We start from the raw sequence: 57671 nt of genomic DNA on the forward strand, positions 1-57671 counted from the left end.
AGTAGCTCAGTTGGTAGAGCGCAACCTTGCCAAGGTTGAGGTCGAGAGTTCGAGACTCTTCTCCCGCTCCAGGTTTTCACAGCACATCACACTCCATGCGGGAGTAGCTCAGTTGGTAGAGCGCAACCTTGCCAAGGTTGAGGTCGAGAGTTCGAGACTCTTCTCCCGCTCCAGAATTTCGAACGGCAGACATTAACCGGCTGCCGTTTCAGTCAAGTCTCCCTGGCGAGGTAGCAAAGCGGTTATGCAGCGGCCTGCAAAGCCGTCTAGACGGGTTCGACTCCCGTCCTCGCCTCCAGAATATGCAATAGAATCAAGAAGTTAGCCCGCTTTGATGCGGGCTTTTTCTTTTTTTGATGATTCAGTTTATATGGACTGCGACCTCACTCTCTCCGCTATTTCCTTTCATCTTCTGACTTCATGGCTATAACTGTAGTCTTTGTCGATGACGAAAACGGCTAACCGGGCCGTTTTAAATGTCCTACTGGTCGTTGGTATCTCTGGTCCCGTCAGCGGAGCAGTCTTGGCGTCGCAGTTGGAAGCCGACCACGGGCGCGGTTTTGGCAAAGTGTTCGACGCTTAGGAAATTGTCTACGCGCTGAGTAGACAATTGAGCTGGATCCGTTTGCTGGGCCTGCTCTACATTGTTTGTTAAGAGAATGGGGCGGCCAAGCATGATTTCCATGCGAAATTCCACTGCCTGGTAGTCTCGCTGGCACCAATCCACATCCGCGCAAGCCGTTCCTGGCCCTATGCCTCTTCGCTGCGGTCGAGTAAATCCAGCTTGAACTGAAATCCTTCAAATGTCATCAGCATGGCGCCCAGTTCATCCCAGGTGACAGGGTGCCCATCGATCATCAGCAAAGGGCGCCTAATGTCAGCCTGGTCGTCTTGCTCGATGCGGCCCCTAACGCACTGGTCCACGATCGCCAGCCCATATCTGCCGGTTGTAATGTGCTTTACCGCCAGTGCACGCCGGATTTTCTGCACCATGCGGCCAGCCAGGGCGAGTATGTCGTCATCGGGAGAACCCAGCAGTTGAAACTGATATCCGGCACGGTCATCGCCCTGCAATTCGAAGGCCTCGATGGAGACAATGTCGCCCAGCAGGCGCACGCAAAAATGGAAATGGTGCGCAATGCCATCGCAATCACTCATGGTGACGGGCGCCAGGCGCGTTTCGTCGAATCCGCGGATGCCGGCGCGTGCCGCCACTTTCCGGTTATAGCAGCCACTGCACAGCGTGCGATACCCGCCTTCCATCGATCCGTAATGAACCAGGTCATAGCCCGGCGTGTCCGCACCGCAGCCTTCGCACTGAATCCCAGGCATTAACGTTACTCCTTCAAAGTGATGGGGGATCAGGCGCTGCTCGCCCCGCAGCAGCGCTTGGACTTCTTGCCGCTGCCGCATGGGCAAGGCTCGTTACGGCCGACTTTCGGCGCCGCGCGCACCAGCGGGGCATTACCATACCCGTCATCCAGCCATGTGTCACCTGCGGCGCTGGGTTCCGTGGCGGGATGCTGAAGCCAGTACGACCGGATTTGCCGCAGTGCCGGGGCGACGGCGTTGCGCCAGGCGGGGGCATCGCCCAGTTGGGTAGTGATATCAATGCCATCCGCAGTTCCCAGCCGTATGAACGGGGTGAACCAGGACGGGTGCATGAGCATCAGGCTGCTCCACGCGTCCGCATCGAATCTGGTCGCCAGCATGAAGCCTTCGCACCATGCCTGCGCGCCATGTGACTCATCGTGCCCGAAGTCGGGCGCGAACGGGACCGATGCGGATTCCATCGCATCCATCAGGCCGTTATATTTCCGTATCAGCAGCGACATGATCCTGCCAGCCTGTCCCTTACCTTGAAACCCGGGCTCGGCCTTGCCTTCCTCCATGTCCCATAGCCATGGCAGCCATTGCGACGGCAGCAACATGCGTGGCCCGATGCTAATGCCGCTCATGAACCCTTCCAGGGTGACCATATCCATGGTGGGGGCGGTATCGGCGGCCCGATCCAAGAAATCGGCCAGTTCATTATATTCGTCGCCAGACAGCACCCCGTCGGCCGCCGACTTCGCGCCGCCGGTGGCAGGCGGACCGATCAGCACATCGATTCCTTCGTCGGCAATCGTTCTCAGCCCTTCGTCAAGCGCGGCCTGGTCGGTCGGGAAAGCGTTGTCCCATACGATGGAATTGCCATGCTCGTCGACGGATTCCAGTAGCCAGCCGCCTTCACCGTCGTCATAAATTTCTAACTTGATTTGTTCGCCGTCGCGAGTCACCGCCTGGGACAGGGGAGAAATAATCAATTCGGTTGTCATGATTGCCCTTGCTCTGTCAAAGTCGATTGGCGCCGATGCGTTTGCCTGGAATCAGCCTTCGTGAATCGGGGGCGGCTGCGGCAAGAGCGTCATCATACCGTTATCGGCCGGTGGCGGCCATCATGGGTGTACCATGTAAAGCTGCCTTTGCGCTATGCTTGCGCGTCTGGTCCGCCCCGGGCGATTGACCTGGCCAAGTGGCTGGCCGGTGTGAATCGGGCGCCGCCCATCCTAACCATGACCTTGTAACGTCGATGAAAGCAGACACCGTCTTTTCCAGCGCTGCACTGGCAGCGCTGCTTGGCACGATACGCCGCCACGGCGACTTCTATGCCAGTGGCACGGCCGAAATCGCGCCGCCCAATCTTACCGTACGGGGCTTGGGCATGCTGTCGCTGCCATTTCAGCACAATCAGCTCGCGCCGCTGCTGGCGCAGGCCGCGTTGGCGCCATTCGGGCGCGGCGAGCAGACGCTGCTCGATACCAGCGTGCGCCGCACCTGGCAAATCGACGCCGGTGCGCTGGCGTTCGGCGGGCGCCACTGGCAGCGCTCACTAGATGCCATCGTCTCCCGTGCCGCCGATGGTCTGGGCGTGCTGGAACCGGTGCGCGCCGAACTCTATAAACTGCTGATTTACGATACTGGCAGTTTCTTTGTCGAGCACCGCGACACGGAAAAGGCAGCCGGCATGTTCGCGACCTTGGTGCTGGTGCTGCCTTCGCTGTATAGCGGCGGCGAATTGCAGGTACGGCATGGTGCGCGGGAAGTACGGCTCGATCTGTCTGGAACGGACCCAGGCGACGCGGCCTTTGCCGCTTTTTATGCGGACTGCGTGCATGAAGTGTCGCCGGTTACGTCAGGTGCACGGCTGGCGCTGGTGTATAACCTGATCCGCGATGGTGGTGCCGCAACATTGTCCGTCCCGGAACATGACAGCGAAGTGCGCGCGGCGGCCGATTTGCTGCATGGCTGGCTGGCGGCGCGGGCGGCCGGGACAGCACCAGTCAAGCTGGTCTATCCATTGGAGCATGCGTACTCGATGGCGGAACTGGGTTTCGTCAACCTGAAAAATGTCGATGCGGCGGTGGCGCAAGTGCTGGTTGTGGCGGCTGTGCAAGCCGATTGCGAAGTGCACTTGGCGCTGCTGGAGATTGAAGAGAGCGGCAGCGCGGAATATAGTGGCTACCGTCCTCGCCGCTATCGCGGCTATTACGAGGACGATGAGGCGGGCACGGACGATTTTGAAATCGGTGAAGTGTTCGACGGCAGCGCCACTTTGTCGGCATGGCGCGCCAGCGATGGCAGTGTGCCGCCGCTGGGCGCTTTGCCGCTGCACGAGGATGAGTTGTGCCCACCGGGCCTGTTCGACGATGCCGAACCCGATGAATTGCATTTTCATGAGGCCACCGGAAACGAGGGCGCGTCGTTCGAGCGTGCTTACCGGCGCGCCGCGCTGGTGCTGTGGCCGCGCACCGGGCGCATGGCGGCCATCGGCGCGGCGTCCCTCTCTGCCAGCTTGCCGTATCTGGAAGACCTGGTGGGGCAATGGCTGCAAGCCGGTGCCGCGCAGGACACCCAGGCATGGCGCGACGCCGGCGAACTGGCGGAAGCGATGGTGCGGGGATGGCCGTCCGGTTATGGCCATAACGGTGCGCACGCGGCGCGCATGCTGACCAGCCTCGCGTACCTGCGCCATGCCGAGTTGGCCGACATTTACCTGGAACAGGTGGCGGCGGCGGGCCGCTTCGCGGGCGAGGAGGCGGGTGCGCTGGCGGAGGTTGTGCTGTTGTTGCCGCAGCCACGGGCGGCGGTGCTGGTCGACGCCATCGTTGCGGCCAATGTCAGTTATGCGCCTGGCACGTGCGCGGCCTTGCTGAGTCACTGCTACCGCGCCAGCACGGATGAGCATGCATGGCTGGCGCTGGCCATGGCGCGCTTGGCGGACGCGCTGCTGGGGCGTTATGCCAGCCCGGTGGGCGATGGACGGCGCCGGCCGGTGGCGATCGATGCGGCGGCGGCGTTGTCTGTGCTGAAGGCGTTACGTGACAGTAGCGATAGCGGACTGGCCGTGCTGGTCGTGGAGCGTTTGCTGGCCACCTGCGCGCTCGACGCGGTGCTAGTGGAGGTGGCGCAGAATGTGGCCGCCGATAGCGGATTGGCGCGTTTTCCGCCGGCCGACAGGGTGCGGGCATGGGTGTTGGCGCGTATCGAAGAACGCATGGCGCTGACATTGTCGCCGCCGCCCGACCTGCGCCGCGCCAGCAAGCTGTCGTGCGCGTGCCGGTATTGCGCCGAGTTGGCTTGCTTCCTTGATGATCCCGAGCGGGAAACCTGGACCTTAAAGGCCGCTGAAACGCACCGGCGCCATGTGCAAGCCACGATACATAGGGACCATTGCGATGTCGATTGCGTGACGGTACGTCAGGGCAGTCCGCATGGCTTGGCATGCTCCAAGAACCAGGCCAGCTATGAGGCCAGATGCCGGCAGCGCCGCGCGGACATCGTGCTGGCCAAGCAGCTGCAAGCGAAGCAGGGATGAAGCATCGAGCGGCGAGCAGGCCTTTATGGTGAAGTGATGGGACGTCTTGATGGCCACGTTAATGCACGCACGTTGTTGTCGACGCGTGCTGGCAACTGCCCCGTCCTGCAATGTTCGCTTACTTGTTATGCTTAAGACATCGAATGATCCCCTGCCTTGCAGGCGGTCCATTTCTGTTCGGGACGTATGCTATGATTTGATCGCACAGGGATGACCTTTCGCTCCCGAGCGCGGATGAATTCTTGCCAACGTCATGAGGCACTTTTCAGCCGAGGGAGAAGTTTTCAAATGGATACTCAATTTCAATCAGATCCCGCGCTTGCACGTGCGGCTCAGAACGATGTGATCGAGCAGAGGCGTCTTAAGCACCTGCCGGTGGCGCACGCGTTGCGTAACCCGTTGCTTGCCATCCAGATTATTGCTGCCGCCAAGGCTCAAATTCAGCTTTGGCGGGAAAAACATCTTTGCAGTGGCGACTACATTTCTGCGTGGGATGCGTTGCTGGTAGAGCCGGCCAGAGCGGCCGCAATACTTGAAGAGCAGTCGGCGTATGCTGCGCAGATGCGGCAAAACTCTCCCTTTGTCGCAGCTGTCCGTCGTTTCAATTCCGTAGCACATGCTGCGTAAGGAAATCCAGGTTGCCCTCGAGGCTGCAGCGAAGATCAGCCCTCATCGCCACTTCGTTATTGCCGGCAGCCTGTCCGTACTGGGTTTTAAAGAAGTGCCGCCAGAAATGATGTCGATGTCGATCGATATCGACTTCTTTCCATTGCAAGATCCCGGACATGTTGCCGAAATTGCGGCAGCATTAGGTGAATATTCAGAATTTCATGAGACGCACGGATATTACCTTGATCCGATTTCCCCAGCATTACCGGTTCTGCCAACGGGCTGGCGTGACCGGATGAGGGAAATACAGCTTGGTGAAGTGTTTGCCTACTTCCTGGACGTACATGACATAGCGATTTCGAAGTATGCGCGCAGCGCGGAAAACGACTTCCGGTGGATTGATGCTGGCTATATGGATGGCATCCTGTCGATCGACACCATCGCAGCCAGAGCTCGTTTCGGGACGGACTACCCTGAAGACGAGGATAAAAGGAAAGTCCGCAAAGGAATCGCGTCACATCAGGTAACGCTGTTGCCTGACCGAACCCTGGATCTACCGCTGTTAGCCTTCTTGCGCTCGGACGACGTGGGTGATGTCGTTCTCGTTGACGACGAGTATGGACAGTATTCTGGCGATATGGTGTGGCTTGGGAACGATCGTGCCGTGCAAAGAATCGGCAGTGCTGGCAAGGTTACTGTCCATGCAACCGAACGCTGGGCGCAGAAATTGAAAATGGGAAGCGCTTATCGTATTGAATACGACGAGGGGAAAGTGGCGATTACCGACCTCGATCCCGGAACGTAAAAATGATGTGTATTCGGTTGTGATCCGAAAAACTGGCGAAGTACTTGATGCCGATCAGCCCGTATTTTGCCGTGGCGATTAGCCTGCAATAAAGCCAGTTCGGGAGGTTTTCAGGGAGGTGATCACGTAAGTGATTGATTTATAAGGGTGATAAACGGCCTGCAAAGCCGTCTAGACGGGTTCGACTCCCGTCCTCGCCTCCAGAATATTCAATAGAATCAAGATCTTAGCCCGCTACATAGCGGGCTTTTTTCTGCCTGCGCCATTTGTCCCCAACGCCTCGCCAAACCCGATCTTCTGGCATTGCTGTCGATCTGCGTCGTTCTTACTTTTAATCTTCGCTATCTCCGGCTCTGCGACGGCCAATCAGGCCGTATGCAGGTGGGGTGTGCTGCCTTTGATAGAGCTGAAGCCGGATCTGCGGCAGATCGGATGGCATGCATGTACCCAATATCATTTCTAACCGGCCAGTACACTGCGTATATATCGAGACGCCGCTAAATTGAGTCGCGGGGCGGTAAGCCCGCCATGACTGCGGCAACGGTATCAAGCGCACGATGTTCCATGGCTGCTCCGGTCTCAGCCCGGCAGCGGCCAATTGGCCATTGCCCAAAGCGGCTATGAGGTCGTTTTCGTTGACGAGTGCACCGTGGGCGGTATTGACCAGGACTGCGTCGCGCGGCAATAGCGCCATCATGGCAGCATCGATTGAGACCCCGCCTGGCGCATGCATCGATAAGATCTGGCAATGAGGCAGCATGGCGTGTCCCGTGAATCTTGAAAATGCGCACAGTGCAAGCCAGATCGACGCATGAAACCACCATCGAATTCGACTTGCGTCGAAGGCAAGCTGTGGCGCACTTCCCACACCGACGAGTAATTCCGTTGTGCGTGCGTTCAGTTTTTTACGTGCGGCTTCCCCAAATTGCGGCCATGCGACATTCGGTGAGAATTTCCGCCGATTCTTCGCGGTACAGTATGCATAGTTTCCATGTGGAAACTATATTAGCCCCGGAGAGATCTGATGTTGCTTGCCCGCATTCCGTCCTGCCTGCGCATCCTGCTGATCGTTTTTCTAGCCCAGTCGTTCGCTGTCAACGCGGCAACCACCACACGTCCGCCCATCGGCGGATATGCCTTCGGAACATCTCTTTTCCCCGATGCGAGCTTGCTGGCCGCCACCAAGGGATGCGTAGGGCCAGGGGGGGCGCATCAATTGGACTTTGCCCCGAATGCCAGCGCTGCCGGTCCGGATGTGACGATTTTTTGTCGCTATACTCGCGCCGATGGTACGACGTACACGATACGATGGGCTGGTTTCAGCTGGGTCCAGGCGTGCGCGAAAGGGGCATTAACGACGGTAAACGGTCAAAAACAATGTGTCCTCTTCGATGCGCTGCCGGAAAAGTCTTGCCAGAAATGCCCAACCCCCATGTTCGGCAATCCCATCAATCTGGCAAAGAAAGAGAAGCTGCAGATTGAACATGATTACGCAGCCGGTTCGGAACTGACATTCACGCGGCTGTATAGCAGCTTGTGGAGAGCGTATGCGATCGAAGGCGTATCGCCGGGCTGGCGCCACAATTATTCAATGCGCGTGGTGACGAATCTGGCCGGTACGCCGTTTTATGTCGGCGAGTATAGGCAGACCAGCGGCCTCTATTCATACTTGCCGATCGATCCGCCAACCACTGTCACGCCATTCGCAAGGGTGATGCGTCCCGATGGATATTCACAGTACTTTCAGTCGAACGACTTGGGGGGGACGTGGTACTCCGATGCCGACGTGAACCTGAAACTGGAGGCAACGCGGAACGAACAGGGAAAGGTGACGGCATGGAAGCTGACGACCGCCGCCAATGACGTTGAGTTCTACGGCGAAGCCGGCCAGTTAACCAGCATTAAATACGCCAACGGCAGGTCCCAGACCTTTACCTACAGCGACAGTGCCACGCCAGTGACGATTGCGGCTGCGCCTGGTCTGCTGGTCAGCATAAATGATGACTTTGGCCGCGCGCTGCAATTGGCCTACGATGATAAAAATCGCATCGTGCGCATGACGACACCGTCGTCGCGCATCTACACTTATGGCTACGATGCAGTCGGCAATCTGTCCAGCGTGATTTATCCGGATGGACTGAAGAAAATCTACCATTACAACGAGCCAGCCTATCAGTTGAAGACCGGTGCCGGCAACGAGGGACTGCTGACCGGCTTGTCGTTTGAGGCCAGCCCGGGCGTCATTGCCCGGTATGCGATCTTCCGCTACGACAGCAGCGGCCTGCCGGTGTCGACCGAGCATGCGGGCGGCGCCGACAAAGTCACCATCAGCTATTCCCCCCGTTCGCACACCAATGCGCTGGGCGCCACGGTGACGCCCGGGTACACGGCGGTCAATGGCGTCGACTTGCAGACGTCCGAAAGCAAGCCAAACGGCGCCGGTGGTTCGGTCAATAGCTTCATTACCTACGATACGAATGGCAATTTCGCCACGCGCACGCACTACAACGGTAGCGTGACCACCTACAGCTATCACCTGGCGCGCAACCTGGAGGCCAGCCGCGTCGAGGGCAGCGGAACGGCGGCCGCGCGCACGATCACGACCGAATGGCACGCGACCTTGCGCCTGCCAACAAGGATCGCCGAGCCGCGCCGCGTCACGACGTTCAGCTATGACACGAATGGCCTGTTGCTGAGTCGTTCCGTGCAGGCCAGCAGCGATGCCAACGGCACGCTGGGCTTGACGGTGGCGCCAGTGGGCAGTCCCCGTGTTTGGCAATACACCTATAACAGCTACGGCCAGTTGTTGACGGCGAAAGGTCCGCGCACCGACGTCAACGACCTGACCACCTATGGCTATGACACCAGCGGCAACCTGGCCAGCGTCACCAATGCGCTGGGCCATCAAACCACCTTCACCGGTTATGACGCCGATGGCCGCGCGGGCGCCATCACTGATCCGAACGGCAAGGTGACGACGCTGACCTACACCTTGCGGGGGCAGATCGCCTCGCACAGCGTGGGTGGCGACGTCACCAGCTATACCTACGATGGCGCCAATTGCCTGACGCAAGCCGTGTTGCCGAACGGCGCCACGATCAGGTACAGCTATGACGCGGCGCTGCGGTTGACCGGTATCTCGGACAACCTCGGCAACAGTATTGCCTACACCCTCGATGCCATGGGCAACCGCCTGACCGAGCAAGTCAAGGATCCGGCCGGAACCCTGGCCCGCCAGACCACGCGCGTCTTCGACACGCTGAGTCAGTTGAAGCAGCAGACCGGAGGTGTGCAATGAGGCGCCATATGGCACGCGCTTTCGCCGGCGCACTGATGGTTGCCGTGGTCGGCAGCGCCTGGGCGCAGACTGGACAGAACACCACCAGCAATTACTTGTATGACCCGATGGGGAACCTGACCCAGCGTACCGATCCGCTGGGGAATGTCACCAATCTCAGCTATGACCCGTTGGGACGGTTGAAGCAGCAGATCCAGCCGGTGCCGGCGGCCGGCGTGGCCCGGCCCACCACCAACCTGACGTACGACGGCATCGACCAGTTGAACACGGTGCTCGATCCGCGCAACCTGACGACGACGTACACCAACGATGGCCTGGGCAACCAGCCCGGGCTGGCCAGTCCCGATACCGGGAGCACGGCACGCACCCTTGACCTCGCCGGCAACGTGCTGACCAGTACCGATGCGCGCGGCAAGGTGACCACTTATACCTACGACGCGCTGCACCGGGTCACCAGCATCAGCTACGGTGGCGGCACCCCGACTGTCCTGGAATATGACGGCGGGCCATCCGGCGCACCCAATGGGATCGGCCGCCTGACGAAAATGACGGACGAATCCGGTCAGACCGCCTACGCGTATGACCAGGCGGGGCGGCTGCTGAGCAAAGTGCAAACCGTCACGCATACACAAGGGACGGTCTACCGCACGGTCAGCTATGCCTATGACAGCCATGGCCGGCTTGCCAGCCTGACGTATCCAAGCGGTAACCGTGTCGACTATGGCTATGATGCGAACGGGCGCGTTAACAAACTTACGCTGCATCCGTCCGATGCGAATGGCGGCACGGATGTGGCGACGTCCATCGTGTTGCTGGATCAGGTCATATATGCGCCGTTCGGCGGCGTGCAAAGCTGGGCATGGGGTAACAGCACGGAGGCCGCGCCCAACCTGTATGCGCGGACGTTTGACCTGGATGGGCGGCTGGTCACTTACCCGTTGGGGACCGTGATGCGAACGGTCGCCTACGATGCGGCCAGCAGGATCACGGCGCTGACCCACGCGGGGGCCGGCAACGCGGCCAACTACAACCAGTCCTTCACCTACGATGGCCTGGGACGGTTGCTGACTTACACCGGCAACACCGGTACGCAAAGCTATGCCTATGACGCCACCGGGAATCGCATCCAGCTCAAAATCGGCGCCAGCACCTACAGCAACACCATCGCTTCCACCAGCAATCGCCTGGCCAGCACCAGCGGACCGGTGCCAGCCAAAAGCAACACGTTTGATGCGGCCGGTAACATCACCGGCGATGGCACGGTCATCTACACCTACGGTGAACGCGGCCGGATGAAGACCAGCACGAACGCCGGGGTGACCACCAGCTATCTGTATAACGGCATCGGCCAACGTACGAGCAAGACCGGGTCGACGGCTCCGACCGGGGCCACTGGCTACGTGTATGACGAGCAGGGTCGTCTGCTTGGCGAGTACGATGCCAGTGGGGCGGTGTTGCAGGAAACGGTGTTCCTGGACGACACGCCTGTTGGTGTGTTGAAGCAGGCTGTCAGTGGTACACCGGCGGTGGTGACGACGTCGGTGGGTTACATTTATTCCGATCACATCAACACGCCGCGGGTGGTGACGGATGCAAGTACCAACAGCGTGGTCTGGACTTGGATCGATGCTGATCCGTTTGGCATGGCGCAGCCGGTTGAAAACGCTGGGGGAGCGGTTTTTACGTACAACGTGCGCTTCCCCGGGCAGTTGTATGACAAGGAGACGAATCTTCACTACAACTACTATCGGGATTATGATCCGCAGGCAGGGCGGTATGTGCAGAGCGATCCAATTGGGCTGAATGGAGGCATCAACACATTTGCATATGTCGAAGGGAATCCTCTTTCATTTTCTGATCCGCTTGGATTGGCTCCAGGGGATAAGAGTTACGGTATAGGTGACAAGGATTTCTGGAAATGGTGGGAAACTAACAAGTATCAATATGGTCCTTTTGATGATCAGCCCGGGTTTAATCCAAAAAAAACCATTTGATATACCTAATAAAGATGTTGCGGATCTGATGAGAGAAGAATACGAGCATTGCAAAACGCGCGATTCTGGAAGAGGAGGAAAGTCGAGAGGGAAAAGTAATAAGCTACCTCGTTTTCGTGGTGGCTGGGGTGCCCAAGATTAGGAGGATATTCAATGTTTTGCACTCTTCACATCCATTCGCACACTCAATCGACCTTGCCAGCGAATTTTCTTCCATCTAATGAGAATGGCAATATTGAATTTGTTGACTGCGAATCTCAAGAAATAAAAAATCGCAGAGATCGAGTTAGAGCGAAGCTAGGTTTAGGGGCTGCACAGATAGCGCGTTATCAATGGAAGCTGACATCAGATGGCATGGTTGAAAATGATGATATTCACAACCACCTACTATGGATATTCCAGAACTTCGAAGGTGGCTCGTCAGTTTCAAAAGTGCTGGGTCCAGATTTTACATGTTGGGTATCGGTTTTTTGGTCAGGAAGTGGGGCAGGAGGTGGACCATTGTTAGAAACTAAAACAATGGAAATGCTCCTGTTTCATCAGATGGACTTAGGTGTGGCTTTTTATTTAGAAGATTGATAATTTAATCTTTGGCAAGATGAAAAAATATCTATTTCAAGCCAACAAGGCCGCTTTATTGCAAATATGGATGCAACGAACAACAAGGTGACAGCCTTTGTGCACTGAACGAAAATCTTGCATTCCGATTGCGGATAGTATTGCCTGACATCCGTCGAATTAGGGCTCATTGTTTTGATCGGAGCAAGCTGAATGATAGCGATCAAGTTTTCTTTTAAGTAATGCAATGAGTAACTTAAGTTTAGATGCCAAAATTCGGAGGGGTTATGGATACAGATATGCTATTTCGCCAAGCTGATACCGCTCATGAAGAAGGAAATTTCGCAGAGGCGTTTTCTTTATTTATGGAAGCAGTTGAAGGGGGCGATTGTCATGCAATGACTCGTTTAGCCATAATGTATGAGTTGGGAGAAGGGGTACTTCCTGATATATCGAAGTCGATCGAATGGGATTTAAAGGCAATTGCAGCAGGCAGTCGGTCATCGATTTTGAATTTGGGCTTGACTTATAGGAAAATCGGAAGGGACGATGAAGCCAGAAAATGGCTTGAGAAGGCTATCGAGCAGGGCGATGGCGAGGCAGCATTCGAATTGGCAAAAATTTTAAAATGTGAGGATGAGAGTTCTCCTCTTATCAAGAAATACTTACTCTTGGCTGTTAGTGTTGGAGATTTATCGGATAGTACCGCTGAAGAGGTTCAGGACTGGCTCGCAAATATTTAAGTTGAAAGAATATCCTAAGCTGTTTTTCGATTTTGACGGCTCTGATGCCATCGGAAACTGTATGCGTTGAGTTGCAGAAGCGGATTTGATGCCGATCAGCCCACTGCTGCGCTTGGGTTAGTCTGCAATAAATGCAGTCCGGGAGGTTTTCAGGGAGGTGATCACGTAAGTACTTGATTTATATATGTGACAAACGCCCTGCAAAGCCGTCTAGACGAGTTCGACTCCCGTCCTCGCCTCCAAAGCATCAAGGGTTTGCTGCCGTGGGCGGCAAATTTGATTAAGAGAAATCGCCGTCAATCGTGCGCGCCGGTGCGCGCCACGCATGGCATCACGGCGGACTGAAGTTCGGGGCCGACGTCTCAGGCCAGCCCGAAGGTTTTCCTCAAGCTCGCATCGACCGGCCCGGCAGGCATGAAGCGGCGCAGCTTGCTCAACAGCGACGCTTTGCCTTTAGGCGTGCGCCGCATTTTCCATGCGCCCAATGCGGCATCGAGAACCGCGGCGGCCACCCCGTCGGGTGTTGGCGCGTCTTGGACATTGTTGGCAATGGCGCGCACCACGGTGGCGCGCTGCGCATCATAGGCGGCGATTTTTGCCGCGGCTTCCGGCGCATTCGTATCCAGGCTGGTCTTGGTGTACGACGGTTCGACCAGCACCACGCGGATGCCGAAATGGCGCACTTCATGATCGAGCGTCTCGGACATCCCTTCCACGGCGTGCTTGGATGCCGAATACAGGCCCATGTACGGCGCCGGCAGGAAACCCAGCACGGAGCTGATATTGACGATGCGTCCCGCGCGCTGCGCGCGCATGTGCGGCAGCACCGCCTGGATGGTGCGCAGGGCGCCGAACACATTGGTGTCGAACAGCGACTGCGCTTCGGCAATCGAAGTTTCCTCCACCGCGCCGAGCAGCGTCCCGCCCGCATTATTGACCAGCACATCGATGTGCCCGGCTTGCGCGATGACGGACGCGATCCCGCGTTGCACGGACGCCTCGTCACGGACGTCCATCTCGACCAGCGCCACGCCCGGTATCGGCTGCGCTTTCGCCGTGTTGCGCACGGTACCGAAGACCTGGCAACCGCGTTTGCCAAACTTTTCCGCGGTGACACGTCCAATGCCCGACGAGACGCCGGTGATTACGACAACTGTTGGATTCGACATCATTGGTTCTTTCGATAGGGGTTGCGGTGGTGCTCATCCGAAAATGGATGCCTGGTTCAGGCGGCGTCTGTGCCGGTCTTCGCGATGGAGGCGACGTTGCCATGATGAGTCATTTCGGTTGGGGGCAGGCTGGCATGGTCCGGCTTGATCTTGAACCAGATGGCATACATGGCAGGCAAGAACACCAGGGTCAGGATGGTGCCGGCGAACGTGCCGCCGATCAGCGTATAGGCCAGGGTGCCCCAGAATACCGAATGGGTCAGCGGGATGAAGGCCAGGATGGCCGCCAGCGCCGTCAGGATCACCGGGCGGGAACGCTGCACGGTCGCCTCGACCACTGCATGGAACGGATCCAGTCCGGCCTCCTTGTTTTGCTGGATTTGCCCGATCAGGATCAGCGTGTTGCGCATCAGGATGCCCGACAGCGCGATCAATCCCACCAGCGCATTGATGCCAAACGGTTGCTGGAACAGGATCAGCGTGGGCACGACACCGATCAAGCCAAGCGGACTGGTCAAAAAGACCATGATCATCGCGGAGATCGAGCGCACCTGGAAGATCAGGATCAGCAGGGTGACCGCCAGCATGATCGGGAACAGCGGCAACATGGCCTTGGTCGCCTTGCCCGATTCCTCGATCGAACCGGCTTCCTCGATGCGATACCCGGCCGGCAGCTTGTCCATGATCGGTTGCAACTGTTTGGTGATGGCGGTCGATACGTCCGGCGGCTGCAAGCCTTCGGCGATATCGCCGCGCACGGTGATGGTCGGCATGCGGTCGCGCCGGCGGATGACCGGTTCTTCCGCGCGCACCTCGACCTTGCCCACTTGCGACAGCGGGATGCGTTGCCCGTTGGCGCCGGTCAGGGTGAAGTCGGCCAGCTTGGCGAGATCGAGCCTCGTGTCGCTGCCTGAACGTGCTGAGCGGGCGACCACTTGCACGGTGCGGATGTCTTCCCGCACGGCGGCGATCGGCACGCCGCTGAGCAGGAATTGCAATTGCTGCGCGGCGGCGCTGGACGTCAAGCCCACGGCTTGCAAGCGGTCTTGCTGCAGGCTGAAGTGCAGCGTCGGCGTGCGGGTACCCCAGTCGTTATTGACCGTACGCATCAGCGGGCTGGCGGCCATCAGTTTTTCCACCTCGGCGGCGATGGTGCGCAGCTTCTCCGGGTCGGGGCCGGTCACGCGGTAAGCGACCGGGAAGGGCGAATACGGGCCAAACACCAGCTGGGTGACGCGCACGCGGGCTTCGGCGGCCAGGCCGTCGGCAATCGCGGTGCGCAGTCGCATCTTCAATGCTTCGCGCTGGTCCTGGCTTTCCGTGCGGATCACGATCTTGGCAAACGAGGGGTCGGGCAATTCCGGTCCCATGGCCATGTAAAAGCGCGGTGCGCCCTGGCCCACGTAAGCCGTGATGATCTTCGCTTCCGGCTGTTTGGCCAGCCATGCCTCGATCTGCGCCGCGGCGGCGCTGGTCTGGGTGATCGCCGTGCCATACGGCATTTGCACTTCGACCAGGACTTCCGGCCGATCCGAGATCGGGAAGAATTGTTTCTTGACGATGGCCATGCCCGCGATGGCCAGCACGAACAGGCTGACCACGGCGCCGGCCGCCAGCCACTTGCGGGCAATCACGCGCGCGAGGATTTGGCGGAAGCGGTGATAGCGCGGCGTATCGTACAGCGCGTCGTGGCCGCCGGCGACTTGTTTCAGGTCGGGCAACAGCTTGACGCCCAGGTAAGGGGTGAACACCACCGCCACCACCCACGACGCGATCAGGGCAATGCCGACGATCCAGAACATGTTGCTGGTGTACTCGCCGGCGCTGGAGCGGGCGAAGCCGTTGGGCATGAAGCCGACCGCCGTGACCAGCGTGCCCGACAGCATGGGCGCGGCGGTATGGCTCCAGGCATAGGCGGAGGCGGCAACGCGGCTGTAGCCTTCTTCTATCTTGACCACCATCATTTCGATGGCAATGATGGCGTCGTCCACCAGCAATCCGAGTCCCAGGATCAGGGAACCGAGCGTGATGCGGTCGAAGTTCTTGCCGGTCGCCGCCATGACCACGAAGACCGTTGCCAGGGTCAGCGGCACGGCGGCGGCGACCACGATCCCCACGCGCCAGCCCATGCTGATGAAGCACACCACCATCACCACCAGCAGCGCCACGAAGAACTTCACCATGAATTCATCGACCGCCGAACTGATGTTGACAGCCTGGTCGGTGACCTTGCTCAGGGAGAGGCCCAGCGGCAGGTCGGCGTTGATGGCATGGACTTCGTGATCGAGCGCCTTGCCCAGGTCGAGCCCGTTCCAGCCGTCGCGCATGATGACGCCCAGCAGCAGGGCGGGCTCGCCACCGTTGCGGATCATGAACGTGGCCGGGTCTTCATAGCCGCGCTGGACGGTGGCGATGTCCGACAGTTTCAGGGTGCGTCCCTGCGCCACGATGGGGGTGTCGCGGATCTTTTGCAATTCGTCGAAGGCGCCGTCGAGGCGGACGAATACTTGCGGTCCCCGGGTTTCCACGGAGCCGGCCGGGGTCAGGGCATTCTGGCTGTTGAGGGCGGCGAACACGTCTTGCGGGCTGATGCCCAGCGTGGCCAGGCGCTCATGCGAAAACGCGACGTAGACGCGCTCGGCCTGTTCGCCGACGATGTTGACTTTCTTGACGCCCGGCACGTGCAGCAGCCGCTGGCGCAGCGTCTCCGCGTCGCGCACCAGCACGCGCTGCTGCTCGCCCTTGGCTTTCAGTGCATACAGGGCAAAGGTGACGTCGGCATATTCGTCGTTGACCATCGGGCCGATCACGCCGGCGGGCAGGTTGACGGCTTCGTCCGCGACTTTCTTGCGCGCCTGGTAAAACTGTTCCGGCACTTCCGATGGCGGGGTGGTGTCGAGCAGGGTCAGGGTCGTGAAAGCCAGGCCGGGCCGGGTGTAGGTTTCGCTGCGGTCGTACCAGCGCAATTCCTGCAGCCGCTTTTCCAGCTTTTCAGCGACCTGGTCCTGCATTTCCTGCGCGGTGGCGCCGGGCCAGGCGGTGACGACGGTCATTACCTTGACCGTGAAGGCGGGGTCTTCCGCCCGCCCCAGCTTGAAGAAGGAAACCAGTCCGGCCAGGGTAATGAGGCAGATCAGGAACAGGGTGATGGAGCGCTCGCGCACGGCGAGCGCGGACAGGTTGAAACGGCTCATGCTCATGGCCGATCTCCTTTGGTGGCGGCGCCTTCGCCCGCCAAGTTGAAACGGTTCTCGCTCATGGCCGTGCTCCCACGGCGGTGGCGCCTTCGCCCGCCAGACGCACCTGTTCACCTTCGCGCAGCAGGTGGGCGCCGAGCGCGACGATCCGCTCGCCTTGCTTGAGCTGGCCGCTGACGCGCGCGTCATTGTCGCCCAGCCGCTGGACCGTCACCGGCCGCCACGACACCTTGGCCGGGGCGCCCTGAATGACCCAGACGCCGGGTCCTTTGCCGGCATCGTACAGGGCGGCGAGCGGAACCGACAGGCCGGCTGGCGCCGCCTGGGGCGCCGCATGTGCCGCCTGCGCCGCCGGCGCTTCCGGGATCTCGATGGTGACCGTGGCGCCCAGCGGCGCGTTCGACAGGTCGCCCTCGAGCACATAGCGCGCTTCGAACGTGCGGGTCAGGCGGTCGGCGGTGTCGGACAATTGCCGTAGTTTGGCTGGCACGGCGCCGCTTTCCCGGCCGAACAGCGTGGCCATCGCATGGGAGCCGAGCGCCGGGCGCAGGGTTTCCGGCAACTGGATGATGGCTTCACGGCGGCCGGCATGCGCCACGCGCACCACGGCTTGTCCCGCGCCAACCACCTGGCCCGGCTCGGCCAGGGTTTCCATCACCACGCCATCGGCGTCCGCCACCAGTTCCGCGTAGCGGTTCGCGTTGCGCGCCACTTCGGCCTGGGCTTCGGCCGCATTGAGCTGGGCGCGGGCGGCATCGGCCGCCGCCCTGGCCTGGTCATAAGCCGAGGCCGAGATGGCGCCGGTGCCGCGCAGGCTTTGGTAGCGGGCTTCGTCTTCGGCCGTTTGCCTGGCCCGTGCACGGGCGGCGGCGACCGCTTCCTGCTGGGCATGGGCCGCCAGCTTCAGGTCGGCGGGGTCGATGCGCAGCAAGACCTGGCCGCGCCGGACGGTTTGTCCGGCATCGACCAGGCGTTCCAGCACTTTGCCGGCCACCCGGAAACCGAGGTCGCTTTGGACCCGGGCGGCGACGATGCCGGTGAAGGCGCGCGACCCGGCGGCCGCGTTCTGAACGGTGGCGGCGCGCACCAGCGGCGCCGCGGTGCGTGGATCGGATTGCGCTTTGTCGCCGCAGGCGACCAGCGCGAACGGCAAGGCTGCAATGGCAGCGGAGAGAGCGATGCGGCGGAACATGGAAATCCCTTAAGAAAACCTGACAGGATTTCATTTTGGGACTAGTGACTAATTTTGTCAACGGTCACAAACCGTCGCCAGCAAAAAAAGTCAGGGGGACAGGCTGCGCAGCACCAGGTTGGACAATTGGGCCGGGGCATCGTCCGTATAGTCGAAGCCGTATTGCAAGAGCAGGGGATTGATGTAGGGGCGCATGACCAGGAAGATCGCGCTGGCGGTTTCGTCGAGCGGCGTCTTGCGTTCGAATTCCCCGCTTTCCCGCCCCAGGCGCAAGATGTCCCGCAACATGGCCTGGACGTGTTCTTCGTAGTCCAGCACCACCTGCCAGCGCTCGGTCGCGGCCGATGCGGCGATGTCATACAGCTTGCGCTCTTCAAAGAGCAGGCGCAGGCTCGCTTCCACGGCGGCCTTGAACATGCGCCGCAACTGTTCCGGCGGCCGGTCCGTGCTGTCGATGGCGGTTTTGATGTCCGCTTCGAGCTGGCTGATGCAATTGGCGCAAATCAATTCGCCGATGGCTTGCTTGGACTCGAAGAATTTGTAGATATAGGCCTTGGAAAAGCCGATGGCCTTGGCAAGGTCCGAAACAGTGGTCTTTTGATAACCATACAAGGCGAAGTGCTTGGTGGCTTCGGCAATGATTTGATCGCGTACCTCGTGGTCGACGGGGCCGCGGGCGGCGGGAGGGGAGCTGGGCTTGTTCATGGCCGCTAGCTTAGCGCGCGGCGCTTATTTGTACAATAAGTGACCAAGTTGTAATTTGGTCGCAATTGGGGGCATGCCGGCGGCGCGCCATGCCCGTCCCTGGCGCGCCCGGCCAGCCCGTGTTCGCCATGGTTTTTAATGGGCCGAGGCGATGGCGACGGCGTTCGCGGGTTGCCAGCCGCCGCCCAGCGCCCTGAAGGCAGCGACCGCCGCGCGCGCCGATTCGGTTTGCGCCTGCGCGCGCATATCGCTGGCGCGCAGCAGGTTTTCATCGGCCTGCAAGACTTCAATCAGGCTGACCACGCCTTTTTCGTAGGCGGCAAACGAAGCCTCGCGCGCGCGGCCGAGTGCGTCCACACCCCGGACCAGGATGCCGGCCTGCTGTTCGCGGCTAACCAAAGCGGAAAACGCGTTTTCCACGTCTTCGGTGGCGCGCAGCGCGGCCAGCCGGTACGCCGCCAGCGCTTCCGCTTCCTGCCCTTTGGCCGCGTCGATTTGCGCGTTGATGCGGCCAAAGTCGAACAAACGCCAGCGCAGGCCCAGCACGCCGGCGGCCTGGCTGGCGCCGCCGCTGAACAGGTTGCCGGCGGAAACCGATGTCGCGCCGCCGATCAAGCCACTCAGGGAAAACTTGGGGTAATACTCGGCGACCGCCATGCCGATGCGCGCGTTCGCGCCCGCCAGGCGGCGTTCGGCGACGATGAGATCGGGGCGCCGCCGCAGCAAGTCGCCCGGCGTTCCCGCTAGCGCGATGCGCGGCGCGGCGGGAATCCCGCCCGGCGCCGTCAACATGTCGCGATGGGCGCCGGGCGCCGTGCCCAGCATGACGTCCAGTGCATTCATGGCCGCCTCCAGGCCGGTGTCGAGGACGGGTATCGATGCCTGCACCTGGGCCAGTGCGCCCTCGGCTTGCCGTACCTGCAATTCCGGCGCCAGCCCCTTCCCATAGAGCAGATTGATCGTCGACAGTAATGTCTGTTGCGTCCGCACCTGGTCGCGGGCCACGCGCAAGCGGGTCTGCAGGCCGCGGATCGTGATATAGATGTCGGCGGTCTGCGCGGCAACCGCCAGCCGCGTTGCCGTCAGGCCCGCCTCTGACGCCTGGTAATCGGCCAATGCCGCTTCGCGTCCACGCCGCAAGCCGCCGAACACGTCCAATTCCCAGCCGGCCGCGAGGTTGGCTTCATAGCTGTTGCCATGGCGGTCGAGCCCGGGCCTTGAATTCAGGATTTGGCCCAGCGGCGTTTCAAGCGACTGGTAGGCGCGCGCGCCCTGGGCGCTGATATTGCCGGAAGGAAGAAGCGCGGCATTGGCCACCCCCAGTCCCGCGCGCGCCTGGGTGACGCGCGCGGACGCTTGCGCGAGATCCAGGTTCTGCTGCAGGGCTAGTGTGATGAAGCGGCTCAATTGCGGGTCGCCAAAGCCTTCCCACCATACCGTGAAGTCGGCGCTGGCGCTGGCTTGCCGTTGCTCGATTGCGGCTAGTCCCAGGTAGCGATCCGGCAGGGCGGCGTCGGGCCGGACGTAGCCTGGCCCGACCGCGCAACCGGCGGCCAGCGTGGCGAGAGCGGAGAGGAAGAGGGTGCGTTTGAGTCGCATGGGCATCTTTCATGGCACGGGGAATGTTGGTGTCTAGTGACGATATCATAAAGTGGTCACTTTGTGTGTAAGATTGTTGATGGCGCCGAGACGGCATGCCCGCGCAACGCGTTGCAACTTGGCGAAGTAGAATCCATGGGATGGCGCGCGCCATCAAATTGTTGCTGTGGGCATCATACGACGACCGGAATAGGGTTGTGACTAATGATTGATTGAGTCATAAGGATTTGCCATCCCAGCTTGGCGTGCTCAATCACCGCTTCCTTCGTCCGCCTGCGATCTTTTCATTATGGTTAATCGCATTCTCAACGATGGATTGAAGGCGGCGCCTGGCGCCTGATACTGCACGTGTCTCCTCGACTTCTCCGGTTGGTCAGGCGGGCTTGGTCCCGGCCGGAAGGCGTGGGAACCTGGCTATATTGGTCGCGAAGGGGGAGGGTGGGCAATTGCGAAATTCACTAATGCGGCCTATGAAATTGCGTGCCGGGGAAGGCGTCAGACGCCTGACGGGCCGTTGCACCCGGGCGCGGCTGGAATGGCATCCATATGCCTGCCCGCGGCTTGCGCAGTGGCTGCGCCGGCCACGGTTGCATCAATCCCGATAGCCGATTATTTCAGCGTAACGCATGCATACGCTCTTTTATGGCGCCCTGTGCCGGTCTGCCGCCGGAACTCGATGCGCTGTGCCGGGAGATGGCGGAGCAGGGGCTGGCCCCGGCGTATGAGGCGGTCCGGCTTAGGCTTGATCGTGCTGGAAGCACTGTATGACAGCAAACGCCGCGGCTGTTTTTGTATGGGCCGCCGTCATCCGGTCGTACAAGTCCTGGGCCAGCAGGCCGTAGACATCGACCTTGACGCACTGGCTCAGCTCGTACGCGACTTCCTGCTCCTCGGCAAGCGCCACCGCAAATTCGCGATAGGCCGCCGCGCCTTCCTGGCGATAGATCGACATATCAACCCCCACTGTTCAAAGGCATCATTGCATCATATACGAGTTATCCGCAGCGCAGCGCCAGCACCATCGTTCAGCGAAGCCGGGATAGGCGGTAAAATTACCGGCCCTGTTCCATCCGTTGTACTTCACACGAAAGCATTGAATGAACCGACTGTTGATTTCCTGCATTACCGGCCTGGCGCTGACCCTGTCCCTGGCTGCCTGCGAGCGCGCCAAGGCGCCTGCACCGGTCGAATCCGCCGCTGCCGCCGCCGTCCCGTTCCAAAAGCTCGATACCGTGCCGGGTACCGGCAAGGAAGCGGTCGGCGGCGCCACGGCCGTGGTCAATTACACCGGCTGGCTGTACGAACCGAACGCTCCGCAGCAGCACGGCGCGCAATTCGACTCGTCGGTCGGCCGCGGCCCGTTCAGCTTCGCGCTGGGCGCCGGCCAAGTGATCCCGGGCTGGGATGAAGGCGTGAAGGGCATGAAGGTCGGCGGCAAGCGCACCCTGATCGTGCCCGCCAGCATGGGGTATGGCAGCGGTGGCGCCGGCCCGATTCCGCCGAACGCCACCCTGATTTTCGACGTCGAGCTGCTGGACGTGCGTTAAACCATGTCACCCGACGACATCTCCCTGGCGTTCCGCCAGGCGCGCCTGGCCGCGCGCCCGCTGCCCGGCTACCCGGGCGATCATGTTCCCGCAACACTGGCCGATGCCTATGCCATCCAGGAAGCGTCGATCGCGGCCTGGCCGGATCGGCTGGTCGGCTGGAAGGTGGCCGCGATCCAGCCGCAATGGCGCGCAACCTATCCGGCCGAGCGGGTGTACGGCCCGGTATTTGCCCGGTCGCTGTTCTATTCCGCTACCGCTGCCGGTCCCGTGGATGCGCCTGTGATTCCCGGCGGTTATGCGGCGGCCGAGGCCGAGTTCGCCTTGTGTCTGGGCGACGACTTTCCCCTGCATACGCGATTTGAGCGGGCGTCCGATTTGTTGCCCTTCGTGATGTCGGTGCACGCCGCCATGGAAATTGCCGGCAGTCCCCTCGCCACGCTCAGCGCGCTGGGCCCGGGCGCCGTCATCAGTGACTTTGGCAATAACATCGGCCTGGTCATTGGCGCGGAGCTGCCGGATTTCTTCAAACGCGAACCGGCCGGCTGGCGGGTGGAAACCGACGTCAACGGCACGCAAGCGGGCAGCGGCGGCGCCGACCGTATCCCGGGCGGACCGTTGGCCGCGCTGCAATTCCTGGCCAACAGCCTGGTCGGGCGCGGCAACACGCTGCGTCCGCGCGAGTGGGTGTCCACCGGCGCGAGCACCGGTGTCCACCCGGTCAAGGCGGGCGATCACGTGGCGGTGCGCTTCGACGCCACGGTGACCCTGGCCATGCGGATGGCCGAGGCGGCTCCGGCGGCGCAGGGCTGACTTCCGGCGTCGCCGCCAGCCATAAACCTTGCCCGCCCCGCCGGCGGGGTTCATGGCTGGCCGGCGATCGTGCCGATCATCCACCCATACGGCGCCAGCGTGGCGCCGTCTCCCTGCCAGCCCGACGCGTACAGCGGTTCAACGCGCTGCGGATCGAACGTCACGGCCGTTGCCGACAGGTTGGCCAGCACCACGATCCGTTCATCATGGCCGCCGCGCGTAAAACCAATCGCGCCGGCTGGCAATCCGTCCAGGAACGCCGTGTCGCCGGTGCGCAGCGCCGCGTGGCGGCGGCGCAGGCCGATCAAGGCCTGGTAATGCGCATACAGCTCGCCATCGAAGGCGTTCCAGTCGAGCCGGTACGGATCGAACAGCACCGGCCACCCGGTCCATGTCGGCTCATCGAATTCCTGCCCCATCAGGATGTGCGGCACGCCATCCATGGCCAGCAGCACGGCCGCCGCCGGGCGGTGCGCCGCGCGGCCCAGGAAGGCCGACGCGCGTCCTTGCTCCTTGTCTTCCAGCCAGCGCATGCGCAGGGACCCGCGCGGGAAGCTGTAGGTCGATTCGTTCCAGTAGCGCGCGAACGCCGCGCCGTCCGCCTCGCCGCGGGCGCAGCGGCGCAGCATGTCGCGCGTGCCGCCTTCATACGTCAGGTCGCAGGCGGCCAGGTGGTGGAATTCGTCATACGATTGTGAGATCAGGGCGATGTCGGGCCGCAGCGTGGCCAGGTCGGCCCGGATCTCGTCGAGGAAATCGCACGGTGTGATGTCGGAATCGTCGAAGCGCAAGCCATCGAACCCGATCCGTTCGATCCAGCCGCGCATGCTGTCGATCAGGGTGCGGCGCAGCGCGCGGTCGGTGAAATCAAATCCGGCAAAGTACTCGCGGTTGGGCACCGCGTAATAAATGCCGCCGTCGGCGCGCCGCGTGTACCAGTGCGGATGCGTGCGCGTGAACGGGTGATCGACGCTGCTGCGGTTCAAGGTCCAGTCCATGATCACGCGCATGCCGCGCGCGTGCGCGGCATCCACCAGCGCGCGCAGCGATTGCGCATCGCCCAGCGCCGGATCGATCGCATCGAAATCGCGCACCGCGTACGGGTCGCCCAGCGTGCCGCGCCGTCCCTCGGCGCCGACCGGGTGGAACGGCATGATCCACAGCACGTCGACACCCAGTTCGCCCAGGTAAGCCAGCTTGGCGCGCACGCCGTCGAAGTCGCCGCCGAAGGCCGGTACCGACAACTGGTAAATCACGCCGTCGCGCAGCCACGCCGGGCTGGCCAGCGCGGCCCGCGCATGCAGCGGGCCCGGTGCGGCGGCATTCAAACCGGCCTGGCGCATCAGCACCGCGCCGCTTTCATCGACCGTCAGGCACGAGTTGTTCTGGCCATCTTCGGAAATCCACGGGTTGGCCGGATCGGGTATCCACTCCGTGCCATCGATGACGAATTTGTACAGGTGCCGCCCGGCGGGAATCGGCAGGGTGGCTTGCCAGCGCGTGGCGGCAACGGGTTCCATCATGCAGGCGTCGCCCACCCAGCTGTTGAAGGTGCCGGCCAGCGCGACGCTGCGCGTGCCGGGCGCGGCATCAAAAACAAAGCGCACGCCGCCAGGTGTGCCGTGGGGCAGCAGGGCCGGGTCGGGGCGGAATTGCAAATCCATGGTGATCCTTTCAGAGAGCGGTGTCGGCTTGCGCCAGGGTGATGCGCAGGGCGCCGGTATTGGCGCGCATGGAGGGCAGCGCCAGTGTCAGCTGGCGGCGCTGGGCATCCCAGTCGAATGGCAAGGCGTGGCCGTCCAGCGTGACGCCGGCGGGACGCGTGCCGATGTTGTGGATGACGAAGCGCAGTTCGCGCGGCGCCGCCGTGTAGTGTTTGCCGGTCTCGTCGCGCAGGGTGATGGCCAGTTCCTTGCCGGCCAATGCGCTGGCGAAATGCAGCAACTGGTATTGCCCGCGCTCGTACGCATCGGGCGTCTTGCCATCGTCATCGTAGATTTTGCCGTGGCCGGCCGCAACGTTCGGGTGGTGGTAGTAATGCACGGCCAGTTTGGCCAGCGAATAGTCGCGCGTGCTCTGCACCGGTTCGACCTGGCCAATGAACGCGCCGGCCCGCACGAACACGGGAATGTGCTCCGGCGCCAGGTTCACCATGTGGATCATGCCGCCCGCATATTCCTTGTCGCTGGTGTGGTCAAACCAGGGCCCGCGCTTGGGCAGGTAGACCGGCTGGCGCTGCGCCTGCGGCGTCAGCACCGGCGACACCAGTAAATCGTCGCCCCACAGGAAGGTGTCCGAGACCAGGCGCAGCGCCGGGTTGTCCGGCTCGTCGAACATCAATGGCCGCATCAGCGGCATGCCGTTGACGTGGTTGTCGAAAGCCAGCGTGTAATTGTAGGGCAGCAGGCGGTAGCGCAGGCGCGTCGCGTCGCGTGCGCGCGCCATCGCGGCGGGCGAGCGGTAGACCGGTTCGGACGCGACTTCTTCCTGCCCGTGCGGGCGGAACACCGGCTGGAACGTACCGTATTGCATCCAGCGCGCATACAGTTCGTCGTCCAGGTTGGCGCCGGCAAAGCCGCCCAGGTCGGAGTGCATGTACGCCACGCCCTGCATGCCCATTTGCAGCGACAGTTCCGGCTGGCCCTGCAAGCCGCCCCAGGTGCGGTTGGAGTCGCCCGAGGAAGGAATCAGGCCATAGCGCTGGGAACCGGAATAGCCGGCGCGCGCCAGGATGAACGGGCGCTCGGCCGGATAGTCGCGCTTGTAGCCGTCGGCCATCATGCGCGCCCATTCGTGGCCATACAGGTTGTGCACCTGGTCGGCGCTGCCGGTGGCGTGGCGCATTTCGGACGGATGGCCTTCCGGTTCGCCGAGGTCGCAGAAGCACCCGGCCACGCCCTGCGCGTGCAAATCCTTGTAGCGGTCCCAGAACCAGTTGCGCGCATCGGGCTTGAAGATGTCGATCAGGCCGGTGCTGCCGAAGTAGACGTCGTACACCAGCGGCTTGCCGTCCGGTCCCTTGGCCAGCACGTCGCGCTTGAGCGCTTCCTGCCAGCGTTTCGACGTCGTCATCACATACGGTTCGATGCTGACGACCGTCTTGACGCCCTTGGCGGCAAAGTCGGCCATCATCTTGCGCGCATCCGGGAATTTCTCCTTCACGAACGCCAGATTGCCGACCTGGCCCTTCATGTCCACGCCGTACCAGTAAATGTCGAAGATGATGGCGTCGAGCGGGATGCCGGCCGCGATGTACTTGTCCACGGTGTCGCGCGCCTCGGCTTCGGAATGGTAGCCGAAGCGGCTGGCGAAGGCGCCCAGCATCCAGCGCGGCGGCATCGGCTGGCGGCCGGTCAGCGCGGTATAGCTGGCCAGCAGTTCGGGCCAGCTGTCGGCGGCAATCACCTGGTAGGTGCCGCGCCCGCCCTGGGCTTCAAAGGCCAGGGTGTTGTCGCGCCGGCTGTCGATGTCGACGTCGCCGCGCTGCGGATTGTCGAAGTGGATCGCGTACAGCTTCGACGACATGACCAGCGGCAGCGCATACGCCACCTGCTCGGAATGGGTCTCGTAGCCGTAGTGGGCCTTGTTGTAGAGCGGCAGCTTGTAGCCGCGCCGGTTCATGCCCAGCACGCGTCCGCCGGCGCCGTAAATCACTTCGTCCGGCGTCAACGTGAAGTCGATGCGTTTGCCCTGCGCGGTGCGCGCAAAGCCGTTTTTTTCCGCCGTCAGCGGCTGGCCGCGATAGGTGTACGACAGCGCGAACGGCGCCCGTTTCACTTGCACGCCGAGCGCGCCCAGGTCGAACCGCAAGCCGTCGGCCTGTTCGCGCAGGGTTGCGCCGGCGGGCAGGGCGGCCGGCTTCAGCACCACCGCGTGCGAGGCGGGATCGTAGCGTTCGCCGGCCGGCACGAACGTGGTTTCCACAATCTTGTCGGTGTACGGGCGGATGCGGTAAACGCCGTCGCTGACGGCCAGGTCGAGGCCGCCATCTTGTTGTTTCCAGGAAATTAAATTGCGTTCGGCAGCCAGCGCCGGGGCCAGGGTTGCAGTACATGCTGTTGCAAAAAACAACAGCAAAGTGGGGCGAAGCGGCATGGTCATCACAGGGGAGGTCGGTTGGGGGAAATGTCGGTAAAACAGATCATCTGTGTAATTTAACTACCAATGTGTAAGAAAGTAAACATTGTTCGATAAAAAAGCCCGTGATATCATCGGTAATTGCATTTCTATCAATGTGATAGTTACGTAATTTAACTACAGGTGATGGGTATAATGAAAAAAACTTTCCGCGCCGCCACACTGCTCCTGGCCTGCGCACTCCCACTGTCGGCCGCCGCCCAGGACGAGGAGGGCTTCCACGGTTACCTGCGCGCGGGCTTTGGCGCCAGTTCCACCGGCGGGCCGCAAAGCTGCTTTGGACTGGGTGGCAACACCATGAAATACCGGCTCGGCAACGAGTGCGATGCGTACACCAAGTTCGGCTACACCAAGAACGTCGCGCAGGTCGAGGGGGTGAATTTTTTCACCACCGTGTGGCTGGCCGGCTACAGCCCGACCTCGGAATTCAACAGCGCCCGCACTGAAATCAACAAGGCCTACATCGAGGCGCGCGGGCTGCCGTTCCTGAACGGCGGCAATGCGTGGATCGGCAAGCGCGACTACCTGTGGAGCGATGTCCACATGCTGGACCTGTGGTACGTGATCCCGACCTACAACAGCACCGGCGCGGGGCTGGACCGGATTCCCATGGGCCCCGGAAAATTCTCGTATGCCGTGTTCAAGGACAACGACTACAACGTGATCGGTCGTGCCCGCATGGCGGACCCGGTGGGAGGCCCGGCGGGCCAGCCGCCCACTGAGCCGACCGGCCCGGCCGGCGCGGTGCCTGGCCCAGTTGTCGACACCTCGGCGGCGATCCGGCACATGTTTGTCTACCAGGACTTGCCGGTCAACCAGGGTGGCACGTTCAATGCGATCACCACGCTGGTCCAGGCGCAGCGCGGCCCGGAATTGCCGGGCGCGCCGCAGCGGCATGGCGGATGGAACATGACGCTGTATCACAAGCAAAGCGTGGGCGGCGGCGTGAATACGGCGGGCCTGCAATATGGCGTCGGCCCCGGCACCGGCGTGGGACCGGGCTCGAACGAAGGCGTCGCGCTGTTCGGGCCGTCCGGCAGCACGGTACTCGGCCGCGACGTGACGCAATGGCGCGCCTTCGACTACCTGTGGATCCAGCCGACCCCGCACTTCGGCATGTCGTTCATCGCGCTGATGCAGCGCGACAAGTCCAACGCCCAGGGTTCCACCACCTGGACCAGCATTGGCGCCCGTCCCGTGTTCGGCATCAACCGCTACTTCAAGCTGCAATTCGAATTCGGCGCCGACCGCCTCACCGATCCGGCCGGCGGCCCGGCGCGCCGGCTGACCAAGCTGACCATCGCACCGACGATTTCCGCCGGACCGGGCTTGTGGGCGCGCCCGGAATTGCGCGCCTTCATCACCTATGGCAAGTGGAACAGCGCCGCCACGCCGCTGGTCAACGCCGCCAACAGCGGCGGCCCGGTGTACGGCACGCGCACCAGCGGCTTGTCCACCGGCGTGCAGGCCGAGACCTTTTTCTGAGGAGTCGGAAGATGAACAAACTGCTGGCGCTGGCCGTGTTCGGCCTTGCCCTGGTGTTCGATGCGACGGCCCAGGATTACGCCATCCGGCACCTTGAACCGGCGTCGTGGTGGACCGGCATGAAGAACCCGCGCCTGCAATTGCTGGTGCATGGCGAGCGCATCGGCGACTTGGCGCCGAGCCTCGAGCACGGCGGCGTGCGGATCGCCAACGTCATCCGCACCGATAATCCGAATTACCTGTTCATCGACCTCGACATCGGCGGGCGGGCGCGGCCCGGCGAGCTCACGCTGAAGTTCACCAGGCACGGCAAGGAAGTGCTGCGCCATCCGTTCCGCCTGGCGCCGCGCGCGCCCGGTTCCGCGCAGCGCAAGGGTTTCAGTCCGACCGACGCGATTTACCTGCTGGTGCCGGACCGCTTCGCCAACGGCGATCCGTCCAACGACAGCGTGGCCGCGCTGGCAGGGGAAAAAACCGACCGCGCCAACCATGACGGCCGCCATGGCGGCGACATCCGTGGCATCCGCAACCACCTCGACTACATCGCGGACCTGGGCTTCACCATGCTGTGGCCGGCCCCGCTCAATGAAAACAACATGTCGAAGTATTCGTACAACGGCTACTGGATCACGGACTTCTACAATGTCGATGCGCGCCTCGGCAGCAAGGAAGGCTATCGCCAGATGGTGCGCGAAGCGAATGGCAAGGGCCTGGGCGTGATTTACGACATGGTGTTCAACCATATCGGCGCGGACCACTGGTGGATGAAGGATCTGCCGGCCCGCGACTGGATCAACCCGCACGGCAAGGTCACCCGGCACGCCCACATCTCGGTGCAGGACGTCCACGCATCCAGGGAAGACAAGGCTAATTTCACCGAGGGCTGGTTCACCGATTACATGGTGGACCTCAACCAGCGCAATCCGCTGCTGGCCACTTACCTGATCCAGAACAGCATCTGGTGGACCGAATACCTGGGCGTGTCCGGCATGCGCGTCGACACCTATTCGTATTCGGACCAGGACTTCCTGGCGCGCTGGTCGAAAGCCTACCGCGACGAATATCCGAACCTCACGGTGGTGGGCGAGGACTGGCATGACAGCCCGGCCGTGGTCTCGTACTGGCAGCGCGGCAAGCGCAACCACGATGGCTATGTGTCGTCGGTGGCGTCCGTGATGGATTTCCCGATGCACTACGCGTGGCTGTATGGCATGAACCAGGCGCCGGGGGAACACGCCGGCCTGAAACGCATCTACGAATTGCTGGCGCACGATTTCCTGTACGCGGATCCGGGCCGGCTGGTGATCTTCCCCGGCAACCACGACACACCGCGTTTTTTCTCTTCGCTGCGCGAAGACTTCGACCTGTACAAGATGAGCATCGCCTGGTACGCCACCATGCGCGGCATCCCGCAACTGTATTCCGGCGATGAAATCCTGATGACCAGCCCGCTCGAACGCGCCGACGGCATCGTGCGCGGCGACTTCCCCGGCGGCTGGCGCGGCGACCCGGTGGACGCCTTCAACGGCGCCAACCTGCCGGCGCGGCAGCTGGAAGCGCAGCGGCTGGTGCGCAAGCTGTTCAACTGGCGCAAGCAGTCGAAGGCGGTCGGGCAGGGCAAGCTGATGCACTTCACGCCGGACAACGGGACCTACGTGTATTTCCGCTATCACGGCAACGACAAGGTGATGGTGGTGTTGAATGAAAACCGCGCCGACACCGTGCTGGCCATGGCGCGCTTCCGTGAAATGCTGGGCCGGCAAACCAAGGGCACCGATGTCCTGACCGGCAAGACGTACGAACTCGGCGAACAGGTCACGTTGCCGGCGCGCTCGGCGCTGGTGCTGGAATTAAAAGAGTAGGAGCAGGGGAGACAAAAGCATAGAGGGTCACTGACGTATTTTTCTTTCATGGAGAATCAAATGAAGAACATCGAACCAACGCTGGAAAGGAACATGCTGGCGTCTGCCGCCGGCTATTCGCCGCGCATGCTATGGCAAGCCATCGGCAGGCTGTTGCTGCCGCTGTGGCGCAAGGACCTGGCATTCAAGCGCACCGGCTGGCAATACGCGCTGCTGATGGCGATCGCGGCGTTCGCGATTGTCTATGGCGCCTGGCAGCAGGAAGTCATCCATAATTTCAGCGCCTTGCTCAACACCAAAGCCGCCACCGTGTTCTACATGGTGCCGTCGCTGGCGCTGAACACGCTGGACCCGTCACTAGCCGAAGTGCTGGTGTGGATCGCGATCGGACGCGCCTTGTTTGCCATCTTCTGCGCCTGGCTCGACATGGTGTTCCACAAGAAGATCACCGGCCGCCCGTTCGACTGGGAATCGATGATCAACGTTGCTCTGGTCAATGGCCTGTTCTCCTTCGCGGCACTGTTCGCGGTCCTGAACCAGCCGATCCGCGACTGGCTGGCGCATTACGACGCCCTGGTGGCCCAGGTGCCGACCCTGGTCGACCTCAATGGTTCGGTGGCGCTGGTGGTGGCGATGCTGATCGGCGACTTTTGCTTTTACTGGTCGCACCGTCTGTGCCACGAAACGCGCTGCTTCTGGAACCTCGGCCACATCAGCCACCACCGCAACCGCAACCTGACGCAAATGACCTGTGCGATCGAGCCGGGTTGGCTGCCGCTGCAGGCGGCGGGCGGGCTGGCGCTGCTGCTGTTGCCGGTGATGTCGAAATTGTTTACCAGCGATATCCGCGATGCGGGCATGGCGCTGGCGGTGCTGATGGTGATCGATATGCTGGTCGATCCCTCGCACTCGATTTTCATGTACTGGGTCGAATCGAAATCGCGCGTGCTGCGGGCGCTGCGCACGGTCTTTGTCACCGTGGGCGTGCATTACATGCACCACTCCAATGAGGTGACCGGGCCGCACGGCACCGGCGTGAATTTCGGCGCACGCCTGAGCATCTGGGATCGCGTGTTCGGCACCTATGCCGAGCCGCCGACAGCATTGCCGCGCACCGGCCTGTTCGACCCCGAGGCCGACCTGTGCGTCAATCCGCTGCGCTATGTGCTGCAGCCATTCGTGCGCATGGGCCTGGAGCTGCGCGGTAACAAGCTGAGCGACTGGCCCTTTATCCTGTTTGGCAGCACGGATTATGAGCCGCCCAATCCGGTGCGCATGAGCCGATAGCGGAAAACTGTCGCCTGCCGGATGGCCGCCCCGGCAGGCGCCGCGTGTTTCGTGTACGCTGCCATTTTTTAACATCCTTTGAAAAAATCATGCTGAACCAGACCGCCCTCGATACCCTGTTTTACCAGGCCCACACCCACAACGGCTGGCAAGACCGCGACGTCACCGACGCCCAGCTCGAACAACTGTACGATGTGCTGAAATGGGCGCCGACGTCGGCCAACGGTTCGCCGGCCCGCTTCGTGTTCGTGAAATCCAAGGAAGCAAGGGAGCAATTGGTGGCCTGCATGTCGCCCGGCAACCAGGCCAAGACCGCGCAGGCGCCCGTCACCGTCATCATCGGCATGGACTTGCAGTTCCACGAAAAGTTGCCGCAACTGTCGCCCGCCGTCGATGCGCGCGCCTGGTTCGCGGGCAACGATGAACTGATCCAGGCCACCGCCTTCCGCAACTCGTCGCTGCAGGGCGCCTACCTGATCATGGCCGCGCGCGCCCTCGGCCTCGATTGCGGCCCGATGTCCGGCTTCGACAACGCGAAAGTCGACGCCGCTTTCTTTGCCGGCACCACTGTCCGCTCGAACTTCGTGTGCAGCATCGGCTATGGCGACGCATCGAAGGTGCGTCCGCGCGCGCCACGGCTGGCGTTTGACGAGGCGTGCAGGATCGCCTGAGGCAAGCCGTCTCCCGGAATACAAAAAGCCCGCGACAGCGGGCTTTTTACTCTCCACAGGCCTGCGGATGATCAGTGCGCGGTCGCCCCCGCCGCGCCGATGCCGGTTTCCGAACGCACTTCCTGCGCCTCGAAGCCGGCGCGGTCAATCGCGGCGCGCTTGCTTTGGTCCGTCACCGAGAACAGCCAGATGCCGACGAAGCCGACCGTCATCGAGAACAGCGCCGGCGAGGTGTACGGGAAGATCGCCTGGGCGTTGTGGAACACGTCGACCCACACGGATTTCGACAGCACGGTCAGCGTCACCGCAGTCAACAGGCCGAGGAAGCCGCCGGCGGTGGCGCCACGGGTGGTGCATTTGCTCCACAGGACCGACATGAACAGCACCGGGAAGTTGGCCGAGGCGGCGATGGCGAAGGCCAGCGACACCATGAAGGCGACGTTCTGTTTTTCAAACACGATGCCCAGCAACACGGCGATGACGCCGAGGACGATGGTGGTGATTTTCGACACGCGCAGTTCGCTGCCTGGTTCCGGACGGCCTTTCTTGATCACGGTGGCATACAGGTCGTGCGATACGGCCGAGGCGCCGGACAAGGTCAGGCCGGCCACCACGGCCAGGATGGTGGCGAAGGCCACGGCGGAAATAAAGCCGAGGAAGATGTCGCCGCCAACCGCGTTGGCCAGGTGCACGGCCGCCATGTTGTCGCCGCCCAGCAGTTTGCCGGCGGTATCCTTGAAGCTTGGGTTGGTGCCGACCAGCACGATGGCGCCAAAGCCGATGATGAACACCAGCGCATAGAAATAACCGATCCAGGTGGTGGCCCACAGCACCGACTTGCGCGCTTCCTTGGCGTTCGGCACGGTGAAGAAACGCATCAGGATGTGGGGCAGGCCGGCGGTGCCGAACATCAGCGCCATGCCGAACGAAATGCCGGAAATCGGGTCCTTGATGAAACCGCCCGGGCCCATGATGGCGTCGCCCTTGGCGTGCACTTCCACCGCGTTGGCGAACAGCGCCGACAGGCTGAAGTCATACAGCTTCAGCACCGAGAAGGCCATGAAGGTGGTGCCGGCCAGCAGCATCACCGCCTTGATAATTTGCACCCAGGTGGTGGCGGTCATGCCGCCGAACAGCACGTACACCATCATCAGCACGCCGACCAGCACCACGGCGACATAGTAATCGAGGCCGAACAGCAGCTTGATCAGCTGGCCGGCGCCGACCATTTGCGCGATCAGGTAAAACAGCACGGTGACCAGGGTGCCGGATGCCGCGAACATGCGCACCGGCTTCTGGGCGAAGCGGTACGCCGCCACGTCGGCAAAGGTGAAGCGGCCCAGGTTGCGCAAGCGTTCCGCCATCAGGAAGGTCAATACCGGCCAGCCGACCAGGAAGCCGATCGCATAGATCAGGCCATCGAAACCGTTGGCAAACACGGCGGCGGAAATGCCGAGGAAAGACGCCGCCGACATGAAGTCGCCGGCGATCGCCAGGCCGTTCTGGAAGCCGGTGATGCCACCGCCGGCGGTATAGAAATCGGAGGCCGAGCGGGTGCGCTTGGCGGCCCACTTGGTGATGAACAAGGTCAGCAGCACGAAGGCCGCGAACATGGTGATCGCGGTCCAGTTGGTGGCTTGCTTGGCGGCCTGGCCCAGGTCGGGGGCGGCGATGGCGCCGCCGGACATGGCCAGCAAGGTCAGCGCCGTGGCGGCGATGGTGCGGGACGCCGGACGGGTGCGCATGTGCGTATTCATCGGGATGCTCATGCCGCCACCTTGGCCGATTCGGCGCCTTCGGCGTTCTTGTGGATGGCCTCGGTCAGCGCGTCGAATTCACGGTTGGCGCGGCGCACGTAAATGCCCGTGATGGCGACAGTGAACACGATCACCAGCAAGCCCAGCGGCACACCGCGCGACATCACGCCGTCGCCGATTTTCGCCGCCATGAAGGGCTTGTCGAACGCGTTCAGGGCGGTGAAGCCGTAGTAGACGATCATCACGGCCCAGGCCAGCATCCAGCTGTAGCGGGAGCGGGTCTTGACCAGCTTCTGGTAGTTCGGGTCAGCCTTGACCCGTTGCACGACATCGTGTTCCATCTTGTCTCCATTCGTTTTGTAAGGCCTGGCATGTTGAACCAAGCGGGCAAGGGCGATCCTAAGCGCGGTTGCTTACCGGTTGCTTACGGTAGAGAAAGGGGGGGAAGCGGAGGCGGTGCGGAAGGGGCGGACGAGGATGTGTGGCCGGGATGGTGTGGCACCCCGGCGCGGCAGGCTTCAGCAGCGCCGCTGGCCGCTGTTCATTTTATCGAGCAGGCCGGTAATCTTGCTTTCCATCTCGGGCGGCAAGTTAAGGAACTTGCAGCCGATGTGCAGTTGCTCGCCCAGCAGGAACGAGCGGTATGAACGGGGCAGGCGGATTTCCAGTTCGCAGACGATCACGGTGTCCGCGCCCAGGTCGAGCCGCACGTCCTGCAACTTGCGTCCCTTGATCAAGCCTTTGGCATCGCTCTTCGAGCAGCGCAGGCCGACTCCGCCCACCGAGAAATCGTACAGGGGCAGTTCATAGGGATTGCCGTTCATCACAAACGTGGCCATGAAATGGGCGCCCAGCGGCGTTTCCAGGCGCTCCGACGAGCGCCGGTTCAGCACCGCGCACGTCTCCGGGAAAATCATCGGGATCAGTTGCGGCTTGCCTTTTTGCGAGTTCCAGGCCTTGTCGGTCAGCGTGAATTGCAGTTTCGCCGTGCGCAGCCAGGCCACGAACGTGACTTTGCCCGGCGGCAGGGTAGCGCCCTCGTTCAATTCCATCACGAAGTGGGGCAATTCGGGATCGACCGACAGAATGCGCCCCAGGATCACCTCACGGCTGCCGGCGGCGTACATCGAGATGGCGTCGCCGCTCTCCGACAGCAAGGTCAGCGCGTCGCCGATGTCGTCTTCACTCGTCATGTCATGCGGCTTGGCGGTCGCCGCAATCGGAGTGATCGCATCTTGTGCCCGTGGCGGACCCTTGCGGATCGGGACGGCTATTGGATCATTTAGCAACATGTCTTTTGGCTATGATTGTTAAATGTGACATGACGTTTTCTGGGTCAAGTTCACAATTGAAAGCCATGATAATCCTCTGATTTCTTAAAAGCAATATGCTGTGGATTTTAGATAAGAATCTGTGGTGAAAACCCCATACTTCAGCCTGCCGTAACTTCATTGTCGTGGACATGGCCGGCCAATGCCGCCACCCCCTCCGGCACCGGCGCCAGTTCGCGCGTGGCCGCTTCCAGCTCGTCGAAGGCGGCATAGGTCAGTGCCATCAAACGTTCCGGGTCCGGCACCTGTTCCTTGTCCACGAACAGCGCCAGCTGGATCTGGCCGGCATACGAGATGAAGGCCAGGCCCACCCCCAGTTTGCCGGCCTGCGGCACCCAGCAAATCAGGTCGGTCATGCGCGAGCCGGCCAGGTAGCGCCGCCCGCCCGGGCCTTCGATATTGGTCAGCACCACTGAACCCTTGGAGGTGAACAGGTTCAGCGCGAAACGCTGTAACGGCGCCGGCAGGCAGCCGGCAATCGACAGGAACGCCATGGTGGCGCGCGGCTGGTGCGAGCGCTTGATGGCGGTCATGCGCGCGCTCGACTGGCGCAAGCGCGTGACGGCGTCGTCGATATTGGTCGGCAAGTCCACCGCGACCAGGCCGAATTCATTACCGAGCTGGAAAGCGTTGGCTTTTTCGCGCAAGTTGAACGTGACGGCGGCGCGCAGCGCGCGGCCATCGACCCGTTCACCGCGCTGCTCCAGGTACGTGCGCAGCGCGCCGGAGACGGCCGCCACCCATGCATCGTTCAGGGTCACGCCCATGCGCTTGCTCATGGCGCGCACCCGTTCCATTTGCAGCGGCGGCAGCCAGACCAGCTGCTTCTCGCCATACATGGGATTTTTCAGCCGCGTGCGCGCATCGGAAAACAGCATCGACAGGCGCGAGACGTGGAACGCGATTTTCAGGTGGGTGATGCCGCGCGCCAGCGCCGAGCACACCGTGTTTTGCACCACCGATGCGCGGTGCGGATGGTCGGCCGGCGAGGGCGTGCGGCAATGCAGGCCGTTGTCGTCCGTCAGGTGGTTCAGCACGTGCACCAGCCCAAGGCCGTCGGTGATGCAATGGTGGACCCGGAACACGATGGCGTGGCCGCCGTTGACCTTGTCCAGCACGGTCATGTGCCACATCGGCCGGCCACCGGCCAGCGGCTGGTGGGCCAGGCGCGTCAGGTGTCCCTGCAGCGCTTCACGGCTGACCTCATGCTCCATCTGTTCCAGTTTGATGTGGTCCGCGATGTTGAATTGCAGGTCTTCCACCCAGTGCGGGCGGCCGCGCCGCGGTTCGACTTTTTGCGTGAAGCGCGGATAGTTCGGCAGGCGCTGCGCGATGGTCGAGACCAGGCGCTCCATGTCGACCGGTCCTTCGAACAGCAGGATGCTGTTGATGACCATGATGTTGTTGTCGGTGTCCATGCGGTGCCATGCATAGTCGCGCCGCGTCATGGGCGCGGCCGATTGCCGGTGTTGATTCATTGCTGCTGTCTCCTTGGCCGCGCCGCTTATCGTGTGCTGTCGTGCCGCGTCGGCTGTTGCTGTAATTAGCGCGTTTCTAAAATAGCCGGCGGCGGCGCCTCCGGCTGCGGGGTGGGGCGCGTGCCGGCCGGCGTGCCTGCCGCCGTTGTGCGGGGGCGCAGCGCATACCGGTTCAAGCCTGTCATGTGGATGCGGCACAGGTAATCGGTCCAGTCGATGATGCGGGTGTCGACCGGGTAGCGCTGCAAGTCGTCCCCGCCGAAGCGGGTCGCCAGCGCCATCAGGCGTGTGTTGTGGAAGCGGTAGCGCGGCGCCGTGTAGAACGAAAAGGTGGCGGCCAGTTGCCGCGTGGTGCGCACCTTTTCCAGCGCCGGCGAGGGACCTGCGCCCAGCACGCGCCGTACGCCGCTCCATGCGCTGGCGGCGGCGCCGCTGGCGCGCAGCATCAGCAGGAAGGCCGGGCGGTTCACCACCGTGAAGCCATGTTTCGGCGCACGGTAAAACAGGCGCTCGTAATTGCGCCAGTTGCAGCGCGCTTCGGTCACGAAGCGCTCGATCACGCCGCCGACGGTAATCGGGTTGCTCGAGCCGGTGCTGCATTGGTAGATGCGCTGCGCGGCCGGCGTGGCCAGGGCTTCGGCGGCCGCCAGCACGATGGCGTTGGCCACCAGGTCGGCGGGGATGATGTCCACCACGGCTTGCGGCCTGGCGGGGAAAAAGCTGGTCTTGCCGCGCGCGTAGGCCATCAGGATGGCGTCGGCCACCTTGACCCCTTCGATCCAGCCGGGCGCCGGTTCCTGCAGGGTGCTCTCGATGATCGAAGGCCGCACGATGGTCATGGCGCGCCCGCGCATATGGTGCATCGCCAGTTGTTCACCCATCCATTTGGTGAAGGTATAGGTGTCGTTCCAGCCATAGTAGTGCGCTTCGGCCAGCCCCAGCGCGGTCAGGCGGCGGGCGCGCCGTTGCGGATCGCCGGTCTCCGTGTTGATTTGCCCGATGCGGTGCTGCAGGCGCTGCAGCAGGCCGTCCATGTCGTGTGGTTCGTCGGCGTGGCGCGTCACCGCCGCGCGCGCCGGCGCCACGGCCTGTTCATGGATGTCGCCCTTGTGGTAGCCGTTGACGTAGCAGGTCGACACCTGGATCAGCGGCGCCTGCGCCATGCGCGCCAGTTCGGCGATATGGCGCACGCTCAAGGCATTGATGGCCAGCGCCACGTCCAGCGCTTCGCGGAAGTTGACGCTGGCGGCGGCGTTGATCACGAGATCCACGCGGCGCGCCAGCGCGCCAAAGTCCTGTGGCCGCAAGCCGAAGCAGGGCGCCGTCACGTCGCCGGTCACGCACTCGACCTGGTCGGCCAGGAAGTCTTGCAGGAAGTGCGGACGCTCGGCGCGCAAGCGTTCAAACACGGACGAGGCGGCCACCTCGCGCTCGAACCGGGTGCGGGCGTCGACGCCATCGGCCGCGCGGATCAGCAGGATGATGCCGCCAAGATCGGGCACGGTGCGGATCAGCTTTTCCAGCACCACCTTGGCCAGGAAGCCGGTGCTGCCGGTGATCAGGATGCGTTTGCCGGCCAGGGCGGCATGCACGCTCAGCGGCTGGTCTGGTTGCCGGCTGATCGGCTGGATTGGTTGCTGCATCGCTTGCTGGTCCTGCGGGGCGCAATTCATCAGGGTTCCCGGTTGGTGTTTTTGTAATAAACCGTGTCAAAAGATTCATACCGCATGCCCTCGATCTTAGTGCCAAACCGATCACTGGCTGGCAAGTACGAAGTGTTTTGGGAAGCCAAAAGCATGACTGCACGAGTCAGCCGGGGACGCCGGGAAGCCGGTGAAAATTCAAATTTTCCAGATTTTCCAAATCCTTCAGTTCACTCAAATCGTTTAAAAACAATGAGATAGCGCAATTTATCGCCGACAAATTAAATCACTTTGTATAAAATATCCGATTCATGTATGATGCACCCATGGACAAAATCCATGTGTCCGCTGCCCCTCTAACCAACGATTGAAGGAAACACGATGAGCGACAACATTTTCACCGGCACCATTCCCGCCCTCATGACGCCGTGCAAGGCCGACCGCACCCCGGATTTCGACGCGCTGGTCGCCAAGGGCCATGAGCTGATCGGCCTGGGCATGAGCGCCGTGGTGTATTGCGGTTCGATGGGCGACTGGCCCCTGCTGACGGAAGCGCAGCGCCAGGAAGGCGTGGCGCGCCTGGTGGCGGCCGGCATCCCGACCATCGTCGGCACCGGCGCGGTGAATTCGAAAGAAGCGGTATCGCATGCCGCGCACGCGGCCAAAGTCGGCGCCCAGGGCTTGATGGTGATTCCACGCGTGCTGTCGCGCGGCGCGTCGCCCGCCGCGCAAAAAGCCCACTTTGCCGCCATCCTGGAAGCCGCCCCGGCGCTGCCGGCGGTGATCTACAACAGCCCGTACTATGGCTTCGCCACCCGCGCCGACCTGTTCTTCGAACTGCGCGCGAAGTACCCGAACCTGATCGGCTTCAAGGAATTCGGCGGCGCCGCCGACATGCGTTACGCGGCCGAGCACATCACCAGCCAGGATGACAGCGTGACCCTGATGGCCGGTGTCGACACGCAAGTGTTCCACGGCTTCGTCAATTGCGGCGCCACCGGCGCCATCACCGGCATCGGCAATGCGCTGCCGCGCGAAGTGCTGCTGCTGGTGGACCTGTGCCGCAAGGCCGCCCAGGGCGACGTCACCGCGCGCCGCCAGGCACGCGAGCTGGAATCGGCGCTGGCCGTGCTGTCGTCGTTCGATGAAGGCACCGACCTGGTGCTGTATTACAAGCACTTGATGGTGCTGAACGGCGACAAGGAATACACGCTGCACTTCAATGAAACCGACGTGCTGAGCGACGCCCAGCGCCGCTATGCCGAGACCCAGTACGCACTGTTCCGCACCTGGTACGCCGACTGGTCGAAGCAAGTGGTTGCCTGAAACATCCGGCCGCGCTGACGGCCTGGAGCCACCCGGTCCGGCATCCGGTCAAGTGATATAATTTATACCATTTCGACTCAGGAAGATTTGCCGCGATGAATTCCCCACTCCAGGCCCCGGCCTTATCCGTTACCACCGTTGCGGAGCAGGCGGCCGATGCCATTCGCCGCAAGATCATCGGCGGCGAATTGCCGGAAGGATTCCAGCTGCGGCAAGATGCGCTGGCGGCGGAACTCGGCATCAGCCGCATCCCCGTGCGCGAAGCCCTGGTCCAGCTGGAAGGCGAGGGGCTGGTGCGCATCGTGCCGCACAAGGGCGCGGTGGTGTCGGAAATGTCGATCGAGGAAATCAGCGAGCTGTTCATGCTGCGCAGCCTGCTGGAACCGCTGCTGCTGAAAAAATCCGCCCCCAAACTCACGCCGGCCGATTTCGCGCAACTCGATGCGATCCTGGCGGAATACAAGGAAGAGCTGCACGCGCAGCATCCCGCGCGCTGGGGTGAATTGAACACCCAGGTGCACAACCTGCTGATGTCGCGCGCCGACCAGCCCCGCACGTCGGCCATCGTCACCACCCTGCTGCAGCAAACCGACCGCTATACGCGGCTGCAATTGTCCCTGAGCGCCGAGAGTTGCCGGCGCGCCGAAGCGGAACATGAAGAACTGGTCCAATTGTGCAAAACCGGCGAAGTGCGGGCCGCCGCATCGCTGCTGAAGCGGCACATCGAGCACGCGCGCGCCGAACTGGAAAAATTCGTGCTGGCCCGGCGCCGCCGCTGAGCGCGCCGCCGTGCCTGGCCGGGCGTCACCATCCGCAGCGCTTGTCGTAGCGGGCATTGACGCTGTCGTGTATGCGCGCGATGGCCCCTTCGGCGCGCATTTCGTCCAGTATTTTCCCGATGCGCACGGCGAGCTTCGCGTGCCGCTTGTGCAGGTAATGGTATAAATCGAATACTTCCAGCGGCGGCGCCAGCACCTGCACGTTCTGCAAGTTCAAATCCCTTGCGACGCACAGGGTGGAGCGGAAATCGACCGCGACCTGGGTGCGGCCATGTTCCAGCTTTTTCAGCAGCAGCTCACTGTTGACCGCCGGGTCGGTGCGCAGCCTGGCCAGCCGCGTGGTCAGCGTGGGGATGCCCAGCACATAACCGACCGTGTACGGCTTCAGGCTGTCGTAGCCCTGCACGGTGAACTGCAGGCCGCGGGTGCTGAAGACGACGACGTCTTCGTGGGCGATGGACAGCGGCAGCTGGATCAAGTCGTCGACGGGGCCGGTCTTGGCCATTTCCGCAATGTGAATGGCGGCGGTCAGTCCATCGAGGCTGCCGTCGCGGGCCATCGCCAGCCGGCGGCTGGTGGGGTAATACTCGATGGTGATCGGCACTTGCGCGCGCCGGTAGGCTTCCTGCACCACTTCAATCGCCATCGCGCGCGAAGCGCGGTCCACCGACGTGGCGCCGATCAGCAATGGCGCCGCTTCCTGCGCGCGCGCTTCAGCGCCCCGGATACCCAGCGCGCCGAGCGTGCCCCATGCCAGCAAGGCGGCCAATGCGAGCGGGGCGCTCATGGCGCCCATGGAGGCCAGGGGCGACCGGCATGGTTTCATCGGTGGACGGGGGAAGCTGCAATATGGCTAGTTTCGTGTGTTTCCAGCAAAAAAGCCAGATTGCCGTGGCGATTACAGCCACTGCAACAACAACGCCGCCACCGGCGGCGCATCGAGCAAGTCCATGTGATTGACCCCCTGCAGCACGGCCTGGCGTTCCGGCGCAAAGGCCAGCGTGCGTCCCGGTTCGGCATGGCGGCCCAGCGCGCTGTCCAGTGGCACCAGGCCGTCGCCGACGATTTTACCTTTAAGGCCGCCGGCGGATGCGCCCATGGCCGCCGCCACGGTATGGCAGGCGACACCATCCGGCAGCGGCACGAAATGCGGCAAGGCGCGGCTGTGGGCAAAACGGTCGCGGCCCTGCCAGTCGCTGTCGAGCAGGCTGCCGTGGCGCAGGTCGGTGATGCCGGCACTGCGCAATTTCGCCAGGCGGGAGAAGGGCGCGCTGTATTTGCTGAGGTCCGTCAGCACGTGCACCCAGTTGCCGCCCCGTTCCAGCGGCGCGCCATGGTGCGGCGATCCCAGGAACACGAGGTTCTTCAACAGCGCCGGCCAGCTGTAGCCGGCCTGCGCGCCGTAATGGCAGGCGCTGCGCGCCACCAGGCCGCCCATGCTGTGGCCGACGATGGCCAGTTCCGTCACCGGCACCGGCCATGACAGCACCAGCGCCTGCAATTGCTGGGCGAAATCGCGGCCATTTTCAGAAATGTGGCGGCCGCTGTTGTAATGCAGGTAGACCGGCGTGTAGCCGCGTTCGCGCCGCAGCAGTTCGCCGTGGTCATGGCCATGGCGGCACCATTGCAAATCGTTCATGCACAAGCCATGCACCAGCACCACGATGCGGCCGGTGATATCGCCTTGCTGCTGTTCGGTTCCCACCGCCAGCCGCGCGCCATGGCGCCGCAAGGTCATCGGGATGGCCAGCGGATTGCCGCTGCGCGCCAGCGCATCGCCCACCACGCCATTGAGCGCGGCTTGCAGCGCTTCGCGCCCGTGCGACGGGTCGGCCTCGCCCATGAAGCCTTGCAACGCGCCCAGCAACCGTTCCAGCCCGGCGCCGGCCAGGCCCGCCGTGCCGCGCACGCCGCCATACACCAGCGACGCCGCGCGCGCCAGCGGCTTGCCCGCCGGGACGTTGGTCAGGATCGCCGTGTGTACCGCCTCGGCAATGTCCGTCACGCCCTGTACCGCCCCGGTGACCAGGCGCGCCGCACCGGCCAGGTCACTGGCCCGGGAAGTTTTACTCCGCATATCGATGTCCTCAGCATGGGGGAAGCCCGATTCTAAGCCGAACCGCCCGCCGCACCGCTGCACTGAATTGGAGGCATTCATCTATTCCCGCGTGATTTCCGCGTTGTCCTGATACCCGAACGGGTATCGCTTCGCCGTAAAACGTCATTGGACGCACAAGGTGGCAGGGCGATATCGTGCGATCGCTGGCAAAGCAATCACAATCAAAACAATATTCTTGGAGACCATCTTGACTACATCCTTCCCACTGTGGGGAGCGGCCGCCGCATTGTCCGCCACCTTGGCCGCAAGCTGTATCGCCCCCAACGCCATGGCGCAAGCCGCCTATACCCCGGTCGCCTTCCAGAACGCGTCGGTCCACGATCCATCCATCATCAAGTCCGGCGGCACGTATTACGTGTTCGGCTCGCACCTGGCCTCGGCCAAATCCACCGACTTGATGAAGTGGACGCAAATGACGGATTCCGTCAGCGCCACCAATTCCCTGTTCCTCAACGGTTCGGCCAACGTCTTGACGGAACTGGCGGAAACCTTCAGCTGGGCGCAGACCACCACCTTGTGGGCGCCCGACGTGATCCGCCTGGCCGACGGCAAGTTCTATATGTACTACAACGCGTGCAAGGGCGATTCGCCGCGCTCCGCGCTGGGCATCGCCGTGGCCGACAAGATCGAAGGCCCGTACGTCAACAAGGGCATCATCCTGAAGTCCGGCATGTGGGGCCAGGCCAGCTACGATGGCACGGTGTACGACGCGCTCAAGCACCCGAACACCGTCGATCCGAACGTGTTCTTCGATAACGGCGGGCGCCTGTGGATGGTGTACGGCTCGTATTCGGGCGGCATTTTCATCATGCAAATGAACCCGGCCACCGGCATGCCGCTGCCGGGCCAGGGTTACGGCAAGCGCCTGATGGGCGGCAACCACAGCCGCATCGAAGCCGCGTACGTGATGTACAGCCCCGTCACGCAGTATTACTACCTGTTCTCGTCGTTCGGCGGCCTCGACGCCAGCGGCGGCTACAACATGCGGGTGGCGCGCGCCACGTCGCCGGACGGCCCGTACTTCGACGCGCAGGGCGTCAACATGGCCAACGTGAAATCCGACCCGGCCAAGCCGCTGTTCGACGATGCCTCGATCGCGCCCTACGGCGTGAAAATCATGGGCAATTTCCTGTTCGAGCGCAAGATCGGCGATGCCGGGACCGGCATCGGCACCGGCTATGTCTCGGCGGGCCACAACTCGGCGTATTACGACGCCGCCACCGGCAAGCACTTCCTGGTATTCCACAGCCGGTTCCCCGAGCGCGGCGAACAGCATGAAATCCGCACGCACCAGATGTTCATGAATGCCGATGGCTGGCCGGTGGTGGCGCCTTACCGCCACGCCAATGAAACGCTGGCCACGGTGCGGCGCGAATTCGTGCTGGGCGACTATATGTACGTCAACCACGCCAAGGACATTGCCGCCACCATCAAGAAATCGAAGCTGATCACCCTGAACAGCAATGGCGCCGTCACCGGCGCGGTGTCCGGCACCTGGGCGCTGGTGGGCAACAACCAGGTCGAGATCAGCCTGCCCGGTTCCTCGCCCTTTAAAGGCGTGTTCCTCAGCCAGTGGGATGAAACGTCGAAAAGCTACGTGATGACGTTCTCCGCCACGTCGCGCGAAGGCGTGTCCATCATGGGCAGCCGGCTGCTGCCACGCACCGATGCGCAAGTGGCCACCGCCGTCTATAACGAACTGACCCTCGGTAACACCAATGCCGTCACCGGCGACATGACCCTGCCGACCAGCGGCGCGCGCGATGCCGTGATCGCCTGGACCTCGTCGAATCCGGCTGTACTGAGCAATACCGGCAAGGTCACCAGCCCGGCCTCCGACGTGACGGTGACCCTGACCGCCACCATCACCAAGGGCAGTACGTCGTATGCCAAGCAGTTCGTGGTGACCGTGCGCAAGCTGGGCAGCATGCTGGCCAACTATGCGTTTGACGGCAACCTGGCCGATTCGGCCGGCACCTTTGGCGCCGGCGCGGTCATCGGCAACAAGATCGGCGTGGCCGGCGGCAGCCTGTCGTATGAGGCGGGCATGAAGGGTAGCGCCGCCGTGTTCAATGGCGCCACCGGCGTGCGGCTGCCGGACGGACTGATTGCCTCCAACACGTACACCGTGGCGCTGTGGCTCAAGCCGGCCCAGTTGACGGCGTTCACCACCACGTTCTTCGGCGCCCGCACCGGCGACGCCTGGATCAGCCTGCTGCCGAAAGGGCATGACTTTGTCAGCGGCGCCACCATGCTGTGGTCGGGCACCGCGTGGTATGACGCGGGCCTGGGCATGAATATCCCGGCGGGGCAATGGTCGCACGTGGCCTTCACTGTCAAGAGCGGCGCGGTCAATGTGTACGTCAATGGCGTCAAGCGCTTTGCCGGCACGAACTTCCCCAATGTGTTCACCACCACCAATGGCGTGTTTGCGCTGGGCGTGAACTGGTGGGATACGCCCTATAAAGGCTCGATGGATGACTTGCGCATCTATGGCGCGGCCTTGAGCGACGCGGAAATCGCCAGCATCGCACGTTAAGCATACGGAGAAAACAAAATGAAACTGAAAAACATATTGCTGTCCCTGGCACTGGGCCTGTGTGCCACCACCGCCTCGGCGGGCGTGGTGACCTTCGACGACTTGTCCGGCGACTATACCGAAGCCATCGCCGGCGGCTACCAGGGTTTTAACTGGGACAATATGAACGCGATCCGTGCCGACGCCTTCCCGGGCAGCGGCTATGACACCGGCGCCGTGTCGGGCGCCAACACCGCGTTCAACCGCGATGGCGGCACGGTGGCGATTTCCAGGGCCGATGCCGGCGCCTTTGATTTCGTCGGCGCCTACTTCACGTCCGCATGGATGGACCAGGAATTGTCGTTCGAAGGCTATGCCAATGGCCAGCTGCGCTATGCGACGCCGGCATCGTTCGTCATCGACACCGTGACGCCGCTGTGGGTGGGATTGAACTGGGGCGGCATCGACACGCTGGTGATCTACAACAGCAGCGGCACCCAGTGGGCGATGGATGACATGACAGTGCCGGAGCCATCGTCGCTGGCGCTGTTCGGCGCGGCGGCGATGGGCTTGATGTTGGCCCGCCGCCGCCGCTCCGGTCAGAACTTCAGCGACACGGCCTTGCCCGTATAGTCGATTGTTCTGGTGGCCGGCGCCGCCGTGATGGCGGCGGCGTTGGCCGGCCCGGCCAGCACCACGTTCAGCTTGCGGGTCTTGACCAGGCCGGGATAGGCGCCCTTGCGGGCGCTGACCGTCAGGGTCTTCGCGGCGTCGTTCCAGCGCAGGTCATACGTCGCGTACTGGCCCTTTTCATAGTTGTAGGTCTCGTTGTCGTCTTCATACACCGTGAACTTGCCGTCGGCGCCGGGATAGATGCGGATTTCGTACGGCGCGTCCGGGCGTTCGGTGGCGTACTGGACCAACGGTCCCATTGGCACGATCGAACCGGCGCGGACATACAGCGGGAACACGTCGAGCGGCACGTCTTTCGCCACGGTCGTGCCCCCTTTGAACCGTTCCTGGGTCCAGAAGTCGTACCAGTCGGTGCCTGCCGGTAAATAGGTGCGCATGGTGGTGTCCACATTGGCCGGCTTGCTTGCCAGCGCGGCTTGCTGCGACGGGGTACGCCATGCCAGCCGCAGCGAGCGCTCGGACGTGGCCTGGTAATACTCGATGGCGACCGGCAGGCGCTGGCCCTGCTTCAGCGTGGCTTTCACGCTCTTGTAGCGCTTGCCGCCATTGTTCCAGTCTTCCACCACCAGTTTGCCATCGAGGAACAGGCGGTAGCCGTCGTCGCCTTCCACGCCCAGTTCATATTCGCCGTCTTCCGGCGCCACGATGGAACCGTTCCAGCGCGCGGAGAAATGGTCCAGGCTGGACAGCCCGGCCGGAATGTCCGCCAGCGGCGGCGCCGGCCACAGGAAGTCGATCGCCGTATCGATGGTCTTGCCTTTCGGGGTCTCGAAATTGCGCCCTTCGAAATACTGCCCGGCCAGGCCCGGCTTGCCGTCCGGCGTGCGCAGCGCCGTGGCCGGGATGGTGGCGGCCGGCGGCGCCTGGAAGCGGTACATCGGGCGCGTCACCGGATGCACCAGGAACGATGGGCCGAACAGGAAGGCGTCGTTGATGTTGTGCACCGCGCGGTCGTCCGGGAAGTCCATCGGCAATGCGCGCATCAGCGTATAGCCATCGCGGGTGACTTTCCAGCCCAGGCTGTAGGTATAGGGCAGCAGCCGGTAGCGCAGGTCGACGGCGTCGCGCAACGCCTTGTACATTTGCGGGTCCGACTGTTTGAACAAATACGGTTCGCGCTCGACGTCGGTGCCATGGATGCGCATGATGGGATTGAAGGCGGCATATTGCAGCCAGCGGGCATACAGTTCGCGGTAGGCGGGATTCTTGTCGCCGCCGGGGAAGTCGCCCGGGACAAAGAAGCCCGCCGTGTCCTGGGTCCAGTACGGGGTGCCCGTGATGGTGACGTTGACCCCGCCGTTGATTTGCTCGCCCAGGGTTTTCCAGCTGGCGCGCGTGTCGCCGGACCAGGAGGCCGCCGCCGTGCGCTGCGCTCCGGCCCAGGCCGAGCGCGTCAAGGTGAACACGCGCTGGTTGCTGGTGGCGCGTTGGCCGTCATAGGTGCCTTGCGTCGTCATCAGCGAATACGGGTTCAGGTAGCGGGTAAAGTCGCCCAGCGCATTGTTGCCCAGGCTCTTGATGTCGCGTTCATTGTCCTCGGCATTGTGGGCGGCCGTGCCGACTTCCACTTCGGTGCCGTCCATCCACAGCGCATCGACGCCGGCGTCGAGCAAGCCCTGTTTGACGTGCTTGAAGTAAATCTTGCGGCCTTCGGGGCTGAAGGCGTCATAAATGCGCGCCTTCCTGGAAATCCAGTGCAGCGGCTCGAAGCGCAGTTTGGCCTGGTCCAGTTCCTGCGCCAGCGCGGTATCGTTGCCGACCGATGGCCAGATCGACACCATGAGTTTCAGGTGCAGGTTGTGCAGGCGCTGGATCGCGCCTTTCGGATCGGGGAAACGCTCGCGGTTCCACGTCATGCCGCTCCACGAACCGTCCGTATCGCTGCCCCAGTACTGCCAGTCCTGCACGATGTAATCCAGCGGGAACTGCTCTTGACGGAAGGTTTCCGCCACTTCCAGCAAGCGCGCCTGGGTCTGATAGCGCTCCTTGCTCATGAACAGGCCGAATGCCTGCTTGGGATACATCGGCGCCTGGCCGGTCAGGGCGCGGTAACCGGTCACGACCTCATCCATCGAGTCGCCCGCCATAAAGTAATAATCGACCCCGCCCGGCGCGCTTTCCGCCCACAGGGTGGCGCCGTCGGCGTTGTCCTTGAAGCGCATCTTCGAATACGTGTCCCACAGGATGCCATAGCGCTCGGTCGACATCATGACGGGAATGACGATGCCGATGTTGGTCTGCACCAGCAGCAAATCCTTGTTGCGGCGGTTGATCTCGCCTTCGCCGACGAAACCGAAACCGTAGATGCCTTCGCCGGGCTTCAGCGTCAAAGTGTTTTGCGCTTCATAGGAGGGCGCGCCGGCCACCTCGATTTTCTTCAGCGCTTGCGGCGCGTTCTGCTTTTCCTGCGTGTAGACCTTGCCTTGCGCATCCTTGAAGGTGAGCGCGCCTGTCGTTTTATCGATAACAATTTGAAGCGAGTTGCTTTCCAGGGTCAAGCTCGCGGCGCCGTCACGCGTCTTGAATGGCACCGCGGCTGGTTTGCCGGTGACGACGATGCTGGGATGGCGCCAGAAATTTTCGCCCAGCGTGGTATTCACCCGCACGGTCTTCGGGCCGTAGAACAAGATGTTCTTGGTCACGCCGGCGACACGCACCTGCACCCCGTCCCGCATCAGGACAAACGAAAAGCCCGTGGCGGGCTTATTGGCAGCTGTGGCGGCTGGCGCGAGGTGGCCATTGGCGTCGAGGCCGGTGTGCGCCATAACATTTTTGGTTGCGCAACCAAATGCGGCGGTGATGAGTACCAGCGCCGGCAAGGCGAAAGATGTTTTCATGGTTTTCCTGGATCGGTGGAGAGGCGGCAAGCCGTGAATTGCCCGGGGCCGAAAGCAGTATAGGGTGGGTGGGTCAAGCGGGCAATTCCATTTTTGACGAAAGCGATCACTAAAATGGTATCGCCCCAACCTTCACGGCGCCGCCCGCTCAGCGCATGCGGTGCGCCGCCAGCAAACACGCCCGGAACGCGCTGGCGATGCGCGACGGCTGCGGCGAGCCGCGCAGGATCGCCACGAAATCGCAGTCATAGCGGAACCGTTGCGGGTGTACCGCCCGCATCGTGCCATCGGCCACGAAGCCCCGCGCGTAATGGTCCGGCAGGAAACCGAGGAAGCAGCCCGACAAGATCAGGGTGGCGATCGATTCCTGGTCGAACCCGGTGGCTTTGCGCGGCAGGCGCACCTGCTGGCTGATTTCCATGTTCGGCGAGTGGTAGCCCAGGCCCGCGAACTGGTGGCGGCGCAGGCTGTCCCAGTCCAGCGCCGAATTATCCTGGCCGAACAAGGGATGGCGCGCGCCGCAATACAGCAGCATGGTCTCGCCAAACAGGCGGTCATACAGCAGGCTGTCCGAGCTGCGGTGTTCCGGGATGATGCCGACCTGGAACTGGCCGTCGATCACGCCCCGTTCGATCATGTTGATGGTGGCGACGTGGAAGTTCAGCGCCACGTCCGGCGCCTGTTCGGCAAACAGGGCGATCGCCTCGCTGATTTTCGCGGCCGGGTTGCTGGCGGTCTTGTCGAACACCGCCACGTGCAACTGGCCGCCCATGCGCTGGTGGATGTCGTCCACGCTGGCGCGGAACGCGTCGGCCGACGCCAGCAGGCGCTGGGTTTCCTGGTAAATGCGCTCGCCTTCGGCGGTCAGCGCAAAGCCGCCCCGGCCCCGGCTGCACAAGATCATTTGCAGCCGCGTTTCCAGGTCTTTCACGTGGCGGCTCACGGTGGAAATCCCGATATTCAATTCCAGCCCGGCGGCCGCCATGCCGCCACAGTCGGCCACGCTCTTGAACACTTGCAGCAGGCGGAAATCCATATCGCTGAGCTGTCCCAGCACGGCTTTGGCTTTTACTTTCATGATCTGCTAACTGAATGTTGATATTGCGATAAATATGAAACTGAAATGCTACCCTAGAATCGGCGTCATCGGATGATTTATCAACCAGGAGACCACGATGAAACAAGGCGACTTGCAACGCGCCATGGCCGGCGCGGCCGGCATCAACGAAGCGCGCCCCCGTACCGACGCCGCATGGCTTGAAGCACACTGGATGCCGTTTTCCGGCAACCGCAATTTCAAGGCCGATCCGCGCATGATCGTGGCGGCGCGGGGCTGCTATTACACCGACGCCGATGGGCGCCAAATCTTTGACGGCCTGTCCGGCCTGTGGTGCAGCGGCCTCGGTCACGGCCACCCGAAGATCACGGAAGCCGTCAGCAAACAAATCGCCACCCTCGACTATGCCCCGGCATTCCAGTTCGGCCACCCGCAATCGTTCGCGCTGGCCAACCGCATCAAGGAACTGACGCCCGAGGGCCTCGATTATGTGTTTTTCACCGGATCCGGTTCGGAAAGCGCGGATACCTCGCTGAAAATAGCCCGCGCCTATTGGCGCGCCAAGGGGCAGGCCGGCAAGACCCTGCTGATCGGCCGCGAGAAGGGCTACCACGGCGTCAATTTCGGCGGCATTTCCGTGGGCGGCATCGCCGGCAACCGCAAGCTGTTTGGCCAGGGTATCCAGGCCGACCATTTGCCGCACACGCAGCTGAAACAAAACGCGTTTTCGCGCGGCATGCCGGAACACGGCGTGGAACTGGCCGACGAGCTGCTGGACTTGATCGCGCTGCATGATGCCTCGAACATCGCGGCCGTGATCGTGGAACCGTTTTCCGGTTCGGCCGGGGTCGTGATCCCGCCGCGCGGCTACCTGCAACGATTGCGCGAGATTTGCGACGCCCACAACATCCTGCTGATTTTTGATGAAGTCATCACCGGCTTTGGCCGGGTCGGCGCCTATACGGCGGCCGAGGCCTTCGGCGTCACGCCCGACATCATGAACCTGGCCAAGCAAGTCACCAACGGCGCGCAGCCGCTGGGCGCGGTGGTGGCGAAAAAAGCAATCTACGACACCTTCATGGCCGCCGGCGGTCCCGACTACATGGTCGAATTCGCCCATGGCTACACGTATTCGGCGCACCCGGTGGCCTGCGCCGCCGGCCTGGCCGCGCTCGACGTGCTGGTGGACGAAGCCATGCTGGCGCGCGTGCGCGAACTGGCGCCGCACTTCGAAAATGCCGTGCACAGCCTGAAAGGCGAGCCGCACATCACCGATATCCGCAACTATGGCCTGGCGGCCGGCCTGACAATCGCGTCCAAACCGGGCGAACCGGCGCGCCGCCCCTATGACATCGCCATGAAATGCTGGCAAAAGGGCTTTTATGTGCGCTATGGCGGCGACACGATCCAGCTGGCGCCGCCGTTCATCGCCACGCCGGCGGAAATCGACCGGCTGGTGTCGGCGCTGGGCGACGCCATCCGCGAGACCGATTGATCCGCTGCATATCACCGCAACCCGCAGGCTGGAGCAAAACGTAGGGCGGTTTGGCGCATAGCGCCAAGCCGCCATGTCCGCAAGAAGGTGCTGCCCGCGCTGGTTGCGGCGCACGCATGGCGGCCTCGCAGAGTCCGCCCTACGTCATCCCGTCCGCGATGTATTCACTCCCCAATACCGCAATCACACAGGAACTCAGAACTATGCAAGCACTCCCCCTCGTCGGCCACCTGATCGGCGGCGAAATCGTCGCACCCGAAGGCCGCACGCAAAACGTCTACAACCCCGCCACCGGCCAGGCTGAAAAGCGCGTGCTGCTGGCCGATAAAACCACGGTGGAAGCCGCGATCGCTTCCGCCCAGGCGGCATTCCCGGCATGGCGCAACACGCCGCCGCTAAAGCGCGCCCGCGTCATGTCCAACCTGAAGCAACTGCTGGAACAGCATGCCGACGAGATTTGCCGCCTGATCACCGCCGAACATGGCAAGGTGCCGGGCGACGCGCTGGGCGAACTGCAGCGCGGCATTGAAAACATCGAGTACGCGAGTTACGCGCCGCAATTGCTGAAAGGGGAGCACAGCCGCAATGTCGGCCCTGCGATTGATTCGTGGAGTGAAATGCAGGCGCTGGGCGTGGTGGCGGGCGTGACGCCGTTTAATTTCCCCGCCATGGTGCCATTGTGGATGTGGCCACTGGCGATCGCCTGCGGCAATACCTTCGTATTAAAACCGTCCGAGCGCGATCCCTCGTCCACCTTGCTGATCGCGCAGCTGGCGCTGCAGGCGGGCTTGCCGCCCGGCGTCCTGAATGTCGTCAACGGCGACAAGGAAGCCGTCGACGTGCTGTTGACGGACAAGCGGGTGCAGGCGTTGAGTTTTGTCGGTTCCACGCCGATCGCCGAATACGTGTATGCCACCGGCAGCGCGCACGGCAAGCGGATCCAGGCGCTGGGCGGGGCCAAGAACCACGCGGTGGTGATGCCGGACGCCGACATCGGCCAGGCGGTCAGCGCCGTGATGGGCGCCGCCTACGGTTCCTGCGGCGAACGCTGCATGGCGATCCCGCTGCTGGTGGCGGTGGGCGACGCCACGGCGGACGCGGTGATCGCGGGCCTGCAAGCGGAAATCGGCAAGATGCGGGTCGGCCCCGGCATGCACGGGGACCAGTGCGCCGGCAATGACATGGGGCCGCTGGTGACGCGCCAGCATTACGACAAGGTGTGCGGCTATGTGGCGCAGGGCGTGGCGGAAGGCGCCACCCTGGTGGTCGATGGCCGCAACGTGGCGCGCCAGCCCGGTTATGAAGACGGCTATTACCTGGGCGCCTGCCTGTTCGATCACGTCAAGCCGGGCATGAAGATTTACCAGGACGAGATTTTTGGCCCGGTGCTGGGCGTGGTGCGGGCGCAATCGCTGCAGCAGGCGATGGACATGATCGACGCGCACGAATACGGCAACGGCACCTGCATCTTCACGCGCGACGGCGAAGCGGCGCGCTACTTCAGCGACAACATCCAGGTCGGCATGGTGGGGGTCAATGTGCCGCTGCCGGTACCGGTCGCGTACCACTCGTTCGGCGGCTGGAAACGCTCGCTGTTCGGCGACTTGGGCGCTTATGGTCCCGATGGCGTGCGTTTCTATACGCGCCGTAAAACCATCACGCAGCGCTGGCCGTCGGCCGGTGTGCGCGAAGGGGCTGTGTTCAGCTTCCCGTCGGCGCAATAATCCACCTTTCGTCACCCCTGCGGGGGTGACGCTCCCCTCCCGGCCCCTTGAATGGGGCTGCGGCCGCTGGCGATTTTTCGACCTGTCGCAAATCCGAACAAAAGTTCAGAAACTTCCAAAAAATTAGTTGCAAGCGCATCTTTTTGAGCTACTATTTTTCAAAACCCGACGAATGATTCGGTTTTAATGAAAAAGACAAAAAGGAGCTAGCAATGAAGAAACAAGCTGTCATCGCCATCCTGGGCGGCGCGGGCATGATGGGGCAGGGCGTCATCCGCGATTTGCTGTCGGACCGCGCCATCGTGGACATTGCCGAAGTACGCCTGTTCGACAGTGTCCGGCCACGCATGGCGGCGCTGGCGGAAGAACTGGGCGACCGCCGCCTGACCCTGCACACGCTCGATGTCGGCGATGCCGCGGCCCTGGCGCAAGCGCTGGCGGAAACCGACATATGCGTCAACTGCGTACCGACCCTGGCCGGCCACCAGATGGCGATCTTCGAGGCCGCGCTGAACGCCGGCGTCGATTACGTGGACCTGGGCGGCCTCGGCACCTATACCGTCAAGCAGCTGGAATGGAGCGAGCGCTTCCGCCAGGCCGGCGTGGTGGCGGTGCTGGGCGCGGGCGCCGACCCCGGCATGTCGAACGTGATTTGCCGCGCGGTGGCCGATGAACTCGACGAAATCGACAGCATCAACCTGTACTGGGCCGCCACCCTGACCGGGCCGGAAAACCCGGTGCTGGTGCCGCCCTACAGCGTCTCGACCGTGCTGGCCGAATATGCCCACCCGTGCCTGCAATTCCTGGACGGGAAACACGTCGAATGCGCGCCGCTGACCGGTACCGAGACCATCGACTTGCCGGAACCGTGGGGCCGCTGCGACTTCATGTACTCGATCCACTCCGAGCAATTGACGGTGCCGCTGGCCGATGGCATCCGCGACAAGGGCATCAAGGAATTCACGTGGAAGCTGCACTTGCCGCACCGCGAACACGAAGCGTGGGTCGGGCTGGTCAAGGCCGGCTTTGGCGACTTTGACCGGGTGGTGGAAGTGGGTGGTGTGGCGGTGCGCCCGCTCGATGTGCTCAATGCCGTCATCGCGCGTAACATCGCGGAAAACCAGGACCGCATCCCGCAACAGCAAAGCCATGAAATCCACTTCGCGATCGGCAAAGGCCGGATCAAGGGCAAGGCCGCCACCGTGCGCTGCCAGGTCACCGTCAAGCCGGACCCGATGTATGCCGGCTACGTGGACGCCGCCACGTCGATGAACGCGTCGATCGCCGTGCAACTGATGCTCAAGCAGGAGCGCCGTCCCGGCGTGTATGCGCCGGAAGCGTATTTCGACGCCGGCAATTACCTGCGCGAAGCACAAAAGCGCAACTTCGCCATCACCACCCAACGTGAAATCAGCGACGCCGATGCGTAATTTACTGTACATCGACGGCGCCTGGACCGAACCCGTGCTGGGAGGCTTCCTGGCCGTGATCGATCCCGCCACCGGCCTGCAATTTGCGGAGGCGGCGGCGGGGACGGCCGCCGATGTCGATGCCGCCGTCGCCGCCGCGCGGCGCGCCTTTGACGACGGCCCCTGGCCACGCACACCGGCCGCGGGACGCGCCGCCGTGCTGCGGCGGGTGGCGGCGCGGATGCGCGCGGACCTGGAAGCGCTGGCGCTGCTGGAAACCCGCGACAACGGCAAGCCCCTGAGCGAGGCGCGCGGCGATATCGGCGACGCGGCGGCCTGCTTCGAGTATTACGCCACGATGGCGGAAGCGTCCGGCGAACAAGCGGCGGCGGAAGGCGAGGTGGCGGTGGACGTTGGCGATGCGCGTTTCACGTGCCGCGTGCGCCGGGAACCGGCCGGCGTGGTGGGCGCCATCACGCCGTGGAATTTCCCGCTGCTGATGGCGGCGTGGAAGGTGGCGCCGGCGCTGGCGGCCGGTTGCTGCGTGGTGTTGAAACCGTCCGAACTGTGCCCGCTGACGTGCGCCGAACTGGCGCGCTACCTGCACGAAGCGGGGCTGCCGCGCGGCGTGTTCAACCTGGTGACGGGACTGGGCCAAACAGCCGGCGCCGCGCTGGCGGCGCACGCCGGCGTGGACAAGCTGGCCTTCACCGGGTCGGAAGCGACCGGCGCGCACGTGATGCGGGAAGCCGCTTGCGGCATTCGTAATGTCAGCCTGGAACTGGGCGGCAAGTCCCCGATGATCGTGTTCGCCGACTGCGACCTGGACAAGGCGGTCGAATGGATCCAGTTCGGCATTTTCTGGAACCAGGGACAGATCTGTTCGGCCACTTCGCGCCTGCTGGTCGAGCGCCCCGTGTATGCCGCCCTGCTGGACAAGCTCAAAGCCGCCGCCGAGCGCATCGCGCTGGGCGCCGGTGACTGCGACGGCGTGCGGATGGGCCCCATCGTGTCGGCCACCCAGTATGGCCGCGTGACGGAAGCCATTGCGCGCGGCCATGCCTGCGGCGCGCGGCTGGTGACGGGCGGCAGCCGCCCGCCGCAGCTCGATCAAGGCTATTTCATTGAACCGACGATCTTTGCCGACGTCCCATTGGACAGCTGGATCTGGCGCGAGGAAGTGTTCGGTCCCGTGCTGTGCATGCGGCCGTTCGACACCGAGGCCGAAGCGCTGGCGATCGCCAACGACAGCCGCTACGGCCTGGCGGGCGCCGTCATGTCGGATGACCTGGCGCGCTGCGAGCGGATGGCGCAAGGGCTGCGGGCCGGGGTGGTGTGGATCAACTGTTCGCAGCCGACCTTTATGCAACTGCCGTGGGGCGGCATGAAAGCGTCTGGCATCGGCCGCGAGCTGGGACGGCATGGCTTTGAAGCGTTCCAGGAAATCAAGCAAATCACCCGGTTCGACCACCGCGCGGACTGGGGCTGGTACCAGTAACCCGCCAGTAACAACACAACGAGAAGAAAGAGGAGAACACAGATGAACAACAACAACACCCTGCGCCTGCTGGCCTGCGGCCTGTGGCTGGGCGCCCAGGCCGGCGCCGCCATGGCGGCCGACCCGGCCCCGCTGGGCGCCACCCTGACGCCGGCCGGCGCGGAAATGGCGGGCAGCAAGGATGGCCGCATCCCGGCCTGGAAAAACGAAGCGCAAGCCACCGAAGGCTGGGCCTGGGGCAAGCTGCGCAAGGATTTCTGGAAGTACAAGGACGACAAGGCGCTATACACCATCAACGCCGCCAACGCGGCCCAGCATGCCGCGCAACTGACGCCGGGCCAGCTGGCGCTGTTGAAACAGAATCCCGGTTTCCAGATGGACGTGTATCCAACCCGCCGCAGCTGTGGCGTGCCGGACTTCGTTGCCGACAACACCCGCAAGAACGCCACCGCCGCGAAACTCGGCGACGATGGCTGGAGCCTGAAGGCGGCCGTGGTGCCGGGCTATCCATTCCCGATTCCCGCCAACGGCGCGCAAGCCATGTTGAACATGAAGATGCGCTACCACGGCGTCGGCGTCGACTACCAGAACGGCAACACCTTCGTGTCGCCGCGCCGCGGCAGCGAAGACTGGATCCAGGCCGGCTTTGAACAGACGTATTTTTACCCATGGGGAAAGAAAGGCGCCGGCACCCTGGCAGAAGCCGGCAACGTCGAGTACTACACGTATTTCAGCTACAAGTCGCCCGTCGCGCTGGCCGGGCAGGCGCTGGCGGCCAATATCTACCTGGACTCGCCCAACACCGAAACGTTTTATTACTTCCCTGGCCAGCGCCGTGTGCGCCGCCTGCCGGCCTATGCCTACGATGCGCCGCAGATCGGTTTTGAAAACCAGTACCTGCTCGATGAAACCATCATGTTCACCGGCACCCTGGACCGTTTCGACTGGAAGCTCGTGGGCAAGAAGGAAATCCTGGTGCCCTACAACGTGTTCGGCGCCTATGACTTCAAGGCGCAGATCAAGGACGTGGTGCAGCGCAACGCGCTGGCGTCCAGCCACCGCCGCTATGAACTGCACCGCGTGTGGGTGGTGGAAGCCACCGTCAAGCAGGGCGCGCGCCACGTGTCGCCCAAGCGGACTTTCTATCTCGATGAAGACGGCTGGAACGCGGTGCTGGCGGAAGACTACGATGTGCAGGGCGCGCTGTGGAAAGTGCGCGAAGGCTACCTGGTGCCGGCGTATGAAACCGGCACCTGCGACGTGCTGGCGTTCGCCCAGTACAACTTGCCGGAAGGGCGCTACATCTTCGACTTCAATACCGTGGGCGCGGGCGCCGATGTGCGCTGGCTCACCGATACGAAAGGCGAACGCATGAAAGCGTCGTTCTTCACCTCTGAAAACCTGCGCGCCATCAGCGACCGCTGATCCGTCCACACCCATCGGAAAAGAATATGAACAAGCCACTCATGCTGGCCTGC

Annotated in this window: 43 protein-coding genes and 2 tRNA genes (1 of these 45 running past the window's edge); 25 read left to right on the forward strand and 20 right to left on the reverse strand. The window is 62.7% G+C overall.

Going from position 1 to position 57671, the window contains the following annotated elements; translation table 11 throughout:
• The first annotated feature begins 97 nt into the window (after window positions 1-97).
• Together AC1RRC_RS03885 and AC1RRC_RS03890 are read left to right on the forward strand one after the other, a co-directional pair.
• A tRNA-Gly gene (locus AC1RRC_RS03885) sits at window positions 98-173 on the forward strand.
• 51 nt (window positions 174-224) lie between these two features.
• Window positions 225-298, forward strand: a tRNA-Cys gene (locus AC1RRC_RS03890).
• A gap of 452 nt (window positions 299-750) precedes the next feature.
• Here the strand turns inward: AC1RRC_RS03890 and AC1RRC_RS03895 are convergent.
• Together AC1RRC_RS03895 and AC1RRC_RS03900 are read right to left on the reverse strand one after the other, a co-directional pair.
• Entirely contained in the window at window positions 751-1413 is a 663-nt protein-coding gene (locus tag AC1RRC_RS03895) for a DUF7686 domain-containing protein (RefSeq protein WP_493053950.1), read from the reverse strand.
• On the reverse strand, window positions 1362-2318 hold the full coding sequence (locus AC1RRC_RS03900; protein WP_493053951.1) for a UPF0149 family protein: 957 nt from the start codon (window positions 2316-2318) through the stop codon (window positions 1362-1364). The genes AC1RRC_RS03895 and AC1RRC_RS03900 overlap by 52 nt, the downstream gene beginning before the upstream one ends.
• A 254-nt stretch (window positions 2319-2572) precedes the next feature.
• On the opposite strand from AC1RRC_RS03900, the gene AC1RRC_RS03905 reads away from it, so the two are divergent.
• The 3 genes from AC1RRC_RS03905 (at window position 2573) to AC1RRC_RS03915 (ending at window position 6272) form a co-directional block, all read left to right on the forward strand.
• Window positions 2573-4858 carry a 2OG-Fe(II) oxygenase gene (locus AC1RRC_RS03905; protein ID WP_493053952.1) on the forward strand — a complete coding sequence of 762 codons (2286 nt, stop codon included), beginning with the start codon at window positions 2573-2575 and terminating at the stop codon, window positions 4856-4858.
• Between the two features lie 288 nt (window positions 4859-5146).
• Window positions 5147-5485, forward strand: a complete 339-nt coding sequence (locus tag AC1RRC_RS03910; RefSeq protein WP_493053953.1) for a hypothetical protein — start codon at window positions 5147-5149, stop codon at window positions 5483-5485.
• A complete protein-coding gene (locus AC1RRC_RS03915; protein ID WP_493053954.1) occupies window positions 5475-6272 on the forward strand; it encodes a DUF6036 family nucleotidyltransferase in 798 nt (265 codons plus the stop codon). The genes AC1RRC_RS03910 and AC1RRC_RS03915 overlap by 11 nt, the downstream gene beginning before the upstream one ends.
• Before the next feature lie 331 nt (window positions 6273-6603).
• On the opposite strand, the gene AC1RRC_RS03920 is transcribed toward AC1RRC_RS03915, so the two are convergent.
• Window positions 6604-7032 carry an NAD(P)-dependent oxidoreductase gene (locus tag AC1RRC_RS03920; protein ID WP_493053955.1) on the reverse strand — a complete coding sequence of 143 codons (429 nt, stop codon included), beginning with the start codon at window positions 7030-7032 and terminating at the stop codon, window positions 6604-6606.
• Window positions 7033-7704: 672 nt separating this feature from the next.
• Here AC1RRC_RS03920 and AC1RRC_RS03925 point away from each other — a divergent pair.
• From AC1RRC_RS03925 to AC1RRC_RS03940, 4 genes are all read left to right on the forward strand, one after another.
• A complete protein-coding gene (locus AC1RRC_RS03925) occupies window positions 7705-9570 on the forward strand; it encodes an RHS repeat domain-containing protein (protein WP_493053956.1) in 1866 nt (621 codons plus the stop codon).
• A gap of 8 nt (window positions 9571-9578) precedes the next feature.
• Window positions 9579-11564 (forward strand): RHS repeat-associated core domain-containing protein, encoded by a 1986-nt coding sequence (locus tag AC1RRC_RS03930; RefSeq protein WP_493053957.1) that lies wholly within the window; start codon window positions 9579-9581, stop codon window positions 11562-11564.
• Window positions 11565-11717: 153 nt separating this feature from the next.
• Window positions 11718-12143: a hypothetical protein gene (locus AC1RRC_RS03935; protein ID WP_493053958.1), complete on the forward strand. Its 426-nt coding sequence runs from the start codon at window positions 11718-11720 to the stop codon at window positions 12141-12143.
• Between the two features lie 266 nt (window positions 12144-12409).
• Window positions 12410-12865, forward strand: a complete 456-nt coding sequence (locus AC1RRC_RS03940; protein ID WP_493053959.1) for a tetratricopeptide repeat protein — start codon at window positions 12410-12412, stop codon at window positions 12863-12865.
• A 362-nt stretch (window positions 12866-13227) separates the two neighbouring features.
• Here AC1RRC_RS03940 and AC1RRC_RS03945 read toward each other — a convergent pair whose 3' ends face one another.
• The 6 genes from AC1RRC_RS03945 to AC1RRC_RS03970 form a co-directional block, all read right to left on the reverse strand.
• Window positions 13228-14034 carry an oxidoreductase gene (locus AC1RRC_RS03945; protein WP_493054688.1) on the reverse strand — a complete coding sequence of 269 codons (807 nt, stop codon included), beginning with the start codon at window positions 14032-14034 and terminating at the stop codon, window positions 13228-13230.
• 56 nt (window positions 14035-14090) lie between these two features.
• Window positions 14091-17234, reverse strand: coding sequence for an efflux RND transporter permease subunit (locus tag AC1RRC_RS03950; RefSeq protein WP_493053960.1), 3144 nt, complete (start codon window positions 17232-17234; stop codon window positions 14091-14093).
• 55 nt (window positions 17235-17289) lie between these two features.
• Window positions 17290-18423 carry an efflux RND transporter periplasmic adaptor subunit gene (locus AC1RRC_RS03955; protein ID WP_493053961.1) on the reverse strand — a complete coding sequence of 378 codons (1134 nt, stop codon included), beginning with the start codon at window positions 18421-18423 and terminating at the stop codon, window positions 17290-17292.
• 90 nt (window positions 18424-18513) lie between these two features.
• Window positions 18514-19128 carry a TetR/AcrR family transcriptional regulator gene (locus AC1RRC_RS03960; RefSeq protein ID WP_493053962.1) on the reverse strand — a complete coding sequence of 205 codons (615 nt, stop codon included), beginning with the start codon at window positions 19126-19128 and terminating at the stop codon, window positions 18514-18516.
• A gap of 135 nt (window positions 19129-19263) precedes the next feature.
• On the reverse strand, window positions 19264-20727 hold the full coding sequence (locus tag AC1RRC_RS03965) for an efflux transporter outer membrane subunit (RefSeq protein ID WP_493053963.1): 1464 nt from the start codon (window positions 20725-20727) through the stop codon (window positions 19264-19266).
• A 736-nt stretch (window positions 20728-21463) separates the two neighbouring features.
• Window positions 21464-21679 carry a hypothetical protein gene (locus AC1RRC_RS03970; protein ID WP_493053964.1) on the reverse strand — a complete coding sequence of 72 codons (216 nt, stop codon included), beginning with the start codon at window positions 21677-21679 and terminating at the stop codon, window positions 21464-21466.
• A 145-nt stretch (window positions 21680-21824) separates the two neighbouring features.
• Between AC1RRC_RS03970 and AC1RRC_RS03975 the strand changes: the two genes are divergently transcribed.
• Both AC1RRC_RS03975 and AC1RRC_RS03980 read left to right on the forward strand, forming a co-directional pair.
• The gene (locus tag AC1RRC_RS03975; RefSeq protein ID WP_493053965.1) at window positions 21825-22274 is read left to right on the forward strand and encodes an FKBP-type peptidyl-prolyl cis-trans isomerase; all 450 of its coding nucleotides are present in this window, start codon (window positions 21825-21827) and stop codon (window positions 22272-22274) included.
• Window positions 22275-22277: 3 nt separating this feature from the next.
• Window positions 22278-23087: a 2-keto-4-pentenoate hydratase gene (locus AC1RRC_RS03980; RefSeq protein ID WP_493053966.1), complete on the forward strand. Its 810-nt coding sequence runs from the start codon at window positions 22278-22280 to the stop codon at window positions 23085-23087.
• 50 nt (window positions 23088-23137) lie between these two features.
• On the opposite strand, the gene AC1RRC_RS03985 is transcribed toward AC1RRC_RS03980, so the two are convergent.
• Together AC1RRC_RS03985 and AC1RRC_RS03990 are read right to left on the reverse strand one after the other, a co-directional pair.
• Window positions 23138-24751 (reverse strand): alpha-amylase family glycosyl hydrolase, encoded by a 1614-nt coding sequence (locus AC1RRC_RS03985; RefSeq protein ID WP_493053967.1) that lies wholly within the window; start codon window positions 24749-24751, stop codon window positions 23138-23140.
• A gap of 10 nt (window positions 24752-24761) precedes the next feature.
• Window positions 24762-27182 carry a glycoside hydrolase family 31 protein gene (locus AC1RRC_RS03990; RefSeq protein WP_493053968.1) on the reverse strand — a complete coding sequence of 807 codons (2421 nt, stop codon included), beginning with the start codon at window positions 27180-27182 and terminating at the stop codon, window positions 24762-24764.
• 177 nt (window positions 27183-27359) lie between these two features.
• Between AC1RRC_RS03990 and AC1RRC_RS03995 the strand changes: the two genes are divergently transcribed.
• The 4 genes from AC1RRC_RS03995 (at window position 27360) to AC1RRC_RS04010 (ending at window position 32529) form a co-directional block, all read left to right on the forward strand.
• A complete protein-coding gene (locus AC1RRC_RS03995; protein WP_493053969.1) occupies window positions 27360-28709 on the forward strand; it encodes a maltoporin in 1350 nt (449 codons plus the stop codon).
• An 11-nt stretch (window positions 28710-28720) separates the two neighbouring features.
• Window positions 28721-30571: a glycoside hydrolase family 13 protein gene (locus tag AC1RRC_RS04000; RefSeq protein ID WP_493053970.1), complete on the forward strand. Its 1851-nt coding sequence runs from the start codon at window positions 28721-28723 to the stop codon at window positions 30569-30571.
• A gap of 60 nt (window positions 30572-30631) precedes the next feature.
• Window positions 30632-31858, forward strand: a complete 1227-nt coding sequence (locus AC1RRC_RS04005) for a sterol desaturase family protein (RefSeq protein WP_493053971.1) — start codon at window positions 30632-30634, stop codon at window positions 31856-31858.
• An 89-nt stretch (window positions 31859-31947) separates the two neighbouring features.
• Entirely contained in the window at window positions 31948-32529 is a 582-nt protein-coding gene (locus AC1RRC_RS04010) for a malonic semialdehyde reductase (RefSeq protein ID WP_493053972.1), read from the forward strand.
• 71 nt (window positions 32530-32600) lie between these two features.
• On the opposite strand, the gene AC1RRC_RS04015 is transcribed toward AC1RRC_RS04010, so the two are convergent.
• The 5 genes from AC1RRC_RS04015 to AC1RRC_RS04035 all read right to left on the reverse strand — a co-directional run bounded on the left by AC1RRC_RS04015 (window position 32601) and on the right by AC1RRC_RS04035 (window position 38768).
• A complete protein-coding gene (locus AC1RRC_RS04015; RefSeq protein WP_493054689.1) occupies window positions 32601-34274 on the reverse strand; it encodes a cation acetate symporter in 1674 nt (557 codons plus the stop codon).
• Between the two features lie 20 nt (window positions 34275-34294).
• On the reverse strand, window positions 34295-34627 hold the full coding sequence (locus AC1RRC_RS04020; RefSeq protein WP_493053973.1) for a DUF485 domain-containing protein: 333 nt from the start codon (window positions 34625-34627) through the stop codon (window positions 34295-34297).
• 177 nt (window positions 34628-34804) lie between these two features.
• Window positions 34805-35479, reverse strand: a complete 675-nt coding sequence (locus tag AC1RRC_RS04025) for a flagellar brake protein (protein ID WP_493053974.1) — start codon at window positions 35477-35479, stop codon at window positions 34805-34807.
• Window positions 35480-35718: 239 nt separating this feature from the next.
• On the reverse strand, window positions 35719-37095 hold the full coding sequence (locus AC1RRC_RS04030) for a wax ester/triacylglycerol synthase family O-acyltransferase (RefSeq protein WP_493053975.1): 1377 nt from the start codon (window positions 37093-37095) through the stop codon (window positions 35719-35721).
• A 65-nt stretch (window positions 37096-37160) separates the two neighbouring features.
• Entirely contained in the window at window positions 37161-38768 is a 1608-nt protein-coding gene (locus AC1RRC_RS04035; RefSeq protein ID WP_493053976.1) for an SDR family oxidoreductase, read from the reverse strand.
• Between the two features lie 351 nt (window positions 38769-39119).
• Here AC1RRC_RS04035 and AC1RRC_RS04040 point away from each other — a divergent pair, with 351 nt between their 5' ends.
• Window positions 39120-40064: a dihydrodipicolinate synthase family protein gene (locus AC1RRC_RS04040; RefSeq protein WP_493053977.1), complete on the forward strand. Its 945-nt coding sequence runs from the start codon at window positions 39120-39122 to the stop codon at window positions 40062-40064.
• Window positions 40065-40159: 95 nt separating this feature from the next.
• Complete coding sequence (locus tag AC1RRC_RS04045) at window positions 40160-40843, forward strand: GntR family transcriptional regulator (RefSeq protein WP_493053978.1); 684 nt, start codon at window positions 40160-40162, stop codon at window positions 40841-40843.
• A 25-nt stretch (window positions 40844-40868) separates the two neighbouring features.
• Here the strand turns inward: AC1RRC_RS04045 and AC1RRC_RS04050 are convergent, their stop codons facing one another.
• Together AC1RRC_RS04050 and AC1RRC_RS04055 are read right to left on the reverse strand one after the other, a co-directional pair.
• A complete protein-coding gene (locus AC1RRC_RS04050) occupies window positions 40869-41630 on the reverse strand; it encodes a substrate-binding periplasmic protein (protein WP_493053979.1) in 762 nt (253 codons plus the stop codon).
• A 111-nt stretch (window positions 41631-41741) separates the two neighbouring features.
• Window positions 41742-42920: an esterase/lipase family protein gene (locus AC1RRC_RS04055; protein ID WP_493053980.1), complete on the reverse strand. Its 1179-nt coding sequence runs from the start codon at window positions 42918-42920 to the stop codon at window positions 41742-41744.
• A 229-nt stretch (window positions 42921-43149) separates the two neighbouring features.
• Here AC1RRC_RS04055 and AC1RRC_RS04060 point away from each other — a divergent pair, with 229 nt between their 5' ends.
• Both AC1RRC_RS04060 and AC1RRC_RS04065 read left to right on the forward strand, forming a co-directional pair.
• Window positions 43150-45501, forward strand: coding sequence for a family 43 glycosylhydrolase (locus tag AC1RRC_RS04060; RefSeq protein ID WP_493053981.1), 2352 nt, complete (start codon window positions 43150-43152; stop codon window positions 45499-45501).
• Between the two features lie 18 nt (window positions 45502-45519).
• Window positions 45520-46113: a PEP-CTERM sorting domain-containing protein gene (locus AC1RRC_RS04065; protein WP_493053982.1), complete on the forward strand. Its 594-nt coding sequence runs from the start codon at window positions 45520-45522 to the stop codon at window positions 46111-46113.
• On the opposite strand, the gene AC1RRC_RS04070 is transcribed toward AC1RRC_RS04065, so the two are convergent.
• Both AC1RRC_RS04070 and AC1RRC_RS04075 read right to left on the reverse strand, forming a co-directional pair.
• Window positions 46080-49010 (reverse strand): TIM-barrel domain-containing protein, encoded by a 2931-nt coding sequence (locus AC1RRC_RS04070; protein WP_493053983.1) that lies wholly within the window; start codon window positions 49008-49010, stop codon window positions 46080-46082. The genes AC1RRC_RS04065 and AC1RRC_RS04070 overlap by 34 nt on opposite strands.
• A 148-nt stretch (window positions 49011-49158) precedes the next feature.
• The gene (locus AC1RRC_RS04075) at window positions 49159-50088 is read right to left on the reverse strand and encodes a LysR family transcriptional regulator (protein ID WP_493053984.1); all 930 of its coding nucleotides are present in this window, start codon (window positions 50086-50088) and stop codon (window positions 49159-49161) included.
• Window positions 50089-50212: 124 nt separating this feature from the next.
• Here AC1RRC_RS04075 and aptA point away from each other — a divergent pair, with 124 nt between their 5' ends.
• The 6 genes from aptA to AC1RRC_RS04105 all read left to right on the forward strand — a co-directional run.
• The gene (gene aptA / locus AC1RRC_RS04080; RefSeq protein ID WP_493054690.1) at window positions 50213-51562 is read left to right on the forward strand and encodes an omega-aminotransferase AptA; all 1350 of its coding nucleotides are present in this window, start codon (window positions 50213-50215) and stop codon (window positions 51560-51562) included.
• 203 nt (window positions 51563-51765) lie between these two features.
• The gene (locus tag AC1RRC_RS04085) at window positions 51766-53286 is read left to right on the forward strand and encodes a CoA-acylating methylmalonate-semialdehyde dehydrogenase (protein WP_493053985.1); all 1521 of its coding nucleotides are present in this window, start codon (window positions 51766-51768) and stop codon (window positions 53284-53286) included.
• A gap of 212 nt (window positions 53287-53498) precedes the next feature.
• The gene (locus tag AC1RRC_RS04090; RefSeq protein ID WP_493053986.1) at window positions 53499-54716 is read left to right on the forward strand and encodes a saccharopine dehydrogenase family protein; all 1218 of its coding nucleotides are present in this window, start codon (window positions 53499-53501) and stop codon (window positions 54714-54716) included.
• A complete protein-coding gene (locus tag AC1RRC_RS04095) occupies window positions 54709-56193 on the forward strand; it encodes an aldehyde dehydrogenase family protein (protein ID WP_493053987.1) in 1485 nt (494 codons plus the stop codon). The genes AC1RRC_RS04090 and AC1RRC_RS04095 overlap by 8 nt, the downstream gene beginning before the upstream one ends.
• A 42-nt stretch (window positions 56194-56235) precedes the next feature.
• A complete protein-coding gene (locus tag AC1RRC_RS04100; protein ID WP_493053988.1) occupies window positions 56236-57618 on the forward strand; it encodes a DUF1329 domain-containing protein in 1383 nt (460 codons plus the stop codon).
• A 26-nt stretch (window positions 57619-57644) separates the two neighbouring features.
• Window positions 57645-57671: the start of a DUF1302 domain-containing protein gene (locus AC1RRC_RS04105; RefSeq protein WP_493053989.1), read on the forward strand. The gene runs 1602 nt beyond the window's last position; only the first 27 of its 1629 coding nucleotides appear in the window; the start codon lies at window positions 57645-57647; its stop codon lies beyond the right edge, outside the window.

The sequence above is a fragment of the Pseudoduganella sp. GW821-FHT12E03 genome, assembly GCF_058807115.1.

What these genes read in the sequence shown, in the direction of transcription:
- AC1RRC_RS03895 (WP_493053950.1), bottom strand. Translation starts at nt 1,413, where the DNA reads ATGCGGCAGCGGCAAGAAGTCCAAGCGCTGCTGCGGGGCGAGCAGCGC.
- AC1RRC_RS03900 (WP_493053951.1), bottom strand. Translation starts at nt 2,318, where the DNA reads ATGACAACCGAATTGATTATTTCTCCCCTGTCCCAGGCGGTGACTCGC.
- AC1RRC_RS03905 (WP_493053952.1), top strand. Translation starts at nt 2,573, where the DNA reads ATGAAAGCAGACACCGTCTTTTCCAGCGCTGCACTGGCAGCGCTGCTT.
- AC1RRC_RS03910 (WP_493053953.1), top strand. Translation starts at nt 5,147, where the DNA reads ATGGATACTCAATTTCAATCAGATCCCGCGCTTGCACGTGCGGCTCAG.
- AC1RRC_RS03915 (WP_493053954.1), top strand. Translation starts at nt 5,475, where the DNA reads ATGCTGCGTAAGGAAATCCAGGTTGCCCTCGAGGCTGCAGCGAAGATC.
- AC1RRC_RS03920 (WP_493053955.1), bottom strand. Translation starts at nt 7,032, where the DNA reads ATGCTGCCTCATTGCCAGATCTTATCGATGCATGCGCCAGGCGGGGTC.
- AC1RRC_RS03925 (WP_493053956.1), top strand. Translation starts at nt 7,705, where the DNA reads ATGTTCGGCAATCCCATCAATCTGGCAAAGAAAGAGAAGCTGCAGATT.
- AC1RRC_RS03930 (WP_493053957.1), top strand. Translation starts at nt 9,579, where the DNA reads ATGGCACGCGCTTTCGCCGGCGCACTGATGGTTGCCGTGGTCGGCAGC.
- AC1RRC_RS03935 (WP_493053958.1), top strand. Translation starts at nt 11,718, where the DNA reads ATGTTTTGCACTCTTCACATCCATTCGCACACTCAATCGACCTTGCCA.
- AC1RRC_RS03940 (WP_493053959.1), top strand. Translation starts at nt 12,410, where the DNA reads ATGGATACAGATATGCTATTTCGCCAAGCTGATACCGCTCATGAAGAA.
- AC1RRC_RS03945 (WP_493054688.1), bottom strand. Translation starts at nt 14,034, where the DNA reads ATGTCGAATCCAACAGTTGTCGTAATCACCGGCGTCTCGTCGGGCATT.
- AC1RRC_RS03950 (WP_493053960.1), bottom strand. Translation starts at nt 17,234, where the DNA reads ATGAGCATGAGCCGTTTCAACCTGTCCGCGCTCGCCGTGCGCGAGCGC.
- AC1RRC_RS03955 (WP_493053961.1), bottom strand. Translation starts at nt 18,423, where the DNA reads ATGTTCCGCCGCATCGCTCTCTCCGCTGCCATTGCAGCCTTGCCGTTC.
- AC1RRC_RS03960 (WP_493053962.1), bottom strand. Translation starts at nt 19,128, where the DNA reads ATGAACAAGCCCAGCTCCCCTCCCGCCGCCCGCGGCCCCGTCGACCAC.
- AC1RRC_RS03965 (WP_493053963.1), bottom strand. Translation starts at nt 20,727, where the DNA reads ATGCGACTCAAACGCACCCTCTTCCTCTCCGCTCTCGCCACGCTGGCC.
- AC1RRC_RS03970 (WP_493053964.1), bottom strand. Translation starts at nt 21,679, where the DNA reads ATGTCGATCTATCGCCAGGAAGGCGCGGCGGCCTATCGCGAATTTGCG.
- AC1RRC_RS03975 (WP_493053965.1), top strand. Translation starts at nt 21,825, where the DNA reads ATGAACCGACTGTTGATTTCCTGCATTACCGGCCTGGCGCTGACCCTG.
- AC1RRC_RS03980 (WP_493053966.1), top strand. Translation starts at nt 22,278, where the DNA reads ATGTCACCCGACGACATCTCCCTGGCGTTCCGCCAGGCGCGCCTGGCC.
- AC1RRC_RS03985 (WP_493053967.1), bottom strand. Translation starts at nt 24,751, where the DNA reads ATGGATTTGCAATTCCGCCCCGACCCGGCCCTGCTGCCCCACGGCACA.
- AC1RRC_RS03990 (WP_493053968.1), bottom strand. Translation starts at nt 27,182, where the DNA reads ATGCCGCTTCGCCCCACTTTGCTGTTGTTTTTTGCAACAGCATGTACT.
- AC1RRC_RS03995 (WP_493053969.1), top strand. Translation starts at nt 27,360, where the DNA reads ATGAAAAAAACTTTCCGCGCCGCCACACTGCTCCTGGCCTGCGCACTC.
- AC1RRC_RS04000 (WP_493053970.1), top strand. Translation starts at nt 28,721, where the DNA reads ATGAACAAACTGCTGGCGCTGGCCGTGTTCGGCCTTGCCCTGGTGTTC.
- AC1RRC_RS04005 (WP_493053971.1), top strand. Translation starts at nt 30,632, where the DNA reads ATGAAGAACATCGAACCAACGCTGGAAAGGAACATGCTGGCGTCTGCC.
- AC1RRC_RS04010 (WP_493053972.1), top strand. Translation starts at nt 31,948, where the DNA reads ATGCTGAACCAGACCGCCCTCGATACCCTGTTTTACCAGGCCCACACC.
- AC1RRC_RS04015 (WP_493054689.1), bottom strand. Translation starts at nt 34,274, where the DNA reads ATGCGCACCCGTCCGGCGTCCCGCACCATCGCCGCCACGGCGCTGACC.
- AC1RRC_RS04020 (WP_493053973.1), bottom strand. Translation starts at nt 34,627, where the DNA reads ATGGAACACGATGTCGTGCAACGGGTCAAGGCTGACCCGAACTACCAG.
- AC1RRC_RS04025 (WP_493053974.1), bottom strand. Translation starts at nt 35,479, where the DNA reads ATGACGAGTGAAGACGACATCGGCGACGCGCTGACCTTGCTGTCGGAG.
- AC1RRC_RS04030 (WP_493053975.1), bottom strand. Translation starts at nt 37,095, where the DNA reads ATGAATCAACACCGGCAATCGGCCGCGCCCATGACGCGGCGCGACTAT.
- AC1RRC_RS04035 (WP_493053976.1), bottom strand. Translation starts at nt 38,768, where the DNA reads ATGAATTGCGCCCCGCAGGACCAGCAAGCGATGCAGCAACCAATCCAG.
- AC1RRC_RS04040 (WP_493053977.1), top strand. Translation starts at nt 39,120, where the DNA reads ATGAGCGACAACATTTTCACCGGCACCATTCCCGCCCTCATGACGCCG.
- AC1RRC_RS04045 (WP_493053978.1), top strand. Translation starts at nt 40,160, where the DNA reads ATGAATTCCCCACTCCAGGCCCCGGCCTTATCCGTTACCACCGTTGCG.
- AC1RRC_RS04050 (WP_493053979.1), bottom strand. Translation starts at nt 41,630, where the DNA reads ATGAGCGCCCCGCTCGCATTGGCCGCCTTGCTGGCATGGGGCACGCTC.
- AC1RRC_RS04055 (WP_493053980.1), bottom strand. Translation starts at nt 42,920, where the DNA reads ATGCGGAGTAAAACTTCCCGGGCCAGTGACCTGGCCGGTGCGGCGCGC.
- AC1RRC_RS04065 (WP_493053982.1), top strand. Translation starts at nt 45,520, where the DNA reads ATGAAACTGAAAAACATATTGCTGTCCCTGGCACTGGGCCTGTGTGCC.
- AC1RRC_RS04070 (WP_493053983.1), bottom strand. Translation starts at nt 49,010, where the DNA reads ATGAAAACATCTTTCGCCTTGCCGGCGCTGGTACTCATCACCGCCGCA.
- AC1RRC_RS04075 (WP_493053984.1), bottom strand. Translation starts at nt 50,088, where the DNA reads ATGAAAGTAAAAGCCAAAGCCGTGCTGGGACAGCTCAGCGATATGGAT.
- aptA (WP_493054690.1), top strand. Translation starts at nt 50,213, where the DNA reads ATGGCCGGCGCGGCCGGCATCAACGAAGCGCGCCCCCGTACCGACGCC.
- AC1RRC_RS04085 (WP_493053985.1), top strand. Translation starts at nt 51,766, where the DNA reads ATGCAAGCACTCCCCCTCGTCGGCCACCTGATCGGCGGCGAAATCGTC.
- AC1RRC_RS04090 (WP_493053986.1), top strand. Translation starts at nt 53,499, where the DNA reads ATGAAGAAACAAGCTGTCATCGCCATCCTGGGCGGCGCGGGCATGATG.
- AC1RRC_RS04095 (WP_493053987.1), top strand. Translation starts at nt 54,709, where the DNA reads ATGCGTAATTTACTGTACATCGACGGCGCCTGGACCGAACCCGTGCTG.
- AC1RRC_RS04100 (WP_493053988.1), top strand. Translation starts at nt 56,236, where the DNA reads ATGAACAACAACAACACCCTGCGCCTGCTGGCCTGCGGCCTGTGGCTG.